This is a genomic window from Mesorhizobium sp. WSM3626 (assembly GCF_000513935.1).
GTDB classification, from domain to species: domain Bacteria; phylum Pseudomonadota; class Alphaproteobacteria; order Rhizobiales; family Rhizobiaceae; genus Mesorhizobium; species Mesorhizobium salmacidum.
In genome coordinates this window covers 57,447-115,117 of sequence record NZ_AZUY01000004.1, presented here as the reverse complement: position 1 = coordinate 115,117, position 57,671 = coordinate 57,447, and the positions used below count along the sequence as shown (strand labels likewise).

Annotated in this window: 50 protein-coding genes and 2 pseudogenes (2 of these 52 cut by a window edge); 36 read left to right on the top strand and 16 right to left on the bottom strand. The window is 62.9% G+C overall.

Annotated features, from left to right (window positions below; all coding sequences use genetic code 11):
• A protein-coding gene (locus tag M653_RS0104865; protein WP_027142294.1) for a polysaccharide deacetylase crosses the window boundary here: on the top strand, positions 1-342 show its 3' portion. Its footprint begins 666 nt before the window's first position; the window shows 342 of its 1,008 coding nt (coding positions 667-1,008); its start codon lies beyond the left edge, outside the window; its stop codon occupies positions 340-342.
• 30 nt (positions 343-372) lie between these two features.
• Here M653_RS0104865 and sbmA read toward each other — a convergent pair whose 3' ends face one another.
• From sbmA to M653_RS0104850, 3 genes are all read right to left on the bottom strand, one after another.
• A complete protein-coding gene (gene sbmA, locus M653_RS0104860; RefSeq protein ID WP_027142293.1) occupies positions 373-1,632 on the bottom strand; it encodes a peptide antibiotic transporter SbmA in 1,260 nt (419 codons plus the stop codon).
• A 114-nt stretch (positions 1,633-1,746) separates the two neighbouring features.
• Positions 1,747-2,907, bottom strand: coding sequence for a YbfB/YjiJ family MFS transporter (locus M653_RS0104855; protein ID WP_027142292.1), 1,161 nt, complete (start codon positions 2,905-2,907; stop codon positions 1,747-1,749).
• Positions 2,908-2,982: 75 nt separating this feature from the next.
• A complete protein-coding gene (locus M653_RS0104850) occupies positions 2,983-3,207 on the bottom strand; it encodes a hypothetical protein (RefSeq protein WP_032935024.1) in 225 nt (74 codons plus the stop codon).
• A gap of 96 nt (positions 3,208-3,303) precedes the next feature.
• Between M653_RS0104850 and M653_RS0104845 the strand changes: the two genes are divergently transcribed.
• From M653_RS0104845 to M653_RS01000000132085, 3 genes and pseudogenes are all read left to right on the top strand, one after another.
• Entirely contained in the window at positions 3,304-4,296 is a 993-nt protein-coding gene (locus tag M653_RS0104845) for a LysR substrate-binding domain-containing protein (protein WP_027142290.1), read from the top strand.
• A complete protein-coding gene (locus M653_RS0104840; RefSeq protein ID WP_027142289.1) occupies positions 4,293-5,558 on the top strand; it encodes an aminopeptidase in 1,266 nt (421 codons plus the stop codon). The genes M653_RS0104845 and M653_RS0104840 overlap by 4 nt, the downstream gene beginning before the upstream one ends.
• A 14-nt stretch (positions 5,559-5,572) precedes the next feature.
• Positions 5,573-5,914 (top strand): annotated as a pseudogene (locus tag M653_RS01000000132085) (DUF488 domain-containing protein); the annotation flags it as partial.
• Positions 5,915-5,991: 77 nt separating this feature from the next.
• Here the strand turns inward: M653_RS01000000132085 and M653_RS0104830 are convergent.
• The 3 genes from M653_RS0104830 to M653_RS0104820 all read right to left on the bottom strand — a co-directional run bounded on the left by M653_RS0104830 (position 5,992) and on the right by M653_RS0104820 (position 7,450).
• Positions 5,992-6,345 (bottom strand): ArsC family reductase, encoded by a 354-nt coding sequence (locus M653_RS0104830; protein WP_027142288.1) that lies wholly within the window; start codon positions 6,343-6,345, stop codon positions 5,992-5,994.
• Positions 6,346-6,461: 116 nt separating this feature from the next.
• Positions 6,462-6,815, bottom strand: coding sequence for a nuclear transport factor 2 family protein (locus tag M653_RS0104825; protein ID WP_027142287.1), 354 nt, complete (start codon positions 6,813-6,815; stop codon positions 6,462-6,464).
• 125 nt (positions 6,816-6,940) lie between these two features.
• Positions 6,941-7,450: a 2'-5' RNA ligase family protein gene (locus M653_RS0104820; RefSeq protein WP_245262058.1), complete on the bottom strand. Its 510-nt coding sequence runs from the start codon at positions 7,448-7,450 to the stop codon at positions 6,941-6,943.
• Positions 7,451-7,806: 356 nt separating this feature from the next.
• Between M653_RS0104820 and M653_RS0104815 the strand changes: the two genes are divergently transcribed.
• The gene (locus M653_RS0104815; RefSeq protein ID WP_027142285.1) at positions 7,807-8,964 is read left to right on the top strand and encodes a fumarylacetoacetate hydrolase family protein; all 1,158 of its coding nucleotides are present in this window, start codon (positions 7,807-7,809) and stop codon (positions 8,962-8,964) included.
• Here M653_RS0104815 and M653_RS0104810 read toward each other — a convergent pair.
• The gene (locus M653_RS0104810; RefSeq protein ID WP_245262057.1) at positions 8,961-9,254 is read right to left on the bottom strand and encodes a hypothetical protein; all 294 of its coding nucleotides are present in this window, start codon (positions 9,252-9,254) and stop codon (positions 8,961-8,963) included. The two genes, M653_RS0104815 and M653_RS0104810, sit on opposite strands and share 4 nt — an antisense overlap.
• A gap of 29 nt (positions 9,255-9,283) precedes the next feature.
• Positions 9,284-10,390: an IS5 family transposase gene (locus M653_RS0104805; RefSeq protein ID WP_027142283.1), complete on the bottom strand. Its 1,107-nt coding sequence runs from the start codon at positions 10,388-10,390 to the stop codon at positions 9,284-9,286.
• A gap of 371 nt (positions 10,391-10,761) precedes the next feature.
• Here M653_RS0104805 and M653_RS0104800 point away from each other — a divergent pair, with 371 nt between their 5' ends.
• The 4 genes from M653_RS0104800 to M653_RS0104785 all read left to right on the top strand — a co-directional run bounded on the left by M653_RS0104800 (position 10,762) and on the right by M653_RS0104785 (position 14,643).
• On the top strand, positions 10,762-11,697 hold the full coding sequence (locus M653_RS0104800) for a substrate-binding domain-containing protein (RefSeq protein WP_023794606.1): 936 nt from the start codon (positions 10,762-10,764) through the stop codon (positions 11,695-11,697).
• A 115-nt stretch (positions 11,698-11,812) separates the two neighbouring features.
• Positions 11,813-12,799, top strand: a complete 987-nt coding sequence (locus M653_RS0104795; protein WP_027142282.1) for an ABC transporter permease — start codon at positions 11,813-11,815, stop codon at positions 12,797-12,799.
• A 2-nt stretch (positions 12,800-12,801) separates the two neighbouring features.
• Complete coding sequence (locus M653_RS0104790) at positions 12,802-13,593, top strand: ATP-binding cassette domain-containing protein (protein ID WP_027142281.1); 792 nt, start codon at positions 12,802-12,804, stop codon at positions 13,591-13,593.
• A 27-nt stretch (positions 13,594-13,620) separates the two neighbouring features.
• The gene (locus tag M653_RS0104785; protein ID WP_027142280.1) at positions 13,621-14,643 is read left to right on the top strand and encodes a LacI family DNA-binding transcriptional regulator; all 1,023 of its coding nucleotides are present in this window, start codon (positions 13,621-13,623) and stop codon (positions 14,641-14,643) included.
• A gap of 315 nt (positions 14,644-14,958) precedes the next feature.
• Here the strand turns inward: M653_RS0104785 and M653_RS0104780 are convergent, their stop codons facing one another.
• On the bottom strand, positions 14,959-15,549 hold the full coding sequence (locus M653_RS0104780) for a TetR/AcrR family transcriptional regulator (protein ID WP_015318879.1): 591 nt from the start codon (positions 15,547-15,549) through the stop codon (positions 14,959-14,961).
• A gap of 492 nt (positions 15,550-16,041) precedes the next feature.
• Here M653_RS0104780 and M653_RS0104770 point away from each other — a divergent pair, with 492 nt between their 5' ends.
• The 9 genes from M653_RS0104770 to M653_RS0104730 all read left to right on the top strand — a co-directional run bounded on the left by M653_RS0104770 (position 16,042) and on the right by M653_RS0104730 (position 28,639).
• A complete protein-coding gene (locus tag M653_RS0104770; protein WP_027142278.1) occupies positions 16,042-19,218 on the top strand; it encodes a multidrug efflux RND transporter permease subunit in 3,177 nt (1,058 codons plus the stop codon).
• A gap of 15 nt (positions 19,219-19,233) precedes the next feature.
• A complete protein-coding gene (locus M653_RS0104765; RefSeq protein WP_027142277.1) occupies positions 19,234-20,385 on the top strand; it encodes an efflux RND transporter periplasmic adaptor subunit in 1,152 nt (383 codons plus the stop codon).
• Between the two features lie 189 nt (positions 20,386-20,574).
• Positions 20,575-21,267 carry a GntR family transcriptional regulator gene (locus tag M653_RS0104760; protein ID WP_027142276.1) on the top strand — a complete coding sequence of 231 codons (693 nt, stop codon included), beginning with the start codon at positions 20,575-20,577 and terminating at the stop codon, positions 21,265-21,267.
• 34 nt (positions 21,268-21,301) lie between these two features.
• Positions 21,302-22,408 (top strand): mandelate racemase/muconate lactonizing enzyme family protein, encoded by a 1,107-nt coding sequence (locus M653_RS0104755; RefSeq protein ID WP_027142275.1) that lies wholly within the window; start codon positions 21,302-21,304, stop codon positions 22,406-22,408.
• A gap of 285 nt (positions 22,409-22,693) precedes the next feature.
• Positions 22,694-23,278 (top strand): hypothetical protein, encoded by a 585-nt coding sequence (locus M653_RS1000000134905; protein WP_027142274.1) that lies wholly within the window; start codon positions 22,694-22,696, stop codon positions 23,276-23,278.
• A 58-nt stretch (positions 23,279-23,336) separates the two neighbouring features.
• Positions 23,337-24,101: an SDR family oxidoreductase gene (locus M653_RS0104745; protein WP_027142273.1), complete on the top strand. Its 765-nt coding sequence runs from the start codon at positions 23,337-23,339 to the stop codon at positions 24,099-24,101.
• A gap of 437 nt (positions 24,102-24,538) precedes the next feature.
• Positions 24,539-25,513, top strand: coding sequence for an ABC transporter substrate-binding protein (locus M653_RS0104740; protein WP_027142272.1), 975 nt, complete (start codon positions 24,539-24,541; stop codon positions 25,511-25,513).
• Between the two features lie 76 nt (positions 25,514-25,589).
• Positions 25,590-26,660: a glycine betaine/L-proline ABC transporter ATP-binding protein gene (locus M653_RS0104735; RefSeq protein ID WP_027142271.1), complete on the top strand. Its 1,071-nt coding sequence runs from the start codon at positions 25,590-25,592 to the stop codon at positions 26,658-26,660.
• Complete coding sequence (locus tag M653_RS0104730; RefSeq protein WP_027142270.1) at positions 26,657-28,639, top strand: ABC transporter permease subunit; 1,983 nt, start codon at positions 26,657-26,659, stop codon at positions 28,637-28,639. Before M653_RS0104735 ends, M653_RS0104730 begins: the two co-directional genes overlap by 4 nt.
• 19 nt (positions 28,640-28,658) lie before the next feature.
• Here the strand turns inward: M653_RS0104730 and M653_RS0104725 are convergent, their stop codons facing one another.
• Positions 28,659-30,017, bottom strand: coding sequence for an NAD(P)/FAD-dependent oxidoreductase (locus tag M653_RS0104725; RefSeq protein WP_027142269.1), 1,359 nt, complete (start codon positions 30,015-30,017; stop codon positions 28,659-28,661).
• A 256-nt stretch (positions 30,018-30,273) separates the two neighbouring features.
• Between M653_RS0104725 and M653_RS0104720 the strand changes: the two genes are divergently transcribed.
• Positions 30,274-30,990 carry an XRE family transcriptional regulator gene (locus M653_RS0104720; protein WP_027142268.1) on the top strand — a complete coding sequence of 239 codons (717 nt, stop codon included), beginning with the start codon at positions 30,274-30,276 and terminating at the stop codon, positions 30,988-30,990.
• A gap of 252 nt (positions 30,991-31,242) precedes the next feature.
• Positions 31,243-31,296: pseudogene (locus M653_RS1000000137545) on the top strand (hypothetical protein); the annotation flags it as partial.
• Between the two features lie 220 nt (positions 31,297-31,516).
• Here the strand turns inward: M653_RS1000000137545 and M653_RS0104710 are convergent.
• The 4 genes from M653_RS0104710 to M653_RS0104695 all read right to left on the bottom strand — a co-directional run bounded on the left by M653_RS0104710 (position 31,517) and on the right by M653_RS0104695 (position 35,379).
• Positions 31,517-32,557 carry a DUF3445 domain-containing protein gene (locus M653_RS0104710; RefSeq protein WP_027142266.1) on the bottom strand — a complete coding sequence of 347 codons (1,041 nt, stop codon included), beginning with the start codon at positions 32,555-32,557 and terminating at the stop codon, positions 31,517-31,519.
• A gap of 91 nt (positions 32,558-32,648) precedes the next feature.
• Positions 32,649-33,614 (bottom strand): PDR/VanB family oxidoreductase, encoded by a 966-nt coding sequence (locus tag M653_RS0104705; protein ID WP_027142265.1) that lies wholly within the window; start codon positions 33,612-33,614, stop codon positions 32,649-32,651.
• Entirely contained in the window at positions 33,611-34,207 is a 597-nt protein-coding gene (locus M653_RS0104700; RefSeq protein WP_027142264.1) for a dimethylamine monooxygenase subunit DmmA family protein, read from the bottom strand. The genes M653_RS0104705 and M653_RS0104700 overlap by 4 nt, the downstream gene beginning before the upstream one ends.
• A gap of 38 nt (positions 34,208-34,245) precedes the next feature.
• Positions 34,246-35,379 carry an aminomethyltransferase family protein gene (locus tag M653_RS0104695; protein WP_027142263.1) on the bottom strand — a complete coding sequence of 378 codons (1,134 nt, stop codon included), beginning with the start codon at positions 35,377-35,379 and terminating at the stop codon, positions 34,246-34,248.
• A 287-nt stretch (positions 35,380-35,666) separates the two neighbouring features.
• Here M653_RS0104695 and M653_RS0104690 point away from each other — a divergent pair, with 287 nt between their 5' ends.
• The 16 genes from M653_RS0104690 (at position 35,667) to M653_RS0104615 (ending at position 53,288) form a co-directional block, all read left to right on the top strand.
• Entirely contained in the window at positions 35,667-35,954 is a 288-nt protein-coding gene (locus M653_RS0104690) for a hypothetical protein (protein ID WP_027142262.1), read from the top strand.
• An 11-nt stretch (positions 35,955-35,965) separates the two neighbouring features.
• A complete protein-coding gene (locus tag M653_RS0104685) occupies positions 35,966-36,343 on the top strand; it encodes a hypothetical protein (RefSeq protein ID WP_023771056.1) in 378 nt (125 codons plus the stop codon).
• A 33-nt stretch (positions 36,344-36,376) separates the two neighbouring features.
• Positions 36,377-36,538: a hypothetical protein gene (locus M653_RS1000000135305; protein ID WP_027142261.1), complete on the top strand. Its 162-nt coding sequence runs from the start codon at positions 36,377-36,379 to the stop codon at positions 36,536-36,538.
• Between the two features lie 14 nt (positions 36,539-36,552).
• Positions 36,553-37,959, top strand: coding sequence for an APC family permease (locus M653_RS0104675; RefSeq protein WP_027142260.1), 1,407 nt, complete (start codon positions 36,553-36,555; stop codon positions 37,957-37,959).
• A 46-nt stretch (positions 37,960-38,005) separates the two neighbouring features.
• Positions 38,006-38,695, top strand: a complete 690-nt coding sequence (locus M653_RS0104670) for a hypothetical protein (protein WP_027142259.1) — start codon at positions 38,006-38,008, stop codon at positions 38,693-38,695.
• Positions 38,692-39,021 (top strand): hypothetical protein, encoded by a 330-nt coding sequence (locus M653_RS0104665; RefSeq protein ID WP_027142258.1) that lies wholly within the window; start codon positions 38,692-38,694, stop codon positions 39,019-39,021. The genes M653_RS0104670 and M653_RS0104665 overlap by 4 nt, the downstream gene beginning before the upstream one ends.
• 84 nt (positions 39,022-39,105) lie before the next feature.
• Positions 39,106-40,002 carry a glutamine amidotransferase family protein gene (locus tag M653_RS0104660; protein ID WP_027142257.1) on the top strand — a complete coding sequence of 299 codons (897 nt, stop codon included), beginning with the start codon at positions 39,106-39,108 and terminating at the stop codon, positions 40,000-40,002.
• 25 nt (positions 40,003-40,027) lie between these two features.
• The gene (locus tag M653_RS0104655; protein ID WP_245262061.1) at positions 40,028-40,729 is read left to right on the top strand and encodes a GXGXG domain-containing protein; all 702 of its coding nucleotides are present in this window, start codon (positions 40,028-40,030) and stop codon (positions 40,727-40,729) included.
• 6 nt (positions 40,730-40,735) lie between these two features.
• The gene (locus tag M653_RS0104650; protein WP_015318914.1) at positions 40,736-42,064 is read left to right on the top strand and encodes an FMN-binding glutamate synthase family protein; all 1,329 of its coding nucleotides are present in this window, start codon (positions 40,736-40,738) and stop codon (positions 42,062-42,064) included.
• A gap of 32 nt (positions 42,065-42,096) precedes the next feature.
• A complete protein-coding gene (gene glnT, locus M653_RS0104645; RefSeq protein ID WP_027142255.1) occupies positions 42,097-43,404 on the top strand; it encodes a type III glutamate--ammonia ligase in 1,308 nt (435 codons plus the stop codon).
• A gap of 38 nt (positions 43,405-43,442) precedes the next feature.
• Positions 43,443-44,696 carry a sarcosine oxidase subunit beta family protein gene (locus M653_RS0104640; RefSeq protein WP_027142254.1) on the top strand — a complete coding sequence of 418 codons (1,254 nt, stop codon included), beginning with the start codon at positions 43,443-43,445 and terminating at the stop codon, positions 44,694-44,696.
• A 14-nt stretch (positions 44,697-44,710) separates the two neighbouring features.
• Positions 44,711-44,986 carry a sarcosine oxidase subunit delta gene (locus tag M653_RS0104635; RefSeq protein ID WP_027142253.1) on the top strand — a complete coding sequence of 92 codons (276 nt, stop codon included), beginning with the start codon at positions 44,711-44,713 and terminating at the stop codon, positions 44,984-44,986.
• A 226-nt stretch (positions 44,987-45,212) separates the two neighbouring features.
• Positions 45,213-48,194 (top strand): sarcosine oxidase subunit alpha, encoded by a 2,982-nt coding sequence (locus tag M653_RS0104630; protein WP_027142252.1) that lies wholly within the window; start codon positions 45,213-45,215, stop codon positions 48,192-48,194.
• A complete protein-coding gene (locus M653_RS0104625) occupies positions 48,187-48,813 on the top strand; it encodes a sarcosine oxidase subunit gamma family protein (protein WP_027142251.1) in 627 nt (208 codons plus the stop codon). The genes M653_RS0104630 and M653_RS0104625 overlap by 8 nt, the downstream gene beginning before the upstream one ends.
• 142 nt (positions 48,814-48,955) lie before the next feature.
• A complete protein-coding gene (locus M653_RS0104620) occupies positions 48,956-51,325 on the top strand; it encodes an aminomethyltransferase family protein (RefSeq protein WP_027142250.1) in 2,370 nt (789 codons plus the stop codon).
• 253 nt (positions 51,326-51,578) lie between these two features.
• Complete coding sequence (locus tag M653_RS0104615) at positions 51,579-53,288, top strand: APC family permease (RefSeq protein ID WP_027142249.1); 1,710 nt, start codon at positions 51,579-51,581, stop codon at positions 53,286-53,288.
• A gap of 75 nt (positions 53,289-53,363) precedes the next feature.
• Here the strand turns inward: M653_RS0104615 and M653_RS0104610 are convergent, their stop codons facing one another.
• Positions 53,364-56,504, bottom strand: coding sequence for an efflux RND transporter permease subunit (locus tag M653_RS0104610; protein ID WP_027142248.1), 3,141 nt, complete (start codon positions 56,502-56,504; stop codon positions 53,364-53,366).
• Between the two features lie 257 nt (positions 56,505-56,761).
• Positions 56,762-57,671 carry the 3' portion of an efflux RND transporter periplasmic adaptor subunit gene (locus M653_RS0104605; RefSeq protein WP_027142247.1) on the bottom strand. 233 nt of this gene lie beyond the right edge of the window, so the window shows 910 of its 1,143 coding nt (coding positions 234-1,143); its start codon lies off the right edge, out of view; the stop codon is at positions 56,762-56,764.

Here is a 57,671-nt window from a genome sequence, read left to right as displayed (position 1 = left end):
CCGCTAATCCCGGAGGGACCGACATCGCGGCCGGTGATCGCCATGGACTACAATCTCTATATCAGGCATTCCGGCGGCTTCGAGCGGCCGAGCAAGGCCGGCGAGTTCGCGGACCGGACCTATCAGGCGTTTCGCGCTGCGTTCGACGCACAATATCAGGGCAAGCGCATTCCGCTGGAACTCGGCTTCCACTTCACGCTGATGAATGACGGCGCCTACTGGAACGCGCTGGAACGCTTTGCCGGCGAGGTCTGCGTCAAATCAGATGTCGAATGCATCAGTTTTCGCGATTATGTTTCGCGGCAGGATGGCGTCCAGAAGCAGGCCTCGGTTGGCGGTTGAACCGCCAACCCGTCTTTCGTCAGAGCATCCTCAAGCCGGATCTTCGGCGCCATGCCTTGCCAGATAACGCTGATCGATATCCGGCAGCGGCTCACCCAGCAGCGTCGCCTCGAAGGCGCGCAGGCGTTTGTGCACGGACTGCAGTTCGACGATCGTCGACCACGAGGTGAGCAGAAATTGCAGCGAACCCGTCACCTTGCCGAAGGCATTGGAGATCTGGTTCAGCGCACCGAACGTTATCTTGTGCGCGACCAGCGACGGACCCAGGATCAACAGCGAGAAAATATTGTCGGCCTGCAGGTAGGTGTACCGGACGACGTTGAAATAGATGTAGTGGAAATAGAGCCTGAAATAATTGTGCCGGACATTGGCGAACAGCTCGGTGGTGGTGGCGGGTTGCGCCCTGTCCGCATGATCCTCGCCATAGACCAGTTCCTTGCGGTAAGCGGCTTCGACGCGCTGGTTGCGGAACTGCAGCCCCGGAAGCTTCATGCCGGCAATCATCACCGAGATCGTGCCGAACAGACACCAGGCAAGTGCCGCGACCACCAATGGCTGCGGGATCGCGCCGAGGATCGGCAGTTCGCTGATATGGGCCTGCAACTGGATCATGACCGGCAGGAAGGCGATCAGGGTCATGATCGACTGAACGAAGCTGGAACCGAGATCCTCCATGATCTGAGAGAACCGCATCGTATCTTCCTGGATACGCTGCGAGGCGCCCTCGATATGGCGCAGCCTGCTCCAGTTCTCGATAAAGTAATTGTTCATGGCCGTGCGCCAGCGGAAGATCCAGTGGCTGACGATGAAGGCGTTGACCACCTGCACGTTCATGCCGACCAGCGCCAACCATGAGAAGTCGGCCAATCCGATATAGAACTCCGCGTTCGTCGACTTTCCGGTCCCCGACATCAACCCCTGTACATAGTCAAAGAACGGACCGTACCAGGCGTTGACGGCCACGCTGACCTGCACATTGAAATAGATGAAGAACAGGATTACCGCCGTCATCAGGATCGACCAGCGCTGCCATGGATGCGGCGAATACCAGCTCCAGAACGCGTAGAAGATGGCCACGCACAGCGCGAAATAGATATAAAACCAGATGAACGGTTTCGACGCCAGCACGGCGATACCGATGATGGGCGCCGCATCGGCGGCTGCCGGCGGAAGGCCCACAAGGCCTCCCAACTGCTCCCCGCCGAAAAACCAGAACAGGATCGCCGCAAGGCTCCAGATGGCGGCCGAAGAGAAGAAGAGCTTCGGCTGCGGGAAGAAGGATACGAACACTGTGGCGAATTCCTCGATCTATGCGCAAATCAGGTGGGTTCGGCGGGCATAAAGTCACACATTAGGGGGAAAGAAAATGCCTGCCCGATCTCAGGCGCGGAGCAAGACGGCAAATCATGGCGATTTTGGCGCAGCCGACCATGTGACGGCCCCGGAGACGACCAGGACGGCCGCGGCGACGATGGAGGCGAGGAAGAAATCGCCCGACGCCTGCGCCAGAAGCCCGGCCGCGATCGGGCCGATGATCTGGCCAAGACCGAAGGAGGCGGTCATCAGGGCAAAGACGCGCCGGGGCGACCCTGGCGCCTGCTGCCGCGCCGCCTGCAGACCAAGTGCCGTGATGGCAATGAAGGTGCCGCCGAGCAGCACGCCCCCAAGCAGCGGCCCCGTGCGCCCGCCGGCGGCGACGCTCGCGGTAACGCCGACAACTTCGACGAAGCATCCCAAGGCATAGGCGGCATAGAGCCCGATCCGCGCCGCTATCTTCTGCCACAGCCAGACCGAAGGGAAACCGGCAAGGCCGGCAACCATCCACACCACGGCCTCGAAGACGCGGCTGCCGCCGCCTTGCCGGACAATGGCGACGAGGAAGGTCGCCGTCACCACATAGCCGAAACCGAACAGACCATAGGCGACGATCACCTTCATCAGCGACCGGTCTTTCGGCAGCGCCGGTTCAGGGAGGGCTTCGCCATTGGTGAGCGGACCCTGGTTTGCCAGCAGCGCCACGGCGACGAAGCCGCAAGCCGAAATCGCACCTGACCACAGCCAGCCCTGCGCCCACCCGGCGTGCCCCCTGACCAGTACGGCCATCATCGCCGCCGATATCGCGATGCCGAGGCCAACGCCGCCGAAATGCCAGGCCTGCAAGTCGCCGCGCCCGGCCGCAGCGATATGGCTGAAAACGATGCTGGCCATGAACACCATGACGAAGGCGCTCGCCAGACCGGCCAGAAAACGGATGGCGAGAAAGGCGGCCATGGTGTCGGTCAACCCCATCAGGGCGGCCAGCATGGCGCTGGCACCGAGGGCGACGAGCATCAGCAAACGCTCGCGTCCATGCGCCCAGTTACCCGCCGCCGCCAACGCGCCGACGAGGTAGCCGAGATAGTTGGCCGAGGCGATCCAGCCGGCATCGGCCGGCGACAGATGCAGTTCCTCCATCATGCCGGGCAGGATCGGCGTGTAGACGAAGCGGCCGATGCCCATGGCCACCGCCATGGCGATCATTCCGGCGAAGGCGTAACGCAGCGCTGTCGATTGGGGCGAAGTCATTGCAGTGCACAATAAATGTGCGGGCGGATGAAACAATCCGCCTTATGTTGGGCCAGTTCAGTGCCCTGATCGCGCTCAGCAGCGCCCGCCGAAACCGGCGCTCAGTGAAACGGTCTCATGCACGGTCCGGCGCGCCGTCAGCCGGAACGGCACATCACCGAGCTCGCGCTCCGACATAGCGTCAAGCGCCGGATGCGCAAGCGGATCGGTCAGCCATCTCAGCGTATCGATGTCGCAGCGCGTGTCGTCGGAAGAAGTGGCGGCGAACAGGACCTTCAGCGACAACAATATCCTCAACATTTCCGGCTCCATAGGGCCTGTCTCCATCCATAAAGTCCGCCGTTTCTATATCTCTTTCAATTGAGATTTCGGCCGGATCGGTTTAGAAAATCTCAAATGGCCATACTCAACCGCGTTCATCTCAACGGCCTTCGCGCCGTGGAAACCGTCGCCCGTCTCGGCTCGCTCACGACCGCCGCCGGCGAACTCAATGTTTCTGTCAGCGCCGTCAGCCAGCAGATCAGCCGCACCGAAAAACAGCTCGGCCAGGCACTGTTCGAGCGCACGACGAGCGGTCTCGTGCTGACCGAATTCGGCGCGGTCTTCGCGGCCCGCCTTGGCGCTGGATTTCGCGAGCTTGCCCAGGCCGTGGCACTGGCCGACGAGGCGACCCAATGCACATTGGTCGTTTCGGCGGCACCGGCCTTCGCCTCCAAATGGCTGTTGCCACGGCTGTCGCGGCACTTCGACCGGCATCCCAACGTACTGTTGCGCATCGATGCCTCGGTGCGGCTGGCCAATCTCGATCGCTCGGACGTCGACATCGCCATCCGGCTTGGCGACGGCAAATGGCCGGGCGGAAAGGCGGAGCTGCTTTTGGCGCAGGAAGTCTTCCCGGTCTGCGCGCCTGGCATTGCAAGAAAACTGAAGTCGATCGGCGACCTGGCGCAGACCTGCGCCATCACCGACGAGCGGGCGATGATCAACTGGGAAAGCTGGTTCGCGGCCGCCGGCGTTCAACCCGTCACCTTCCAGAAAGGCGCGCGCTTCACCGACCCGATGCTGTGCCTGGAATCGGCAATCGCCGGCCATGGCGTGATGCTGGGCTGGCAATTGCTGACGGCCGATGCGCTGGCCGACGGGCGGCTGGTGGCACCGTTCGGAATCCGCGCCCAGAGCGGACTCGGCTACTGGCTGGTGACCTCCACCACCAAGGCCGAGAGCCGCAAGGTCCGGGACTTCAAAATCTGGATCAAGGAAGAGATCGCGGCGACGATGGCGCAGTTCGGATCGTCGGTCGGGGGGCCCAGCGGCGCGATCGCGGTGGAAAGCAACGCGGCACCGGTCTATGTTCAATCAGACATCCCACTACGACAGGCAGGATCATGACCACACATTCGCGCGGCGTTTCCGCAACGATCGACCCGGTGAAGCTCGACAGGCTGGCGGAGGTCGCCATCAAGGTCGGGCTGCAATTGCAGCCCGGACAGGATTTGGTGCTGACATCGTCGATCGCGGCGCTGCCGCTGACCAGGCGCATCGTCGAGCATGCCTACAAGGCCGGCGCGGGGCTGGTGACGCCGATCTTCAACGATGACGAGATGACGCTGGCGCGCTACCGTTTTGGCGCCGACGCCGGCTTCGACCGCGCCGCCGGCTGGCTCTATGAAGGCATGGCGAAGGCCTTTTCCAACAACGCCGCCAGGCTTGCCGTGCGCGGCGAGGATCCGTCGCTGCTGTCGGCGCAGGACCCGGCGAAGGTGGCGCGCGCCAACAAAGCCAATTCGATGGCCTACCAGCCGGCGCTGGAGAAGATCACCGGCTTCGACATCAACTGGAACATCGTCGCCTATCCGGATCTGGCCTGGGCAAAACAGGTATTTCCGGGCGAGCCCGACGATGTCGCGGTGGCGAAGCTGGCGGACGCCATCTTCTCCGCTTCGCGCGTCGACGTCGAGGATCCGATCGGCAACTGGAAGGCGCATAACGCAGCGTTAGCCGAGCGCACCAAATGGCTGAACGAGCATAATTTCCTTTCGCTGCATTTTGCCGGACCGGGCACCGACCTGACGGTCGGGCTGGCCGATGGCCATGAGTGGATGGGCGGCGCCTCGACCGCCAAGAACGGCATCACCTGCAATCCCAACATCCCGACCGAGGAGGTCTTCACCACGCCGCATGCGAGGCGGGTCGAGGGCCATGTCTCTTCGACCAAGCCGCTGTCCTATCAGGGCACGCTGATAGACGACATCTCGGTGCGTTTCGAGGAAGGCAGGATCGTCGAGGCCAAGGCTTCGAAAGGCGAGGACGTGCTGAAGAAAGTGCTCGACACCGACGAAGGCGCGCGCCGCCTCGGCGAGGTGGCGCTGGTGCCGCATTCCTCGCCGATCTCGGCCAGCGGCCTGTTGTTCTTCAACACGCTGTTCGATGAAAACGCCGCCTGCCATATCGCGCTGGGCCAGTGCTATTCGAAGTGCTTCGTCGACGGCGCCTCGCTCACCCAGGACGAAATCGCGGCGCGCGGCGGCAACAAGAGCTTCATCCACATCGACTGGATGATCGGGTCGGACAAGATCGACATTGACGGCGTCGCCAGGGATGGCAGCCGCGTGCCGGTGATGCGCAAGGGCGAGTGGGCCCAGGGGCTGTAGCCAGCGGAGGTGTGATGGCCTTCGACATCGCGGTCAAGCGCGTCTACGAAGCACCCGGGAAGGACGATGGCCAGCGGGTGCTGGTGGATCGGATATGGCCGCGCGGCGTCGCCAAGAAGGATGCGGCGCTGGCGCTGTGGCTCAAGGAGATCGCGCCGAGCGACGAACTGCGCAAATGGTTCGGGCATGAGCCGGCGCGCTGGGCGGAATTCCAAAAGCGGTATCGTGGCGAGCTGGATGGGAATGAAAAGGCGGTGGCGCAATTGCGCGCCCTGCTCGGCGACGGCAAGGTGACGCTGCTCTATGGCGCCCATGACGAAGCGCATAACAACGCCGTGGCGCTGGCGGGGTATTTGCGAGCCCACGCATACCATCGAGGCGCCGGCGGGACAGAAGGGGGCGCGAAGGATCGCGGCGGGGGTGAGAGTCGGGTCTACTTCCCGCCCACCGCCCCTTCATAAACATCCGGCTTGAACCCGACGAGGATACTGTCGCCGACTTCCAGCACCGGACGCTTGATCATCGTCGGCCTGGCCAGCATCAGCGCTTTCGCCTTCTTCTCGTCGAGGCCTTGCCTGTCCGCCTCCGGCAGTTCGCGAAAGGTCGTGCTGCCCTTGTTGAGCAGCTTCTCCCAGCCGACCTTGCCGACCCAGCCATTCAGCCTGTCTGCCTCGATCCCTTGCGCGCGATAATCGTGGAACCGATAGGCAACGTCATGGCTCTCCAGCCAGACGCGCGCCTTCCTGATCGTGTCGCAGGTGGTGATGCCGTACATGGTGATCGTCAAAGCGTGGTCCTCTGGCTGACAGTCGAATCCGCCCACAGCCTAAAACCGCCCTTCCCGCTTTGCCAGCAAATCGTAGGCGCGAAGTGGGCCGGAACCGATCGTTCCGGCCCGGTAGCTCAATAGTAGAATCGCTCTTCGGTGATCTTGCCGTTCTTGACCGTGTAAAGGCCGACCTCATCCATGGTAACACGCTGGCCCGTGGCCTTGGGCGTTATGTCAAACGTGAAGCGCACCGCGAACTGGTCACCATTGACATAGGGACCCTCGACCGAGCCGCCATGGACTTCGTTGTTCTCTTGCCACCACCGGCTCTTCTCCTTGAGAGCCGCTTTGCCGTGGCTGACGGCCATCGGCCCCTCCATGGCTTCGTAGCTGGTGATATCGTCGGCATTGTACTTCTCGGCAGCGCCTTCATTGTCGCCCTGCTTGAGAAGCTCGGTGAAATCCTTGGCAATTTCCGCTGTGGTCATTTGTGTTCCTCCTGTTCAGACCCATTGCAAATAGGGAACCGCCTGCTGGCCGACCATTGCCGGACCGTTCGATAGCTGACATGGCGCTGTCAGGATGGGTGCGCGCGGGCTACGATGACCAACCTCTAGATCGCGGGCCGGGCATCGTCCTGGCCGTTCAGTTCCCAACGCCCGTGCACTCTGTAGACACGCTTCCGAATAAGACTGTGGACCAGCACAAAATCCCGCACAGTCCAGCCGACCGGATCGATTGATCGTTCGCGTATCCTGGGAACACGCACTTCGTCGCGAAGCAATGTGACGTGCGGTTCGATGGATTTCGTAACGAAAGGCTTCAGCGGACTGTCGGAAATCACCGCGGTGAGATCACGCCAGAACGTCTGCAGCGCCGGATTGCCGTCGCTGCTACGCAGAACCAGAGCACCACCACCAAAAGCCGCCAACCGATTGAAGGAAACCTCGAAAGGTCTTGCAACGATCATCGAGCCTATATGCCGGGCGATTTCAACCAGCTCTTCTGGAAATTCATGATGGTCGCCGAGACCGACGAGCGAGATATGGATGTGCTTTTCCGGAACGAACCGACCCTGTAGTTCGAACTCTCCACTCAAGGCGACAGCCTTTCGCGCGACCATGGCCGCGGTCGCACTCTCAGCAAGGATAGCGAAGAATATTCGATTATGAAAATGTCGCTCGGCCTCCTCCCATCGGAAAAAGGTCTGGCCGTTCCTTGCTGTCCCGAATGCAGGCTGCCCACTCACAACTGATCTCGTCCGGCACTTGTATCCGATCGCCCAATCTAGAACAAAACAGGAACAAATTCAAGTACGGAATGCCACAGGTCGAAGCGTCGTCGCCGCAGTCGCAAATCGGCCTCTCACAGACAACACGGCAAGTGGACCACCCAAAGAGGGATAGACCTTTGGCAGGAATCCGGTGAAAGTGCCGCGCCAATCCGGCAAACCGCAGCGATGACCGAGGAACCGCCCGCATGACCAACCCGACACATCTGCCCGCAGAAGGCCTATTTGTCGGGCGCGCCAGGAGCGGCGATGTCTCGCATCCCGTGGTGGTTGTCGTGCGCGACGGCACGGTTTTCGACATCACGTCGAGCGCGGCGCCCACGGTGCGCGACGTTTGCGAATTGGCCGATCCGGCCGGCCATGTGCGTTCGGCCAAGGGCAGGCCGGTCGGCCTGCTCGACGACATTGCGGCCAACAGTTTCGAAGCCATGCGCGATCCGGCAAAACCATTTCTGCTGTCTCCGGTCGACCTGCAGGCGATCAAGGCATCCGGTGTCACTTTCGTCGTCAGCCTGCTCGAACGGGTGATCGAGGAACAGGCGCGCGGCTCGGCGGAAAAGGCCGACGCTATCCGCGCCGACATTGCCGGTCTGATCGGCCACGACCTGTCGAAGCTCAAGCCCGGTTCGCCCGAGGCGATGGAGATCAAGGCCAAGCTGATTTCGCGCGGCGCCTGGTCGCAATATCTGGAAGTGGGCATTGGGCCCGATGCCGAGATCTTCACCAAGTGCCAGCCCATGGCGTCGGTCGGCTTCGGCGCCGATGTCGGCCTCCACCCGGTGTCGACCTGGAACAATCCGGAGCCGGAGATTGCCATGATCGCCGCCTCAAGCGGCAGGATCGTCGGCGCCACCATCGGCAACGACGTCAATCTGCGCGACGTCGAAGGGCGCTCGGCGCTGCTGCTCGGCAAGGCCAAGGACAACAACGCCTCGGCTTCGCTTGGCCCTTTCATCCGGTTGTTCGACGACACGTTCTCCCTCGCCGATGTGAAGCAGGCCGTCGTGCGCCTGAAGGTCGAGGGCGACGATGGATTCTCGCTGGAGGGCGCAAGCTCGATGGCCGAGATCAGCCGTTCGCCGGAGGAGCTGGTTGCGGCGGCCATGGGGCCGCACCACCAGTATCCGGACGGGCTGGCGCTCTATCTCGGCACGATGTTCGTGCCGTCGAAGGATCGCGGCGAAAAGGGCAAGGGGTTCACGCACAAGGTCGGCGACATCGTCACCATCTCGTCGGAAAAATTCGGCGCGCTGGTCAACCGCGTGCGGCTGTCGCCCGATTGCCCGCACTGGACCTACGGCGCCAGCCATTTGATGCGTGACCTCGCCAGGGCCGGCCTGCTCTAACCGGCTGTTGAAGAAGTCCATTTGCGGGCGATGAAGTCTGTTTCATCACCGTTGTGGAAGCAGATTTGGCCTATAATGGAGCCATCCGGTTGGATTTCAGCCCAACCGTCGCCCTGAACCTCGTCCATTTCGTCATTGCCTTGCCAGGCAAAGGCGACATGGTTGACGTCGCCGCCACCAAATATCTGTCCGGTGACGCAGCCGAAGGCGAATTCGCCGGAACCGTTGGCTTCAAAGAGGATGTGAGCGGGCTCGACCATGTCGGGATAGTCCTCGACATAGTCGGGCATCTCAACGATCCGCCAACGCCCCATGATGCTCATGCCGGCGCTGCCAGCAGCTTGGGCAGGCGGATCAGGTTGTAGGCCGCTAGGCCCAAGGTGAAGGCAGCATTTACACGGGCGCATCCTCGCAGCTTGACCTTGGCCATGCCGGCCGAAGACTTGATCCAGCCGAACACCTCTTCGATCCGCTTGCGGCAGCGCTGGCTGGCTCCATAGCCCGGATGACGCTTCGTGCGGTCATCGATTGCCGTTACGCGGGGCTTACCGTTCTTGCTGAGATGACCATCGACGGCGACATGCGGCGTGATCTTGCGCTCGCGCAGATCCTGGATGAACTGACGCACGTCATAGGCCTTGTCGGCGCCCAGCGTGATGCGCCGTCGCGATGGCCTGCGATCCAACATAGCGAGCGCGGCGTCACGCTCGCCCGTGCCTGTGGCCTGGGTGATGCCACCATCGACCGCGAGCCCATGACGGTTCTCCATCAGCGCATGCCCCATGTAGCAGAGCTTCGCCGGCTGTCCGTCGCCCTTCTTATAGAGCCGCGCCTGCGGATCGCTCGTGCTCTGGTGCGTGTCGTTGGAGCGCTTCTCCTTATGAAACCCGCGCTCGGCGTTACGACCCGCGCCATCGGGATCGTTGTCGCTGCCATCCTTGCGGCGGAAGCTCTTGATCGAAGCCCAGGCGGCGATCAGCGTCCCATCCACCGAGAAGTGGTCCGACGACAAAAGTCGCTTCACCTTCGGCTGCGCTAGCACCGCGCGCAGGAACTTCGCCGCGATCTCGCCTTCGAGCAGACGCTCCCTGTTCTTGGTGAAGCTTGAATGGTCCCAAGCCGGATCATCAATGCCAAGACCCACAAACCAGCGGAACAGAAGATCGAACTCCATCCGATCCATCAACTGGCGCTCAGAGCGGATGCCGTAGAAGGCCTGCAACAGCATCGCACGCAGCAACCGCTCCGGCGCTATCGACGGCCGGCCGAGCCCAGGTGGGTAGATCGCCGCAAAATCGCCGTCCATCTCCGCAAGCGCTGCGTTGACGATCTCCCGGATCGTGCGCAGCGGGTGATCACCTCGAACGCGCTCCTCAAGGTCGACATACGAAAACAGCGAACCTGTCCGCTCGTCCAATCCGCGCATCCACGAACCCCCAATCGATCCAGGATCAGTGAATCACGCTCCCAACAACTGCGCCAGCACTTCTTCAACAGCCTGTTAACCGGCTCTTCGGGGGCTTTTGCCCCCAGTGAGCGCCCAAACTGGCCAGGACAATCCGCCCGGCTGAGCCTCGGCGCCAATCATCCGGCTGCCTGGAAAAAATCATCCCAACTGATGCGATCTGATGGGGTCGTTGATGGCGCCCCGTCAGGCGCCAACTACATCTGCAGATGGAGGCTTGCCATCCGTCGAAAAAGGGAATGCTCTTAGGCATCCGAGCGGCGCTGGCAAAAGACGCAATCCGGCTGAAGCCGGAACAAGGGACGGATCATCTTCAACCGGGAGGAAATCAAATGCTGACGAGATTAAGACTTGTGCTCTACGGCCTGCTGATCGCGCTGACGGTCATTCCGGCTGCCGCGCAGGCCAAGACGTTCTACTGGATTTCACATGGCGGACCGGCCGACCCGGTCTGGACCTATTTCCTCGCCGGCGCCAAGCAATGGGCCAAGGACACCGGCAACACCGTCAACACCTCGTTCCACAATGGAGACGTCGCCTCGCAGCAGGAAGCGGTGCGCGCCGCCCTCTCGGCCAAGGCCGACGGCATCGTCACCACCAGCCCCGATCCGGGCAGCCTTGTCGAGATCGTCAAGGAAGCGCGCGCGGCCAACGTCCCGATCATCAACTTCAACACGCCCGATCCCAAGGCCAATTTCAACGCCTATGTCGGCGGCGACAACGTCACCTTCGGCAAGCATTGGGCGCAGTACCTGGTCGACAAGGGCCTGGTGAAGAAGGGCGACTTCGTCTGGATGCCGGTCGAGATCCCCGGCGCCACCTACGGCGTGCAGGAAGAGGAAGGCATCAAGAGCGTCTTCGGACCGCTCGGCATCACCTATGAAGTGACCGAGGCGACGCTCGACCAGGCCGAGGTGATCAACCGCATGGTCGACTACCTCACCGCCCATAAGGGCAAGGTCAAAGCCATCATCGGCCTGGGCGACCTCGTCACCGGTTCGATCAAGCGCGTGTTCGACCAGGTCGGCGTCAAGCCGGGCGAAATCCCGGTCGTCGGCTGGGGCAACTCGCTCGACACCACCCAGGAAGTGCTGAACGGCTATGTCAATGCCGGCCAGTGGCAGGATCCGCAGGCGACCAGCTATGTGGCACTGTCGCTCGCCAACATGGCGGCCAGCGGCATTCCTCCGGGCTTCAACGTCATCACCGGCGCGCTCTACGAGAAGGACACCGCGGCGGTCTACGACAAGATCCTGTCCGGCAAATAATCCGCGATCGCTGGCGCCGCGCATTTCGCACGGCGCCAGATATCTTCATGGTCGCGGCATGTCCACCCGATGCGGTGGTGGTCGCGGCCCGTTCCAACCATGTCGCGAGTTCCCAGTGGAAAATCATTCGCTCACTCAACGCCTGATCGCGCGGCCGGAATTCGGACCCTTCGTTCTGCTCATCGTCGAGATCGCCGTTTTCTGGGGTTTCAACCACGACTTCCTGTCACCGCAGAACATCTCCAACACGCTTGCCTTCACGGTCGAACTCGGCCTGATCGCGCTGGCGATGACGCTGCTGATGACGTCGGGCGAATTCGACCTTTCCGTCGGGTCGCTGTTCGGCTTCTCGCCGGTGCTGATGTGGACGCTGTTCAATGCCGGCGTCACGTCGCTGGAGATGGGCTTCGTCATCGCGCTGGTGGTTGCCGCCTTGATCGGGCTGGTCAATGGCTGGTTCGTCACGCAGCTCAAGATCCCGTCCTTCCTGGTGACGCTCGGCATGCTCCTGGTGGTGCGCGGCAGCGCGCTTTTCATCACCGACGGGTTTCCGCAGCGCACCTGGAGCGCCGAGGGCAGCTGGCTGGCGGAGGCGCTGGTCGGCGACTTCTTCATCGGGCCGTTCCGCATCTACATGTCGCTGTTCTGGTTCATCGCCGCGGCGATCGCGCTCGGCTACGTCTTGACGCAAAGCCGGACCGGCAACTGGATCCAGGCGGCGGGCGGCAATCCCAACGCGGCGCGCGCCCGCGGCGTCAATGTCAACGGCGTCAAGGTCGGCCTGTTCGTCCTGTCGTCGCTCATGGCTTCGCTTGCCGGCGTCATCTCCTCGCTGCGCACATCCGCCGCCAACCCCAACAGCGGCACCGGCTATGAGCTCGAGGTGATCGCCATGGTGGTGATCGGCGGCACGGCGCTGACCGGCGGGCGCGGCACCATCATCGGCACCGTGCTCGGCATCCTGATCCTGCGCGTGATGCGCAACGGCATCGTGCTGATCGGCGTGCCCGGCCTTGCCTACAACATCTTCATCGGCGCGATCATCCTTGGCATGATGGCGTTGCATTCATGGCTGGAACGCCGGCACCAGGCGGGGACTTGAACATGGCCGAGCCATTGATCCGCATGCAGAACATCCGCAAGTCCTATGGCCGCGTGCAGGCGCTGGTGGACGCCAATTTCCATGTCAACGAGCGTGAGATCGTCGGCCTGCTGGGTGACAATGGCGCCGGCAAATCGACGCTGATCAAGGTTCTCTCCGGCGCGGTGCCGCTGACCAGCGGCGACATCTTCATCCGCGGCAAGAAGGTCACCTTGCGCAGCACCAGCGACGCCATCGCCCAGGGCATCGAGACCATCTATCAGGACTCCGCCCTGGTCACGCAATTGTCGATCGCGCGCAACCTGTTCCTGGGTCGTGAACCGATCAAGCCGCCGCGCTTCCTCAACCGCATGGACCAGGACGCCATGAACACGGTCGCCCGCGACCTGCTCAAACAGGTCGGCATCTCCAAGAACATCCCGCCGACGACGCCGATCGGCTCGCTCTCCGGCGGCGAGCGCCAGGCGGTCGCGATCGCGCGCGCCATGCATTTCGACAGCGACCTGATCATTCTCGACGAGCCGACCAACAATCTCGGCGTCGCCGAGACGCAAGGCGTGCTGAGCTTCGTGCGCAACGCCCGCGATTCCGGCCACTCCTGCATCTTCATCGCGCACAACATCCACCATGTCTTCCAGGTGGTCGACCGCATCGTCGTCATGCGCAGGGGCAAGGTGGTCGCAGACGACATCGATCCGAAGACCACAACCGTGACGGAGGTCGAGCGCATCATCACCGGAATGTCGGACAAAGACATCCGCGACGCTCTCGCCGACGGCAAGCCGGGGCACTGAGGGGGCATCGACGCACAGGGTCGCGGCATGAAGGCCACCGTCTCCGACATCGCCAGGAACTGCGGGCTGTCGACCGCAACGGTCGACAGGGTGCTCAACAATCGGCCCGGAGCGAGTGCCGCCAACCGGCAACGCGTCATGGAGGCCGCCAAGCAGCTCGGCTATTTGCCGGTCGCCGGCCAGGTGACGCTTCCCTCGAAACCCGCAAACCTCGAATTCTTCCTGCCGATCGGCAGCAACGCCTTCATGCAGGACCTGGCAAAGCATATCGAGGACTACGCATCGCGCCTACCGCTTGTGGCGTCCTGCCGGATCCACAATCTTGCCGGCATCTCGCCCAATGCCCTGCAGGCAGCGGTCGAAAAGCTGTCGCTGCGCGCCAACGGCGTCGGTGTCATCGCGGTCGACCACCCCAGGACACGCAACATCCTGCGCGACATGGTCGAGGCCGGCATCCGCCTGGTGACGCTGGTGTCCGATATTCCGGCCGCACCCCGCTCGGCCTATGTCGGGATCGACAACCGCGTGGCGGGACGGACGGCAGCACTTTTGATGGGACGCTTGCTGGGCGGCCGCGAGGGGCAGCTGGCGATGGTCGTCGGCTCACGCTCCTATCGCGGCCATGAAGAGCGCGAGATGGGCTTCCGCTCCGTGCTTGGCGAGGAGTTTCCCAATCTCACCGTCAGCAGCGCTGTCGAGATCAACGACGAGCCCGATGCCAGCTATGCGGAAACCATGAAGGCGTTGCGCAACGAGCCGGAACTGCTCGGCATCTATTGCGTCGGCGCCGGGCGCTCCGGCATTGCCAAAGCGATCCGGGAAGCCAGGCCCAACCGCAAGCCGGTGTTCATCTGCCACGACCTGACAAGGGAGACACGCGGCTATCTCGTCGACGACCTCGCCGACGTCGTCATCGACCAGAACGCCAGGCTGATCGCGGAGCAATCGGTAATCCAACTGCTCGGCTCGATCGCATCGTCGGCGCCCTATCTCACGCGCAAATTCATCGAGCCGCGACTGATCTTCAGGGAAAACGTGCCGGTGCAGTGAGGTCGCATTTCTCGAATTCAAGCGGCGCCACGGCGAATCTGCACAGCAGCTATGCACAATTCATTGTTGCCGAATCATTGGGCAACTCGTAGTTTCTGGTTGTCGGCCATCTACTCCTCCCAGATGCGATGCCGACGCTGAATGGGGTGCACCTCCTCCCGCACCACGTTCGAAATCGAGCCCGCTGCCACCTCCTCCCGGCAGCGGGCTTTTTTCGTTCTGATCCGCGGCAATTACGACGCCGCCGCGCCAAAAGCGTGCGGTCCGGTCCGTCCGGTCACGGAATCGCACAGATCGTTGGCAGTCCGGCAGACGTCAGCCCGCCGCGGTGCCCCTGAAGGAAACGATCAACCCTTCGGCCATACGCACGAACTGCGTGCTGGGGCCCTCGGCACCGACGGTCTGCACGCTGACGCGCGCGCCTTCAAACAGCAGCGACAGCGTATCGGCGAGAAGTTCGGCCTGACCGATTCCGGCATCCCGGCAGAGCCCGACCAGGCGTTCGCGCTGGGCTTCCTTGAGTTCCTTGATCACGCGCCTTGCCGGGTGATCGGGCTCGGTCAGTTCGGCGGCGGCGTTGGCCATGTCGCAGCCGCGGCCGTCGGTGTTGAGCATGGCAGCGGCCTTGCGGACCCAGGCATGAAGCTGGGCGAGTTTGTCGCCCGGATGCTCGGCCTCGAACGTTTCCCACATCGCGCCGGCTTTCAACGCGTTGGCGCGCAGGCATTCGACGATCAGTTCGTCCTTGGACTCAAAGTGACGATAGAGCGTCATCTTGTTCGTGCCGGCAGCTTCGGTGATGGCGTCGACGCCGACGCCCTTGATGCCGTGCTTGTGGAACATGTCACGCGCCGTCTCCAGGATCCGATCCCGGGGACGAGAGCGCTCCACGACGCCGTCTGTCATCATGATCTCCTTTTTCGTTTCCAAAAAATCTCGGCCACCTCTTGACTAGGGTGTTACCGGTCTGTAACTTCCAGAATGTTACTTACTGGTAACACCTATAACGTCCGTCGTCAATAACAAGGTCGTGAACTGGTCCTACCAGATCGAGATGGACGAAAAGACTGCCAATCATGCGGCTTCGGCCGGTGAAGAGATGAAAAACGGTTCGCGAGCATAGGCTGCGAATCGACAGACAAGGAGCCGGCCAATGCCACAGCGCCGCGATCTTACCATAGATGAGGCCGTCCGGGATCCGATGATCCGGCTGGTCATGAAAGCAGATGGGGTCGACCCCCGCGCCTTCGAGAACATGTTGCGCTCGCTCGCCGATGGGCAGCGTCGCGAGGTGCCGTTGCTGCGTTCACGGGAAGGGTCCCGTAACGGGCACGGCCAATTGTCCAGGGTCGCCAGCGCCTTCGGGCGGGCAAGAGCGGCCGGAGAGGCGTGTGTGTCGTGGTAAACTTCTTCATCCATCGTCCGATCTTCGCCTCGGCCATCGCCATTATCATGGTGCTCGCCGGGACGATTTGTTATTTCCTGCTGCCCGTTTCGCAGTTTCCCGACATCACACCGCCTCAGGTCGTGGTCAGCGCCCACTATCCGGGCGCCAGCGCGCAAGTGGTGGCAGACACGGTGACGACGCCGCTGGAGCAGCAGATCAACGGCGTGCAAGGCATGACCTACATGTCGTCGACGAGTTCCAATGACGGCTCGTCGACCATCACCATCACCTTCGATGTCGGCTATTCCCTGAGCACTGCCGCCGTCGACGTGCAGAACCGCGTTTCCCAGGCGGCCTCGTCGCTGCCGGCGATCGTCAACCAGGGCGGCGTGACGATCAAGAAGCAGAACCCGAACTTCGTCCTGATCGTCAACCTGACCTCGCCCGACCATTCCGTCGACCCGGTGGCGCTCTCCAACCTTGCCTATCTGCAGGTGGTGGATCCGCTGAAGCGGCTGCCGGGTGTCGGCGACGTGCAGATCTTCGGCGAACGGCGCTATTCGATGCGCGTCTGGCTCGATCCGGACAAGCTCGCCAATCTCGGCATCACCGCCGTCGACGTCCAGAACGCCATCGCCGAACAAAACGTCCAGGTGGCGGCCGGCAAGATCGGCCAGTCGCCGGCGCCCGCCGGCACCGCCTTCGAGATGCAGGTCAACGCCGTCGGCCGGTTGAGCGACCCCAAGGAATTCGGCGACATCGTCGTGCGTGCCAACACGGATACGGGTTCGCTGGTGCGGCTGCGCGACGTCGCCCGTATCGAGCTTGGCGCCCTGCAATATTCGTCCTCGGCCTTCTTCGGCAAGGACCCGACCGTGGTGCTCGCCGTCTATCAGATGCCCGGCTCCAACGCGCTCGATCTACAGCAGCGCGTCAAGGACAAGATGCAGGAACTGTCGGCCCGTTTCCCCAAGGGCGTCGACTATGCGATGCACTACGATACGACGCGCTTCGTCTCGGCCTCGATGCATGACGTGCTGATCACGCTTGGCGAAGCCCTGGTGCTCGTCGTGGCGGTGGTGTTCATCTTCCTGCAGAGCTGGCGCACGACGATCATTCCGACCATCGCCATTCCGGTGTCGCTGGTGGCGACACTCGTCATCATGGAGATGATGGGTTTCTCGCTCAACATGCTCTCGCTGCTCGGCATGGTGCTGGCGATCGGCCTCGTCGTCGACGACGCCATCGTCGTGGTCGAGAATGTCGAGCGACAGCTCGAGGCCGGACTGAAACCACTGGCGGCGACAAAAGCCGCCATGGCCGAGGTCACGGGTCCGATCATCGCGACAACCGCCGTGCTGATGGCCGTGTTCGTGCCGGTTGCCTTCATTCCCGGCGTTTCCGGAAAGCTCTACAACCAGTTCGCGCTGACGGTGGCGATCTCCGTCGGCATCTCCGCCTTCAACTCGCTGACGCTCAGTCCCGCGCTCAGCGCTGCCTTCCTACGGCATCGCGGCGAGACGCAGTTTGTTCTGTTCCGCTGGTTCAATACGGGTTTCGACAAACTGTCGCATGCCTACGCCCATGGCGTGCGCTTCCTGATCCGCCTGCGCTGGATCATGCTCGGCTTGTTCGCGGCCGGTCTGGTCGCCACCTATTTCGTCTGGCAGAAGCTGCCCTCGACCTTCCTTCCGGTCGAGGACCAGGGCTATTTCTTCGTCGTCATCCAACTGCCCGACGGGGCTTCTCTGGAGCGCACCGATGCGGTGGCACAAAAGGCGCGCGACATCCTGCAGGCGACGCCCGGCGTCGACATCGTCGGCTCGATCAGCGGCCTGAACTTCCTGACCAGCGCGGCGCAGTCGAACTCGGCGGTCGAGTTCGCCATCCTCAAGCCATGGGAAGAGCGTGGCCCCGACCAGAGCGCCTCCAAGCTCGTCGCCGACGTGCGCGGCAAGCTGATGCAGATCCCGGAGGCTTTCGCGCTCTCCTTCGATCCGCCCTCCATCCCCGGCATCGGCACCACGGGCGGCTTCGAATTCGTCGTCGAGGACCTCACCGGCCGCGGCAGCACGGCCCTCAACGACGCCACGCAAGCGGTGATCGCCGAGGCGCGCAAGCAGCCGGAAATCAATCCGCAGCAGCTGTTCTCGCCGTTCTCGACCTCGACGCCGCAGTTCAACTACGACCTCGACCGCGCCAAGGCGAAGCTGCTCGGCCTCAACCTGCCGGACGTCTTCAACACGCTGCAGATCTATCTCGGCTCGCTCTACGTGAACGACTTCAACCTGTTCGGCCGCACCTTCCGGGTGACGATCCAGGCCGACAAGGATTCACGTGCCGGTGCCGCAGATATTTCACGGCTCTATGTGCGCAATGCTTCCGGCGGCATGGTGCCGCTCAGCACGCTGGGCAAGCTGGTGCCGTTCGTCGGCCCGGAAACCGTGCCGCACTACAACAACAACGCCTCGGCCACCATCAATGGCGGCGCGGCGCCCGGCTATTCGTCGGGCCAGGCGGTCGCCGCCATGGAGCGGGCCGCGGCCACCGCGCTGCCCAGGGATTTCGGTTTCGAATGGACCGGCATCACCTTCCAGGAGCTCAAGGCGGGATCGATCGCGTCGGTTGTGTTTGCTCTCGCCATCGTCTTCGTCTTCCTGATCCTGGCGGCGCAGTACGAGAGCTGGGCGATGCCGTTCATGGTGCTGCTGGCGGTGCCGCTCGCCCTGTTCGGCGCGTTCGCCGCACTTTGGGTGCGCGGTATGCAGATCGACGTCTATTCGCAGATCGGCTTCGTCATGCTGATCGGCCTGGCGGCCAAGAACGCCATCCTGATCGTCGAGTTCGCAAGACGGCGGCGCGAGGAAGGCCTCAGCATCATCGAGGCATCGATGGAGGCCGCTCGGCTGAGATTGCGGCCGATCCTGATGACCGCGTTTGCCTTTATTCTCGGCGTAGTGCCGCTGATGATCGCCACCGGCGCGGGTGCCGCCAGCCGTCAGTCGATCGGCACCACCGTGTTCGGCGGCATGGTCGCGGCGACCATCCTGTCGCTGGTGTTCGTGCCGGTCTTCTACGCGGTCATCGAACAGCTGCGCGAACGGCGCGGCGGCGACGAGCCCGCCTCTCAACACACTGAACCAACGGCCAAACCCGCCTTCCCTCCCCTGGCGGAAGCGGCCGAATAAGATTGGAGAATGATCATGCGTAAATGGAAAATCGCGTTGGGAACGGCTGTCGCGCTGGGTGCGATCTCGGTTGCCAGCGTCCACCTGCTGGACATGGGCAATATCAGCCTGAATGCCGGCACGGCCGGGGCGGCGCCGGCCCCAGCAGCGTTCGTCATGCCGGTGCCGGTGGCGAACGTGGTCAAGAAGACGATCCCGATCTATCTCGACTATGCCGCGCGGACCGAGCCGATCCGCAGCATCACGCTGCAGGCGCGCGTCCCCGGCTACCTGCAGGAACAGACGGCGCAAGACGGCGCCGACGTGCGGCAGGGCGACCTGCTCTACAAGATCTCGCCTGACGATTTCCAGGCCGCGCTCGACCAGGCGAAGGCACAGGTACAGCGTGATACGGCGACGCTCGATTATGCGCGTTCCAATCTCGGCCGCGGTACCGAGCTCGCCAAGAGCGGTTACCTGGACAAGGACAGCTTCGACCAGCGCACCAGCACCTTGCGCGGGGCGCAGGCTTCGCTGGCGCTCAACCAGGCTGCCGTGCGCACGGCCGAGCTCAATCTGAGCTATGCTGAAATCCACGCGCCGTTCCCCGGACGCCTGGGCCGCAACCAGGCTTCCGTGGGAACGCTGGTCAGCGTTGCCGGCACCGTGCTCAACACGCTGGTGCAGCTCGATCCGATCTACGTCACCTTCAATCCGAGCGAGACGGATCTGGCGCAAATCGAGGAAGCGCGTGCTGCCGGCCCGATCGAGGTCGAGGTCCTGCTTCCGGGTGAGACCGAAGCCCACCAGAAGGGCGAGCTCACCTTTATCGACAACACGATCGATCACTCGACCGGCACGATCACCGCCCGCGCCACCATCGGCAACGCCAAGTTCACGCTCTTGCCTGGCCAGTATGTTCGCGTGCGGCTGCACGTCAAACAACAGCCCGATGCGCTGCTGGTGCCGCAGGTCGCGCTGGGATCAAGCCAGCTCGGCAAATATCTCTACGTCGTCGGCAAGGGCAATACGGTCGACCAGCGGCTGGTTTCGCTCGGGCCGACCAGCGGCGATATGGTCGCCATCCTCAGCGGCGTCGCCGAAGGCGACCAGGTGATCACAGGCAACCTGCAGAAGATCGGCCCCGGAATGCCGATTTCGCCCCTCCCACAGAAACCGGCTACCTGACTCCCCCGCAGGCCCGGTTTCCGCGGCGCCCTCGACCTTTCCCAGGGTCGCGGGCGCCGTTTTCATGAGCAGACCGACTAGGGCGGCGACGTCGGCGCCGTCGGAAACCGAAAAATCAAGACCACGAACTCTTGTTAGATTGTCGACAATCTGATTGTCTTGTGTTCTGTTCCCGCTGGAGTGGACCGGATGGTGAAGACGGAGTTCAGCCCGATTGCCGACACGACGCGCCGCGCCGGAATCGTGGCACTGCTGCGGCGCGCGATCCTGACTGGTCAGCTCGAGCCCGGCCAGAAGCTCAACGAACTCAGGATTTCCGAACAGATGCGGGTCAGCCGTGCGCCGCTGCGCGAGGCGATGCGCGAGCTGGTGCAGGAAGGCATCCTGACCAGCATCCCCTATGCCGGCACCTTCGTCATCAATGTCACCGCCAAGGACATCGACGACGCCTATTCGCTCAACAAGGTGCTGGACGAGTTCGCCATCGAACGGACGTGGAAGCAGCGCGACCAGCGTTTCTTCGAAGAGCTTGACCGGCGGCATGAGGCGGTGAAACAGGCGACCCGCGACCGCGACACCACAAGGCAGATCGAAACCGCGCTGCAACTGCATGGTCTGATCCATGAATGGGCCGACAATTCGGTGCTCCTGGAAACCTGGCAAAGGCTGACCAGCCGTTTGCAGATGTACTTCGCCCTGCACCAGCAGGCGCGAAAGGAAGCCGTGCCGGCCGAAGATATCCATGAAACCTATGTGGCGCTGCTCAAGGGCGACGACATGCGTGCCGCCCAGCGCCATGCCCGCGAGCATATCGACCTCGATTTCGAAGAGCTTCTTGCCCATGCGCGCGGCCTCGAAAGGCGTCCGTTGAAAGGCGCCTGACCCCTTCCCTCATCGCGGATAATGGATACCCCACGTGCAGATCGAAACCATCAAAGCCTTTCACGTCGTGCAGCCCTTCGTGGACGGCCCCTATCACATGTCCAAGGGACGCGTGGCCGACTGCTTCGACGCCGTGATCGTCTCCATCACCTCCGACAGCGGCATCACCGGATGGGGTGAGATGGCGCCGCTCGGCAATTTCTACTCGGCCGCCTTCCCCGCCGGCACAAGGGCCGGCGTGCCGGAGATCGCACCGCATCTTGTCGGCCAGGACCCGTGCGGGCTGGCCAGCATCGGCCGGCTGATGGACACCGTGTTCAAGGGCCATTCCTACATCAAATCAGCGCTCGACATGGCCTGCTGGGATCTGGCGGCGCGCGCCGCCGGCGTGCCGCTGGTGACGCTGCTTGGCGGCAAGGAAAGCGACACGGCGGAACTCTACAAGGTCGTTACCCATGGCACGGTCAATCAAATGGCCGCACTTGCCGGGCGCATCGTCGAGGACGGTTTCAGCCGGCTGCAGGTCAAGGTCGGCGGCAATGTCCATGACGACATCGAACGCGTCACCGCGATCGCCGCCTCGGTGCCGAAAGGCACTGTCATTTTCTGCGACGCCAATGCCGGTTGGACACCTTACCAGGCGCGGCAGTTCGCCGATGCGACGCGGGCGATCGACTATACGTTCGAGCAGCCCTGCACGACCATCGACGAGAACATGTCGGTGCGCCGCATGCTCGACAAACCGATGGTGCTCGACGAATCCGTCACTTCGCTCGAGGCGATGCTGGAAATCCATCGCCTCGGCGCGGCCGACGGACTGACGCTGAAGATCTCGCGGCTCGGCGGCGTCACCAAGACCCGCCTGATCCGAGACGTCGCCGTCGACCTCGGCTTCATGATCACGGTCGAGGATACCGGCGGCGCCGAGATCGATACATCCGCCATGGCGCATCTGTCGCTGTCGACGCCGGAGGAGCGCCGGCTGCACGCGATTGCCTTTCATGAATGGGTGACGGTGCGCACCGCGTCGAACGCGCCGCCGGTCACCGGCAGCCGCATGGGCATTGCCGCCGGGCCAGGCCTTGGCATCGACGTCGTTCCCGACCTGCTCGGCAAGCCGTTCTTCGAGGTCGGCCGGTGAATATCCGCAGCATCAAGGCCACGCCGCCGACGCCGGCGGCGGCCGTCATCATCAATGATGTGGTCTCCCAACGGCTGGTCGGCCGCGACGCCATCGACATTGCCGGTGCCGAACATGTGTGCCTGCCCTTCTGGACCGGGGTGCAGTCGATAAATGACCGCACCCGCCTCGGACGGATATTTCTGAGGCCGTCACGTAGTCGATTGCACTCGAGGTCTGCCTGGGTTTCGTATTTCCTCCGTCCCGGTCGGTGTTAGGCTGAACACTCACGGCGGACGACTGCTCATGACGGCATTTCATCATGCGGCCCTTGCCTGGCTCGTTGGCCTCGTCGCGCTGCCCGCACTGGCGTTTGCCGAAAGTCCGCCAGCGTTCGAGCTCAAGCTCGATATCGACCAGGACGGCAAGATGGATCGGGCAAGGGTGATGCAGGAGCTTGGTGCGCCGGCCGATCTCTATATTTACCTGGCAACCGGCGAGGAGAAGCTCGATTCCTCGCGTCGCCCCGATTTCGTCAGGAAAGGACTGACGGAAGATCAGGTCCTCGACCTTGAAACCAAGGGCAAGGGATCGCTGGCGATAACGTCCTGCTTCGGATGCGGCGCCAGCAAGTCGACAGAAGAAACCATGACGATCGTCTATCGCCGGGGTCAATTCCTGGTCGGTGGCTACAGCCGCAGTTGGGACTGGAACCAGCAGACGTTGGATGGCGTCAAGACGACGCTCGGCGGCTGCGACATCAACTATCTCACAGGCGTAGGCATCGTCTCCAAGGACCTTGAAGACGGCAAGCCGATCAAGGGCAAGTTCAAGCCCGTGCCGCTCAAGGCCTGGTCCAGTGACCGGCGCCCAAAGGCTTGCGACTTCTGATGAGATTGATCAAAGGACTGCAATGCGCATAACCTCCCTCGACAAGGGAAGCAAGGCAATGGATCTTTTCAAACTGGAGGGCGATGTCGCGCTGGTCACCGGTGCCGGCAGCGGCATTGGCCAGGCAATCGCGATCGGGCTGGCCGAGGCAGGCGCCGATGTCGCCTGTTTCGGCCATACGTCGAAGGGCGGGCTGGACGAAACCGCTCACCGGATCACCGCGCTCGGCCGCCGGGCGCTGGTGCTGACCGGCACCGTGACCTCGGATAGCGATCTCGCGGCGGCTATCGATCGCGTGGAAGCCGAACTCGGTGCGTTGACGGTCGCTGTCAACAATGCCGGCATTGCCGGCTCGGAACCAGCGGAGACACTGCCGCTGGAAAAGTGGCGGAAAGTGCACGATGTCAATGTCGCCGGTGTGTTCCTGTCCTGCCAGGCCGAAGCGCGCAAGATGCTGGCGCGGGGCAAGGGCTCGATCATCAACATCGCCTCGATGTCGGGCACCATCGTCAATCGCGGGCTGACGCAGGCGCACTACAATTCCTCGAAGGCCGCCGTCATTCATCTGTCGAAGAGCCTCGCCATGGAATGGGCCGATCGTGGGCTGCGCGTCAATGTCGTCAGCCCGGGCTACACGCTGACGCCGATGAACAAACGGCCGGAGGTGGCCGAACAGGTGAAGATCTTCAAACGCGACACGCCAATGGGACGCATGGCGGCGCCCGAGGAAATGGTTGGGCCGACGGTGTTCCTGGCCAGCCGGGCGTCGAGCTTCGTCACCGGCCTCGACCTGATCGTCGATGGCGGCTACGTCTGCTGGTAACGGGACATGCGAGCCATGTCCCGCCGGCTTCGCCTGCGGTCTGAAATTCCGGCGCGAGCGTGGCGTTAGTCGTTGCGCGGCATGAACGTTGGTATATATAATTTCATCCTATGAAACAGCGCTGGCGAGACGGGGCTTGCCAGGGCTATAGCCGAGAACAATTCCGCCGGAAATGCTCGGGATCATGGGACCTTGATGGCTCGCACCTTGCAGGGCGCCGGAGGACTGGCAATTGATCCGCGGATCGCCGTCGCGGCGATCGATCGGCCATGAGACTGCCCGCCTCGGCAGCGTCCGTCATCACCGAAATCGAGCATCGCCGCGCCTGCGCTGGCGATAACGGCCTTGCGCAACAGCCGGCCTTTCCAACACAATCAAGAAAAGACGCAAAAAAGGGAACCACCAACAATCGTCACAGCTTGAAGGAGAACCAAGCAATGCCAATTCGCAGTGTGATTTCGAAATTCTCAATGGGAGCTTTTGCACTTGCCGCGGCAAGTGTGCTGACGCCAACAGCGCAGGCAGCGGCACCGGAATCCAACGACCCGATCAAGATTGCCTTGTTCGACTGGACAAGCGTCAACCTCAACGCCAAGATCCTCGGCGGCATCCTGGAAAAGCTCGGCTATACCGTCGAATACCCGACCGCCGACTATCTCTCCAGCCTGACAACCGGCCTCACCAATGGCGATATCGATGTCGGCCTGGAGTTCTGGGACACCACCGCGGGCGAAGCCATGAAGGCTTCCGACGCCACGGGGCAGACTGAAAGGCTGGGCAAGCTCGGGCCCAAGGCCAAGGAAGAGTGGTGGTTTCCCGAATACATGAAGGAGAAGTGCCCGACCTTGCCGGACTGGCACGCGCTGCTCGACGCCACCTGCGCGGCATCGTTCTCGACCGCCGAAACGGCGCCGAAGGGGCGCTACCTCGGCGGCCCGGTGACCTGGGAAGGTTTTGACGACGAACGCGTCGCGGCACTGAAACTGCCCTTCACCGTCATCCATGCCGGCACCGATGCGGCGATGTTCGCCGAACTGGACTCCGCCTATCAGCGCAAGGCGCCGATCATGCTGTGGATTTATTCGCCGCATTGGGCGCCCGCGAAATACAAGGGCGAATGGGTGCAATTCCCGGAATACACGCCCGAATGCTACAACGACCCGAAATGGGGCGTGAACCCGGACGCCAAATACGACTGCGGCAAGCCGCATGGCGAGATCTGGAAATACTCCTGGAACGGCATGAAGGACAAATGGCCGGTCGCTTACAAGGTGGCCAAGGCCTACACGGTCGATACCGACGAGTTGAACAAGATGAGCGGCGAGATCGACCTCGACGGCAAGACGCCGGAAGACGTCGCCGCCGCCTGGATCGCCGCCCACGAGGCAGACTGGAAAGCCTGGGCGCAGTGATCGCTCCGACTGGAAAAGGGAGACCCGGCTGATATCAGCCGGGTCTCAATTCCTGATGCTCCAGAAGGACCACTGAATGACGGAAGCGATTGAACAGGCATCGAATGCGGGAAAAAATCCCCGCCCGATAAAACTTGCCTGCCGTAATGTCTGGAAACTGTTCGGCTCGAACGCCGCCGATTTCATCCGCGAGCGCGACGGCAAGGCCAGCATGGCTGACGTCTCGGCGGCGGGGCTGGTGGGTGCGGTTCGCGCCGTCGATCTGGAGATCCGGCAGGGCGAGATCTTCATCATCATGGGGCTTTCGGGCTCCGGCAAATCGACGCTGGTGCGCTGCATGTCGCGGCTGGTCGAGCCGACGCATGGCAAGGTCGAGTTCGAAGGCAAGGACCTGCTCAAGATTTCCGATGCAGCGCTGATCGAACTCAGGCGTCATCGCATGGGCATGGTGTTCCAGAACTTTGCCCTGCTGCCGCATCTCAACGTGCTCGACAACATCGCCTTCCCGCTCAGCATCCAGGGGCAGGATCGTTCGACACGCGAGGCGCGCGCCCGCGAAGTCATCGAACTCGTCGGCCTGCGCGGGCGCGAACATTTCTACCCGCGCGAATTGTCGGGCGGCCAGCAGCAGCGCGTCGGCATCGCCCGCAGCCTCGCAACCAAGCCCGAGATATGGTTTCTCGACGAGCCGTTCTCTGCGTTGGATCCGCTCATCCGCCGCGAAATGCAGGATGAGTTGATGCGGCTGCAGACCATGCTGCACAAGACCATTGTGTTCATCACCCATGATTTCGACGAGGCGATCAGGCTCGCCGATCGCATCGCCATCATGAAGGACGGCGAGGTCATCCAGATCGGCACGCCGGAAGAACTGGTGGTCAATCCGGCGACCGACTATGTCGCCGAGTTCACCCGCGACGTCGACCGCGCCAAGGTGATCTCGGCACGCAGCCTGATGCGTGCCTGCGACGGCGCCGAGCATGGCGGCACGGTAGCGCCGGAGGCCAAGATTGCGAGTTTTTCCGCCAGTATCGTTGCCGCCGGAAAACCGTTCGCGGTGATCAACGGCACCGGTACGCCGATCGGCGAAGTGACGCCGCAAGCGGTGATCGATCTGCTGGCCGGCATCGAGCGAGCCGGCGCATGACGGTGACGGCAAGCGCCAGCCAGACAAGGCCACCAATTCAGCGGTGGCTGGTGATCTGGGTGCTCGCGCTTGCCGCCGTGCTGGTGGTGTTCCTGCTGCAGGACAGACTGCCATGGGCCGTCAATTATCCGGTCGAGGCGGTCGTCCCCGTCGCCGACTGGGTCAGCGCGCTGATGGGCTGGATCAAGTCGAACCTGTCCTGGCTGACCCGCTCGGTCACCGCGGTGCTCGGCGTGCCGCTCGACTTCGCGCTCAATCTCTTGGCCAAGAATTTCAAGTTCGGCCATGGCGCCGACGCTTTCGTGTTGCCGCGTTTGTCCTGGGTTGGCGTCTGCGCGGCTGCGTTCCTTGCCGGCTATGCGGCCGGCGGCAGAAGACTCGGCCTGCTGGTTGGCGGCTGTTTCCTCTACATCGCGCTGTTCGGCCAATGGACCAGCGCCATGCTGACCCTGGCGCTGATCTCGATCGCCGTGCCGTTCTGCATCGTCACCGGGCTATTCGCCGGGATCTGGGCGTGGCGCAAGCCGTGGGCGGAGCGGTTCGTCGTCTCCCCTGCCCTCGACCTGATGCAAACCATCCCGACCTTCGCCTATCTCATCCCGATGCTGCTGCTGTTCGGCAACAGCCCGGTCTCGGCGATGATCGCCACCGCCATCTTCGCCACGCCGCCGATGGTGCGGGCAACGATGCTGGGCCTATCGCGGGTGCCGTCCGAGATCGACGATTTCAGCGAAATGGCCGGCTGCACGGCGCGACAGAAATTGTGGCGCGTGCTGTTGCCCTCGGCACGACCGACGTTGATGGTGGGCGTCAACCAAGTGATCATGCTGGCGCTGAACATGGTGATCATCGCCTCGATGATCGGCGCCGGCGGGCTTGGCTACGACGTGTTGCTCGCCCTGCGCGCGCTCAAGGTCGGCGAGGCGATGGAAGCCGGACTCGCAATCGTCGCGCTCGCCATCGCGCTCGACCGGCTGAGCCAGGCCATCGCCCACAAGCAGGCGACAGGCAATGTCCACCGGTCGTCCGCGAGCCCGCGTTTCTGGCGGCGCTACCCCAATCTGACGCTGGCCATCGCCATCCTTGTCGTCACGACGCTGCTTGGCCTGTTCGTGCAGGCCTTCGCGGCCGTGCCGAAGGCGATCACCTTCACCACCGCGCCATTGTGGAAAGCGGCTGTGAACTGGGTGACGATCAACTTCTTCGACGTCATCGAAGCGTTTCGGGTGGCGCTGATCCTCAATGTACTCAATCCGCTGCGCGCCTTCTGCGAAGGGTTCCCGTGGCTGGGCGCGGTGTTCCTGCTCGGCCTTGCCGGCTACCAGCTCTCAGGTTTGCGGCTGGCCGCACTTGTCGCGGCACTCACCGCCTTCTGCGCCATCACAGGCCTTTGGGAAAAGACCATGGCGACGGTCTATCTCTGCGGCATATCGGCCTTCATCGCCTGCCTGATCGGCATTCCAATCGGGCTTGCGGCGGCGCGTAGCGACCGTTTCGAAAAGATCGTCACGCCCGTCATCGACACGCTGCAGGTGCTGCCGTCCTTCTGCTTCATCATTCCGGTGGTGATGCTGTTCCGTGTCGGCGACGTCACCGCGATGATCGCCACGGTTGCCTTCGCCGTGGTGCCGGCAATCCGCTACACCAACCACGGCATCAGGCAGGTGCCGCCGGCGCTGATCGAGGCCGCGAAGGTTTCGGGCTGCACGCCGCGCCAGACCTTCTTTCGGGTGCAACTGCCGCTGGCGCTGCCGGAGATCATGCTCGGCGTCAACCAGACCATCCTGATGGCACTGGCGATGATCATCATCTGCGCCATGGTCGGCACGCGTGACCTCGGCCAGGAAGTGTTCATCGCATTGTCGAAGGCCGATTCCGGCCGCGGCATCGTCGCGGGCCTGGCCATCGCCTTCATCGGCATCGTCGCCGACCGGCTGTTCAATGCCTGGACGGCGAAGGCGCGGGCAAGGCTCGGATAGTCAGGCCGATGCGCCGCGGCTACTCCGCCGCGACGCCCTTCACCTCAAGGTAGCTCTCCATGGAATCGTCCAGCGCCTGCAGCCAGGGCGTGTGGTGCAGCGGCGCCATGGTCCCGGTCATCAGCGAGCGGTAGGCGTGGTCGCGGAAGCTCATAATGTCTTCCGCCTTGTGGTGCTCCCACTCCATGAAGGTCTGGTTGACCGCCTCGACGTCGAAGCCTGGATAGTCGGTCTGGTCCATCAATTCCCTGGTGTAGTCGCCCTGGAACCAGATCATCTGCTCGGCATCCTCGAGCGTTTCCTCGCGGGCGCGCCATTTCGCGCCATGCGCCGCCATCGCCTCCGCCGAGGGCAACTTGATGCGGCCCATAATGACGTCGCGCGCGAACCAGGCCTGCGCGTCAAACATGTTGAAGGTGTAGAACTGGTCCTGCATGCCGATGTAGGACAGCTTCGGGTTCTTCTCCCAGACGACACCCTCATAGAGGTCCAGCGGCCACATGCGGTTGGCGGTCTTGAGCTTGAGATCGTCGGTGAGGAAAGGGAAGGAATGGAGGTAGCCGGTGCACAGGATGATGGCGTCGACATCCTTGGTCGTGCCGTCCTTGAAATGCGCCGTCTTGCCGACGACCTTCTGCAGCAGCGGCACCTCTTTCCAATTCTCGGGCCATTTGAAGCCCATCGGCTTCGAGCGGTAGCTGGAGGTGATCGATTTCGCGCCGTATTTGTAGCATTGCGAACCGATGTCCTCGGCCGAATAGGAACGGCCGATGATCAGGATGTCCTTGCCCTTGAACTCCATCGCGTCGCGGAAATCGTGGCTGTGCAGGATGCGGCCGTTGAAGGTCGAGAAGCCTTCGAAATAGGGCACGTTGGGCACGGAGAAATGCCCCGAAGCGACGACGACATTGTCGAACTCCTCGGAGTAAGTCACGTCATTGGTGCGGTCATGCGCGGTGACCGTGAATTTCTTCGTCTCGTCGGAGAAGGTGACCATGCGCACCGGGCTGTTGAAGCGCACCCATTTGCGCAGGCCCGACTTCTCGACGCGGCCCTTGATGTAATCCCACAGCACGGCGCGCGGCGGATAGGAGCCGATCGGCCGGCCGAAATGCTCCTCGAATGTGTAGTCGGCGAATTCCAGGCATTCCTTCGGACCGTTCGACCAGAGGTAGCGGTACATCGAGCCGTGGACAGGGTCGCCATGTTCGTCGAGGCCGGTGCGCCAGGTGTAGTTCCACAGGCCGCCCCAGTCGGACTGCTTTTCAAAGCAGACGATCTCGGGAATGTCGGCGCCCTTGTCGGCGGCCGACTTGAAGGCCCTGAGCTGGGCCAGACCGGACGGTCCGGCTCCGATAACGGCAACGCGAGTGTTCATTCCGGGCCTCCTCTTTTTGATTTCCCCAGCGAAACAAATTTCACTGGCAGTGACAGTAATTGGCCGCTTGGTGCTGTCAACAGACATCTGCGGGAGCGGCATTTGCACACAGCGGATTCCTGGCGAAAAACCTGCGGCAGCCGCGATGGCTGCACTGCCGTGTGCGACATAAGATGCTTGCCGTTGCGGTTGCGCTCTGTATCGGCACCTGACATGTTCACCTTGAGTGAAATAAATCCTGACGATCGGGGGCGACATGGCAAAGGCAATTTCGGATACCAAGGCTCCCGCAAGCGCAAGGGCAAAACCGTCACCGAAAGTGTCGGCGGACGGCAGGACCATCCGCGCGCCGCTGACACAAAACCCGCACGCCATTCGCGACACCCGCGAAAAAGTGCTGGAGGTCGCGATCGGCCGCGAGGTGCGGGCGTTCCGCAAGAAGCTCGGCATCACCGTCGCGGATCTCGCGGTCGCCACCGACATTTCGCTGGGCATGCTGTCGAAGATCGAGAATGGCATCACCTCGCCGTCGCTGACCACCTTGCAGGCGCTGTCGCGGGCGCTCGGCGTTCCCGTCACCGCCTTCTTCCGCCGCTTCGAGGAGGAGCGAAGTGCTGTCTTCGTCAAGGCCGGCCAGGGCCTCGATGTCGAACGCCGCGGCACGCGCGCCGGCCACCAATACAATCTGCTCGGCCATATCGGCTCGAACACCAGCGGCGTCGTCGTCGAGCCCTATCTGATCACGCTGACCGAGGATTCGGATGTATTCCCGACCTTCCAGCATGAGGGCATGGAGTTCCTCTACATGCTCGAGGGCGAGGTCGTTTACAGGCACGGCAGCAACCTCTATCCGATGAAGCCTGGCGACAGCCTGTTCTTCGACGCCGACGCACCGCACGGGCCCGAACAACTGACGAAGCTGCCGATGCGCTATCTGTCGATTATCTGCTATCCGCAGAATAGTGCGGGTTGAGGTGTGGCCAATCTCCCCTTGGTCTCCTCCTGAGGGAGGTCGGCAGCCTCGCGGCGGCTCCTCTTTGGAGCGTTAGCGATCGGCGAAAGCCGAAGTGACATCCGATCTCCCCCCTTGAGGGGGAGATGTCCGGCAGGACAGAGGGGGGCGAACCGCGATGACGCATAATCTAGTATCAGCCAACAACCGCGGCAATGCGCGCAGGATGCGCAAGGTGAGCTTGATGGTTCCCAGCATGGTCAAGCCGAAACGTTGGAATTCGACGCTGCAAGAACCGCCAAGTTCGAAGCGCTGGGCTGGACTGTCCTGCGTTTCTGGAACGACGACGTCATCCGCGATGTCGACAATGTCTGCCAGCATGTCGTGATTGTGGTTGGGTTGGGGGGGCGAGTCGTGAGTTTCGCGGAAGCGCTGGGGTGGACATGGGGCAAGGCTGGCGCTCGACGGCGCCCCCCTCTGCCCTGCCGGGCATCTCCCCCTCTTGGGGGGAGATTGGCTGCGTGGAGAGCAGCGCCATACCAGCAATTCAATCCGGTCCAAACCCGGGGCTCGTCGGGCTGCCGTCATCCAGCTTCGACAGCCACTCGACTAGCGTCGACCGATACCGGGTCAGGCCTTTGTAATTGGCCAGTTCCTCGGGCAGATCGCGGATCACGCGGTGCAGGCGCCGTGCCCATTTCGGCTGCGTGACCAGCTCGTCCATCTTGATCAGGTAGCAGCGGATCGGGAAGACGATGCCGTTGGAGCGCGGCAGCCGCCAGAAGCTTTGCAATTCGACCCGCAGATGCACCTTGTCGCCGACATTCTCAGGCGTCACGGTCGTGCGGTCCGGTCCCCATTTGTGATAATTTTCGGGGCTGGTATCGAGGCGCGGATTGATGGTCATCGTCCAGTTCAGACGCCTGGCCGGTTTGCCCTGCTGGATGTTGGTGAGGAATTTTAGCGCCCTGACGAAAATCCCCTTCTCATGCGCCAGCGGCACCGGCGCGTGCCACTCGAAGAAATTCATGCCGATGTCGAAATCGAGCGACCAGTCGGCCTGGGTCGTGACCATGCCGGCATCCATCCACAGATTGCCGTCGCGCTGGTCGAGGATGCAGAAATCGCCCTGGCTCTGGCGGGTGATGTATTCCATCGGCCCGTAAGGCAAGGTCGAGGTGTCGCCGAAGGTGAAGGTGTCGTCGATGCCGAGCGGCCGGTTGATCCAGCGCCAGCGGTCGCCATCGCGCGTCAGCGTGAAATGCTCGGGATAGCCCAGCGCCTGCTGCTCCATCAAAAGTTCCAGCAGGTCCCAGCCGGCGAGCGTCATGTGCGGCAGCGACTGGCAGCGCAACGGATCCTCGGCCAGCACCAGCGCGCGGTCCTGCATCTCGGCGACATAGTGCTCGTCGACGTCGATCAGGTTCTCCAGCACCGAGCCTTTCGGGCCGACGACATGCGGCTCGATGTTGACCGCGTACATGTAGCTGTCCTCGTGGAACGGGAACGGAAACCGCCTGATGTGCTCCGGGCTGTTCCTGAAGGTGAAGTCGTCGCGGAACGTTTCCTTGCGAAAGGTGATGCCCATGTTTTCCTCCTAGAGCGGGATGCCGGCTCTATCTCTTTGTTTTAGCCGCATTTCTGCGACGCCAAGTGTATTAGCTTGGCTGCAAAATGCTCTATCGCTCCAGCACCAGCGACCGGCCTTCGAAGCGCGACACGCACGGCATGATCTTCCTGCCGGAACGGTGGTCTTCCTCGCTCAACCAATGGTCGTTGTGGATGAACTTGCCGTCACACGAGATGACATTGGTCTCGCATTGGCCGCAGACGCCGCCACGGCAAAGATAGGGCGGATCGACCCCGGCGGCTTCGATGGCTTCGAGCAGACTCTGCTGCTCGCCGACGCGGATGGTCTTGCCGCTGACGGCAAGGGTCACGTCGAACGGCAGACCGGGCTGGGGCGCCGCGAAGTGCTCGTAGTGCACGGTCTCCGGCGGCCAGCCGAGCGCGGCAGCACGGTCGCGCACCCAGTTGATCATGCCGGCGGGGCCGCAGACATAGAGATGCGTGCCGAGCGGCTGCGAGGACAGCATCCGGTCGAGCTCTATGCGTTCCTCGCGGTCATCGTGATAGAGCCTGACTCGACGGCCGTAGCGCTCCCGCAGCACGTCGGCATAGGTGCCGAGCGAGGCGGTGCGGCAGGTGTAGTGCAGTTCGAAATTGCCGCCTTCGCCCGCAAGTTGGGCGGTCTGCGCCATGAACGGCGTGATGCCGATGCCGCCGGCCAGCATCAGGTGCTTTTTGGCCCTGAGATCGAGTGAGAACAGATTGACGGGATAGCTGATCACCATCTCCAGGCCCGGCTTGACCGACCTGTGCATGAACAGCGAGCCGCCACGACCGACATCGTCGCGGCGCACCGAGATGGTGTATTCGCGCGTGTCGAGCGGCGAGCCCATCAGCGAATAGGGATTGAGCCTTGTGCGCTCGCCATCGCGCATCTCGACCACGACATGGGCGCCGCCGGAAAAGGTCGGCAACAGCTCACCATCACGCCGGCGAAAATGGAAACGGGTGACCAGGTCGTTGACCGGGACGACATCGCTGACGACGACGTCGAGCTTGGTGGTTCCGGCGCTCATCGAAAGATCTCCTCCATGGGAGGAATTTCACTGCGATCTTCGGCATTGATGCAGACGCCCTGGAAGGCGGCGAGACGCCTTGAATAGTGATCGCGTACCAACAGAAGCAGGCCGCAATGCGAGCAGGTCGCCGGCTGGGTCGTGACATTCTCGGTGATGCCCTTGCAGTGCACGCACTGCATGCGCCTTGCCAGCGAGCCGCGATGCTCGGTCTGCATGGAGGTATGATCGATGCCGGCTTCGAGCGCCACCTGCATGGCCTGGCCGATCAGCCCTTCGGTGCCGGCGAGATAGAGGCGCAGACCCATATGCGCGTTGGTCAGCGTCTGCCTCAGACGTGGCAGCAGGCTGGCGAAGGACGGCGCGATGTGCAGTTGCGCCGGCTTCAACGCTTCGAGAGCGGCAACGTATTGGCCGTCAGGACCGGGAATGAAGACGATTTCGGCCCCGTCGAAGAACCCGCCCGGAGCCCTGGCGGCCATGTCCGTTATCGCGAGCGCGCCTTCCGCATCCGCTAGGAAAAGATGATGCGTGCCGGGCTGCGGAGACAGGGTCCCGTAAATCGGCCGGCTGATGATGGTCTTGGCTGCCATTCTGTCTTTGTGCCTCGAAACCCCTCGTCGATTATGCCTCAGCCTTTCGCCGTGCGCTTGGTCTTCTTGGGATCGTCGAACGGCAAGGGCTGCGCCGTCGCCTTGATGGAACCGCTCTTGTTACGGATTTCGAGCTTGGTGTCCTTGACCGCGCAGTCGACGTCGAGCCGGGCGATGCCCATCGATTTCTCGACCAGCGGCGAATACATGGCGCAGGTGACCACGCCGACCTTTTTGCCGTCGCGATAGACCGGAGCGCCTTCATCGGCCGGCTCCTTGCCGTCGAGCAGGACGCCGTAGATCTTGAAGCGCTCCTTGCCTTTCAGGCGATAGTGCTCTTCAGCGCCGCGGAACCCGGTCTTGCCGGGGCTGACGGTGAAGTCGAGGCCGAGTTCCCAAAGCGTGTCGCCGGGGCCTTCGTTCTCGAACGGGTATTTCTGCGAATTGTCATAGGGGTAGAACAAGAGGTAGCTCTCGACGCGCAGCATATCGAGGGTGGTGAAGCGGCACGGAATGATGCCGGCGCCCTTGCCCTCGTCGAGGATCCTGTCCCAGATCGTGCCGGCATCCTGGCCACGGCAGAAGATCTCGTAGCCGCGCTCGCCGGTATAGCCGGTGCGCGAGATCATCACGGGGAAGCCGAACAGCTGCGTCTGCATGTGATGGAAATAGTTGAGGTCGCGGATGCCGGGCACGTGCTTGGCCAGATAGTCGACCGCCGCCGGCCCCTGCAGCGACAAATCGTGCAGATTGTCGTCGAAGCGCAGCGACACGTCGCGGCCCATCGCCGCCCGCTGCAGTTCCTCGTGGCCGGTGCCCGAGCCGTGCACGACCATCCAGGAATTCGGTCCCGTGCGGTAGAGGATGCAGTCGTCGGTGAACTTTCCCGCTTCGTTCAGCATGCAGGCATAGGCCGACTTGCCGGGATAGATTTTTTCGACGTCACGCGTTGTGGCGAGGTCGATGAGATGCGAGGCGTGCGGCCCTGTGATGTGCACCTTCTTCAGGCCGGAAACATCCATGAGCCCGGCCTTGGTGCGGATGGCGATATATTCCTCATCGGCATCCTTGTCGTAGGTCCAGGCGGTGCCCATACCGCTCCAGTCTTCGAGTTTCGACCCCAGAGCGCGATGGCGATCCGCCAGGGTTGAAAATCTCCAGGATGCCGTCATCCGCTCGTCCTCCGTTCGAAAATCCTGCTGTTCCCTGCTCCTTTGCCTGAGGCCGGAGCTTTGGATGGAATATTGACCGCAAACGCGGGAAGCCTGCAATCCCCTTGAAGCAAATAATTTCATTGTCAGGCAAAATTGTTCACTCGAAACGAGCGGTTAACGCCACGTAAATTGGTCTTGACAAGTCCGAGATTCGGGCGGAACTTATGAAAAAAATTTCACTCTCTTGAAAGAGAGCGGCGGGCGGTGGATTCGGAACCGGACGTCGGCAAAGAAGGGGAAAAACGATGTCAGACCTGCAGCAGCGCATCGAGGCGCTGTACCGCTCCGACTTGCGCGGATCCGCGCTCCTGATCGTCTGCTTGTGGGCGACGATCCTCTTCGTCCTCTTCATGACGTGGCCATACATTCCGCAGGGCGGCATCAAGGCCGTTGTCGCCATTGCCGCCGCCGCGGTGCTCATCTTCAACACGGCAGCCATCCTGGCGATGGTCAAACATTACAAGGAAGACAAAGAGTTCATCTACGGGCTCGACATCAAGAACGCCGACGCATCCCGCAACCGCAAGTCCTGAGGGGAGAAACAATGTCCCGCTATACGCCGCCGGAGCAGAGCAAGGCCGGGCAAGTCTTCGACATCGCCGTTGTCGTGGTCGCCATCTTCGTGGCGCTGTGGCTCCCGCTGAAGCTTGGTCTTGCCGGTGCCGCGAAATCCATCGATGCGCTCGATGCCAAGACCTGGGAAGCGCTCGGGCAGAATCCGACCATGGCGTCGATCTGGGAAAAGCTCGGCTATACGCCGGAGACCGCTCACGACGTCATCCAGAACCGGTTCCACTACATCATCGACTGGCCGACGCTGATCATCATGGCGGCCGTGCTGATCGGTTATTTCGTGTTCCTGTTCCGGGCATCCGACCGCGAATATCGCGATGTCATCAACGAAAAGTTCGACGACAAATAGAGTTTGACGACGAAGAATTTTGGAGACACGACCATGTGGGTGGCACTCTCTTACGCATGCTGGGGCATCTCGATCGTGCTCGCGCTTTGGATGCTCTACGACTGGTTCAAGGTCGATACGAACTACTCCGAGGACGTTCTGACCTCGTCGCGCGAAGGCGAGCTTGAAGCCGTTTCCGAAAAACACCGGATCTGAGTGGGGATTGATCGATGACGGTCGCGCTTGAAAACACCACGACCACCACAATTCACGGCGACCGGGTATCGCTGCTTCGGGTGCTTGGCCCGGCCCATGTCTGGGCGCTCGGTGTCGGCATCGTTCTGGTCGGCGAGTTCACCGGCTGGAATTTCTCGGCCGACAAGGGCGGCGCGCTGGCGGCCCTGATCGTGTGCTGGGTCGTCGGGCTGCTCTACACCTCTGTGGCCATGATCGATTCCGAGGTGACGTCGACGGTGGCCGCCGCCGGCGGCCAATATGCGCAGGCCAAGCACATCGTCGGCCCGCTGATGGCCTTCAACGTCGCGCTGTTCCTGGTTTTTGCCTACACGATGCTGGAAGTGTCCGACGCCATCCTGCTCGGCGACACCATCGTCGCCAAGGCGGGAGTCGAAGGGCTAACCCACAATTCCTTCATCGCCGCCACCATCGTGGTTCTGGCCTGGCTCAACTATCGCGGCGTGCTGATGACGCTCAACGTCAACTTCGTCATCACGGCCATCGCCTATGTCTCGATCGTCATCCTGTTCTTCTCAGTCAGCCCTTGGACGCAAGGCGCGGTGCTGAAGCTTAACGAACTGGTCACTCCAGGCAACGCGCTGCCCTATGGCTGGATCGGCGTCATCGCCGCCTTCCAGTTCGGCATCTGGTATTATCTCGGCATCGAAGGCACCACGCAGGCGGCCGAGGAAGTGCGCTCGCCGGCACGCTCGCTGCCCTACGGCACCATGGCCGGCATGATCACGCTTCTGATCGCCGCCGCCATGACCTGGTATGTCTGCGCCTCGCTGATGCCTTGGGAATATCTCGGCATCACCTATTATCCGCTCTGGGATGCCGGCAAGCTGACCGGAAGCCCGCTGCTGGAGAACCTTCTGTTCATAGCGACGCTGCTCGCCGCGCTTGCCTCCGCCAATGGCTGCATCAACGACGCGGCGCGCGCCTGGTTCTCGCTTGGCCGCGACCGCTATCTGCCGAGCTGGTTTTCGGCGGTCCATCCGAAATACCGCACGCCCTACCGGTCGATCCTGTTCCTGCTGCCGATCGCACTGGCCTTCGCCTTCATCGCCGATCTCAACCAGGCGATCACCTTCTCGATCCTGTCGGGCGTGCTGCAATACACTTTCATGAGCATCAACATCATGATGTTCAGGAAGAAGTGGCCGCTGGGCTCGATCCGCCGCGGCTACACGCACCCCTTCCATCCGCTGCCGGCAATCGTCCTGTTCTGCCTGTGCGTGGTGACCTTCTTCGCCATCTTCCTCGGCTTCGGCTCGCAGTTGATCGCCATGGTCGCCTTCTATTTCCTAATCTCGCTGTGGTTCCATTTCTACCGCTATAAATTCGTGCGGCGTGGCGACCAGTTCACCATGCCGTGGCCGAAACCGCAGGGCTATTGATGGGAGTAGGCCCGCCCAGGGTCTGGACGGGCCTTGCACGAAAAAAATGTCCGAAGTGACATCAGCACTGCTTGCCGGGGCAATTGTCCTGGCTCTCGTCCTTCACTTTGCGTGGCTGGCACGCCGCAGCCGCGACAGGGCCTCGGCAGCGCTCGCCGCCGACGAGGCCAGCATTCGCGCCGTCGTCGCGGACACGGCCAATGTCTCGGACGGCACCGCCGGCGTCATCACCTGGGAAGGATCATGGAACGGCCAGCGCGTCCAGTTGCGCACCATCATCGACACGCTGGCGACGCGGAAACTGCCGGCGCGCTGGCTTAGTGTTTCGATCACCGAGAAGGTCGCGGTGTCAGCCATTTTCGATATGATGATGCGGCCGGGCTCACCGACGACCTTCTCCAATTTCGATCATCTGGACCATACGCTGCCGAAAGCTCCGGGATTTCCAGCCGAAGCGGTGCTGCGGACGGACCGCAGAGGCACGCGTTTCCCGCAAGGCATCATCGCCGGTCATCTTGAAACCTTTGCGGATGGCCGCGCCAAGGAGCTGCTGATCACGCCAAACGGAGTGCGCATCGTGTGGCTGCTGGCCGAGGCCGAGCGGGCACGCTACGGCGTCTTCCGGCAAGCCGCGTTCGGTGACACGCGGATCGACGCGACGCTGATCGAGCGGCTGCTCGTATCTCTCTCGAAGCTGCGGGACGCCATCAACCAAAGCGAACGGCAGGTGGCATGAGCACTTCAAACACATCGCCGGCACCCGTGAGCCCTTATCTCGTCCTGGGCGCCGCAATCGTGCTGCCGGCAAGCGGTCATGTCATTCTTGGCGTCCCCGTGCGCGGACTGCAGTTCCTTTTCTTCATGGTCATCCTGGCCTGGGTGACCGCCAAGATTTCGCCGCCGGATGCGAGCTTCGTCGGCCGTCATGCGGGCGGCTTTCTGATCTATGCGCTGTCGATCCTCGACGCCTACAAGATCGCCCGCATCCGTACCGCCAAATGGGCTCATAATGCCCGACCGCAGGGCGATGATACGCAGAGTGGCATTGAGCCGCATACGTAATCAGAGGAAAATTTTTTTCATCCCATTGAATTCCAGGATTTCATTCGGTACATCATCTCTAGTCACAAACGTCGGGAGGCTGACATGTGCGGAATCGTTGGACTTTTCCTGAAGGACAAGGCGCTGGAGCCGAAGCTCGGCGCTATGCTGTCGGAGATGCTGGTATCGCTCAGCGATCGCGGCCCTGACAGCGCCGGCATCGCCATCTATGGCGCGACATCAGGCAACGAGGCCAAGATCACCATCCAGTCGCCGAAGCCGGAACGCGATTTCCGCGGCCTGGACGCCGAACTCGCCAAGGCTCTCGGAGCGCCGGTGAGCATTGCGGTCAAATCGACACACGCGGTGGTCAGGACCACGCCCGACAAAGTCGACGCGGCGCGTGAAGCCCTCCAGTCGCTCAGGCCCGACATCCGCATCATGGGCGCCGGCGAAGCGGTGGAGATCTACAAGGAAGTCGGCCTGCCCGAAGCTGTCGTCGAGCGCTTCGATGTCCGCAAGATGACCGGCACGCATGGCATCGGCCACACCCGCATGGCGACGGAATCGGCGGTGACGACGATGGGCGCGCATCCCTTCTCGACGGGTGCCGACCAGTGCCTGGTGCACAATGGTTCTTTGTCCAACCACAACAATGTCCGCCGCGAGCTGGTGCGCGAAGGCATGAAATTCGAGACAGAGAACGATACCGAGGTGGCGGCCGCCTACCTTTCCTCGCAAATGGCCCATGGCAAGAACCTCGGCGAGGCACTGGAAGGCACGCTCTCCGACCTCGACGGCTTCTTCACCTTCGTCGTCGGCACCAAGAACGGTTTTGGCGTGGTGCGCGATCCGATCGCCTGCAAGCCCGCCGTGATGGCCGAGACCGACCAGTATGTCGCCTTCGGCTCGGAATATCGCGCGCTGACCAAACTGCCCGGCATAGACAATGCGAAGGTCTGGGAACCGGAGCCCGCAACCGTCTATTTCTGGGAGCATTGAGTTCATGCCGGCAACCTCCAAGGCAATGCGCGATAGCCATGCGCGCGTCTTCGACCTCGACGTCCTGTCGCTGCGCGAACTCAACCAGGCGCTGCACAATCTGGCTCCCGGCTCGAACGAGACGGCGTGGGAAGTGCTCAACCCGAAAGGCAGCCATTCGGTCGCCGTCGGCGTCGACCAGCCCGTCAGCATCGATGTGCGCGGCAGCGTCGGCTATTACTGCGGCGGCATGAATTCGGGCAGCACGATCACCGTGCATGGTTCGGCCGGCCCGGGCGTTGGCGAGAACATGATGTCGGGTTCCATCGTCATCAAGGGCGACGCCAGCCAATATGCCGGCGCCACCGGCAAGGGCGGGCTGCTGGTCATCGAAGGCAATGCCTCGTCGCGCTGCGGCATCTCAATGAAGGGCATCGACATCGTCGTGCACGGCAATATCGGCCACATGTCGGCCTTCATGGCGCAGTCCGGCAATCTCGTGGTTCTGGGCGATGCCGGCGACGCGCTGGGCGATTCGATCTACGAGGCGCGGCTCTTCGTGCGCGGCAAGGTCGACAGTCTGGGCGCTGACTGCATTGCCAAGGAGTTGCGGCCCGAGCATCTGGAGTTGCTGCAGGGTCTGCTCGATCGCGCCGGCGTGACCGGCGTCAAGCCGTCGGAGTTCAAGCGCTACGGCTCGGCGCGCACGCTCTACAATTTCAATATCGACAACGCCGACGCGTATTGAGGCAGCATGACCTATCGCAACCCGCCGACGACGCCGCGCAAATCCGCGACCTTCGACGACTACACGCTTTCCGAAATCCGCCGCGCCGCGGCAACCGGCATCTACGATATCAGAGGTGCCGGCGCCAAACGCAAGCTGCCGCATTTCGATGATCTTCTGTTTCTCGGCGCCTCGATTTCGCGCTATCCGCTGGAAGGCTACCGCGAGCGCTGCGACACGTCAGTGGTGCTGGGGTCGCGGCATGCGAAGAAGCCGATCGAACTAAAGATCCCGATCACCATCGCCGGCATGAGCTTTGGCTCGCTATCCGGCCCGGCCAAGGAAGCGCTCGGGCGCGGCGCGACGCTGTCGGGCACGTCGACCACGACAGGCGATGGCGGCATGACCGAGGAAGAGCGCGGTCATTCCAAGCAACTGGTCTATCAATACCTGCCGTCGCGCTATGGCATGAACCTGCGCGACCTGCGCCGCGCCGATGCCATCGAAGTCGTCGTCGGCCAGGGCGCCAAGCCCGGCGGCGGCGGCATGCTGCTTGGTCAGAAAATTTCCGATCGTGTCGCCGAGATGCGGACGCTGCCGAAAGGCATCGACCAGCGCTCGGCCTCGCGCCATCCCGACTGGACCGGACCGGACGATCTCGAGATCAAGATCCTCGAATTGCGTGAAATCACCGACTGGGAAAAGCCGATCTACGTCAAGGTCGGTGGCGCCCGCCCCTACTATGATACGGCACTCGCGGTGAAGGCCGGCGCCGATGTCGTGGTGGTCGACGGCATGCAGGGCGGCACGGCGGCGACGCAGGAAGTGTTCATCGAAAATGTCGGCCAGCCGACGCTCGCCTGTATCAGGCCGGCCGTGCAGGCGCTGCAGGATCTCGGCATGCACCGCAAGGTGCAGCTCATCGTCTCCGGCGGCATCCGCAACGGCGCCGATGTCGCCAAGGCGCTGGCGCTCGGCGTCGACGCGGTGTCGATCGGCACGGCGGCACTCGTGGCGCTCGGCGACAATGATCCCCGCTGGGAGGCGGAGTACAACGAACTCGGCACCACCTCAGGCGCCTATGACGACTGGCATGAGGGCAAAGACCCTGCCGGCATCACCACGCAGGACCCGGAACTGATGAAGCGGGTCGACCCCGTGGCCGCCGGGCGCCGGCTGGCGAACTATTTGAAGGTGATGACGCTGGAGGCGCAGACCATCGCCCGCGCCTGCGGCAAGAACAGCCTGCACAATCTCGAACCCGAGGACCTCGTCGCATTGACGATCGAGGCTGCCGCCATGGCCGGCGTGCCGCTGGCGGGCACCAACTGGATACCGGGGAAGAACGGCTTCTAGAACACATCCAAAGACATAAGCGAGGAACTATAATGGGGAACGATCTCGCCGCATTCGCCAAAGAGAACGGCGTCAAATATTTCATGATTTCCTACACTGACCTGTTCAGTGGCCAGCGCGCCAAGCTGGTGCCGGCGCAGGCGATCGCCGACATGCAGAAGGACGGTGCCGGCTTCGCCGGATTTGCCACCTGGCTCGATCTGACGCCGGCGCATCCCGACATGCTGGCGGTGCCGGATCCGGACTCGGTGATCCAATTGCCATGGAAACCGGAAGTCGCCTGGGTCGCCGCCAACTGCATCATGGACGACAAGGAGGTCGGCCAGGCGCCGCGCAACACGCTGAAGCGGCTGATCGCCGAGGCAGCCGCCGACGGCATGCATGTCAAGACCGGTGTCGAGGCCGAGTTCTTCCTGATCTCGCCGGACGGCAAGGCGATCTCCGACGAATACGACACGGCATCGAAGCCTTGCTACGACCAGCAGGCGGTGATGCGCCGTTACGATGTCATCGCCGAGATCTGCGATCATATGCTGGCGCTCGGCTGGGGCGCCTACCAGAACGACCATGAGGACGCCAACGGCCAGTTCGAGATGAACTGGGCCTTCGACGACGCGTTGCCGACCGCCGACAAGCACTCCTTCTTCAAGTTCATGGTCAAGTCGATCGCGGAAAAGCATGGGCTGCGCGCCACCTTCATGCCCAAACCCTTCCAGGGCCTGACCGGCAATGGCTGCCATGCCCATATCTCGGTGTGGGACGAGACCGGCAAAACCAATGTGTTTGCCGACAACTCGATGGAACTCGGTCTTTCCGCCAAGGGCAAGAACTTCCTCGGCGGCATCATGAAGCACGCTTCGGCGCTGGCCGCGATCACCAATCCGACGGTGAATTCCTACAAGCGCATCAACGCGCCGCGCACCATTTCGGGCGCGACCTGGGCGCCGAACACGGTGACCTGGACCGGCAACAACCGCACCCACATGGTGCGCGTGCCGGGGCCGGGCCGCTTCGAGCTGCGCCTGCCCGATGGTGCCGCCAACCCCTATCTTCTGCAGGCGGTCATCATCGCCGCCGGGCTCGACGGCATCCGCTCGAAGGCCGATCCCGGCAAGCGCTACGACATCGACATGTACCAGCTCGGCCATACCGTCACGGATGCGCCGAAACTGCCGCTCAACCTGCTCGACGCGCTGCGCGAGTTCGACCATGACAAATCGCTCAAGGCGGCGCTGGGTGAGGAATTTTCGTCGGCATACCTAAAGCTCAAGCACCAGGAATGGAATTCCTATGCTTCGCACTTCACGCAGTGGGAGCGCGACCACACGCTGGATATCTAACCTCCAACGCGTAGGGCGAGCGGCCTTGGAATGATTTTATGAAATACTCGATCTTCTCGCTCGCCCGCGCCGCTCTTTCCGGCCACAAGAACTGGCAACGCACCTGGCGCGACGCCGCGCCGAAGGATCGCTATGACGTCGTGATCATCGGCGGTGGCGGCCATGGGCTGGCCACCGCCTGGTTCCTGGCCAGCGAGTTCGGCATCAAAAATGTCGCGGTGCTGGAAAAGGGCTGGATCGGCTCCGGCAATGCCGGCCGCAACACCACCATCATTCGCTCCAATTACGGCCTGCCCGGCAATACCGGCTTCTACGAACTCTCGATGAAGCTGTGGGAGCGGATGGAGCAGGACCTCAACTACAACGCGATGGTCAGCCAGCGCGGCGTCATCAACCTCTATCATTCCGACGCGCAACGCGACGCCTATGCGCGGCGCGGCAACACCATGCGCATCAACGGCATCGACGCCGAACTGCTCGACCTGGCGGCGGTCAGGAAGATGATCCCGTTCCTGAATTTCGATAATGCGCGCTTCCCCGTGCAGGGCGGGCTGCTGCAACGGCGCGGCGGCACGGCACGGCACGACGCCGTGGCCTGGGGCTACGCCCACGCTGCCAGCGAACTCGGCGTCGACATCATCCAGAACTGCGAAGTCACCGGCTTTGTCAGGGACGCCAACGGCAAGGTGACCGGCGTAGAGACGTCGCGCGGTAGGATCGGCGCCGGTAAGGTCGGCATGGCGGTGGCCGGCTCTTCGTCGCGGGTCGCTGCAATGGCCGGCCTGCGGCTGCCGATCGAAAGCCATGTGCTGCAGGCCTTCGTCTCGGAGGCGATCAAGCCGCTCATTCCAGGTGTCATGACCTTCGGCGCCGGCCATTTCTATGTCAGCCAGTCCGACAAGGGCGGGCTGGTCTTCGGCGGCGACATCGACGGCTACAATTCCTACGCCCAGCGCGGCAACATGCCTGTCATGGAAGATGTCTGCGAGGGCGGCATGGCGCTGATGCCGATGATCGGCCGCGTGCGCCTGCTGCGCCAATGGGGCGGCATCATGGACATGTCGATGGACGGTTCGCCGATCATCGACAAGACGCCGGTCGACGGGCTCTACCTCAACGCCGGCTGGTGCTATGGCGGCTTCAAGGCGACACCTGGCTCAGGCTTCGTCTTCGCCCATCTGCTTGCCCGCGATGAGTCGCATGAGGAGGCCGCCCGCTTCCGTCTCGACCGGTTCCGGTCTGGCGCTGTCATCGACGAAAAGGGCCAGGGCGCCCAACCGAACCTGCACTGAAGGCGGCTGGAACCATGCGCATCACCTGTCCCTTCTGCGGCGAACGCGAACTCGGCGAATTCACCTATCTCGGCGATGCCAAGCCGATGCGGCCGGCACCTGGAGCATCGGAAGATGAGGTCTACGATTACGTCTATCTGCGCGACAACATCGCCGGCGTGATGGACGAGAACTGGTATCACGGCGGCGGTTGCCGGGCCTGGCTGAAAGTCACCCGCAACACGCTGACGCACGAGATTTCGGCGGTCGAACCAGCGGCAGGCGCCGGCGCTAGGCAGGTCGCGAAATGAGGTTTCCTATCGAACTCGGCGCTGCCCCTCACCTGCCTGCCGGCATCCTCTCCCCGTATAGGGACGGGGAGAGGGGTGCTGCCGTCGCCGGTTTCGCCAATCGCCAGCGTTGCAGGAAGAGAGCCAGCATCGCGGCCAGCCTCCTTCTCCCCGTCACAATACGGGGCGAAGTGCCCGGCAGGGCTATGAGGGGCAGCGCCGACCTTCCGATTGTGAGGCGTGCATCGTGACTTCCTTTCAATCCAATCGCCTGGCCGACGGCGGCCTCGTCGACCGTTCGGCGCCGCTGAATTTCAGTTTCGACGGCAAGAGCTTCTCCGGTTTCAAAGGCGACACGCTTGCCTCGGCATTGGTTGCCAACGGCGTCAAGCTGGTTGGCCGCTCGTTCAAGTACCACCGCCCGCGCGGCATCCTGACCGCTGGGTCGGAAGAGCCCAATGCGCTGGTCGAATTGCGCAGCGGTGCACGGCGCGAGCCGAACACCAAGGCGACGACGGCGGAGCTCTATGAAGGGCTCGACGCCGCCAGCCAGAACCGCTGGCCGTCGCTCGACTTCGACGTGATGTCGGTCAACCAGCTGTTCGCGCCGATCTTCGTCGCCGGTTTTTACTATAAGACCTTCATGTGGCCGGCGAAGTTCTGGGAAGCGATCTACGAACCGGCGATCCGCCGCGCCGCCGGCCTTGGCCGCGCCGCTGGCATCGCCGATCCCGACCATTACGACAAGGCCTGGGCGCATTGCGACGTGCTGATCGCCGGCTCTGGCCCGACTGGCCTCGCGGCCGCCCTCGCAGCAGGCCGCAGCGGCGCCCGCGTCATCCTGTGCGAAGAGGATTTTGTCCTCGGCGGCCGCCTGCTTGCCGATGGCGGCATGATCGACGGATTGCCTGCCGCCGAATGGATTGCGCGCACGCTCAGTGAGCTTGCCGCCATGCCCGATGTCCGCATCATGACGCGCACGACGCTGTTCGGCGTCTATGATGGCGGCACCTACGGCGCGATCGAGCGCGTCAACGACCACCTGCCCTCGCCGCCGGAGCACCAGGTGCGCCAGCGGCTATGGCGGATCGTGGCCAAGCGCTGCGTCGTCGCGGCGGGCGCGCTCGAACGGCCAATCGTCTTTGCCGGCAACGACACGCCGGGCGTGATGATGGCGTCCGCCATGCGCAGCTATATCGCACGTTACGCTGCGGCGCCGGCCAGGCGCATCGCGCTGTTCACCAACAATGAGGATGGCTGGCGCACGGTCGAGACGGCACTCGGCGCCGGGCTGCAGATCGCCGCCGTGATCGACGCGCGCGCGGAAATCGCGCCCGAGCAGCGCTCGCTTGCCAGCAAGAGCGGCTTTCCCGTCCTGCATGGCACCGTCAGCGGCATCGACGGCGGCAAGAATGGCGTGCGCAAGATTTCCGTCTCGCTCACCGGCGGCGCACGTGCCGAAGTGGAAGCTGATGGGCTCGCCGTTTCCGGCGGCTGGAACCCGGCAGTCGGGCTCACCTCCTATCATCGCGGCCGACCGAAATGGCGCGACGACATCGCCGCCTTCGTGCCCGACGGCGCGCCGCCTGGCATGGTTGCCGCGGGTGCCGCCAACGGCGCCTTCGGACTTGGCGCCTGCCTGCGCGAAGGATTTGCGGCGGGCGCGGCGGCGGCACGTGATGCCGGACACGGCAATGGTTCAGGCTCCACGCCGGTGGCCGACGACCAAGCCTTTTCGCTCACCCCGCTGTGGCATGTCGCGGGCAAGGGCAAAGCCTTTGTTGACCAGCAGCATGATGTCACCGCATCCGATATCGAGCTGGCGCAGCGCGAAGGTTTTGAATCGGTCGAGCACCTGAAGCGTTACACCACGCTCGGCATGGCGACCGACCAGGGCAAGACCTCGAACGTCGCCGGCCTCGCCATCATGGCGGCGGTCACTGGCAAATCCATCCCCGAGACCGGCACGACGATCTACCGGCCGCCCTACGTGCCGGTCGCTATCGGCGCCTTCGCCGGCCATCATCGCGATGAGACTTTTCACGCGACGCGGCTGACGCCGTCGCATCACTGGGCCGCCGAACAGGGCGCGATCTTCGTCGACACTGGTCTGTGGAAGCGCGCGCAATGGTATCCGCGCGCCGGCGAGAAGGACTGGCTGGAATCCGTCACCCGGGAGGTCAAGGCAGTGCGCTCCGGCGTCGGCTTCTGCGATGTCTCGACGCTTGGCAAGATCGACGTGCATGGCGCGGACGCCGGCGCATTCCTCGACCGCGTCTACATCAACACCTTCTCCAATCTTGCAGTGGGAAAAGCGCGCTACGGACTGATGCTGCGCGAGGACGGCATCGTCTACGATGACGGCACCACGTCGCGCCTGGCCGAGGACCACTATTTCCTGACCACCACCACGGCCAAGGCCGGACTGGTGATGCAGCATCTCGAATTCTGCCGGCAGGTGCTGTTTCCTGAACTCGATGTCCAGCTGACTTCGGTCTCCGACCAGTGGGCACAATTTTCGATCGCCGGACCCAAAACCCGCGACCTGTTGAAAGAGATCGTCGATTCTTCGGAAGACCTTTCCAACGAAGGCTTCCCCTTCATGGGTGCACGCGAAGTCGCGTTGCGCGGCGGCGTCAGGGCGCGGCTGTTCCGCATCTCCTTCTCCGGCGAAATGGCGTTCGAGATTTCGGTGCCGGCACGCTACGGCGAGGCGATGGCCCGCAATCTGATGATCGCGGGCCAGCCGTTCGGCGTGACGCCTTACGGCACCGAGGCGCTCGGCGTCATGCGCATCGAAAAAGGTCATGTCGCGGGACCGGAGCTCAGCGGCACGACCACCGCGGCCGATCTCGGCCTCGGCAAGATGATGTCGACCAAGAAAGATTTCATCGGCCGCGTCATGGCCGGCCGCGAGGCGCTGGTTGCGGCGGATCGGCAGGTCGTCGTCGGCATCAAGCCGACCGACAAGACGCGACGGCTACGCTCCGGCGCGCACATCATTCCGAAGGGGCAGACACCCGGGCCTGACAATGACCAGGGCTACATCACCTCGGTCTGCTATTCGCCGACGGCAGACCAATGGATCGGGCTTGCGCTTGTCGAGCGCGGTCGCGAGCGCATCGGCGAGATCGTGCATGCGCACGATCCGCTGCGCGGCGAAGACTATGACGTCGAGATTTGCAATCCCGTCTTCTACGATCCGGATGGAGGGCGCCAGCGTGGCTGAGTTTTCCTGGGAAATCCGCAGCCCGCTCCATCGCGCGCTGGTTTCGGGACCGTTTGGCGCGCATGGCGAGGGGGGCGTCACCCTGACCGAAATTCGCAATTTCGATCTCGTCCAGGTGATGGCGCGACGCGGCAAGGCGGCCGAGATGGCGAGCGCCGCTAACGCGCATTTCGGCGTAGCGGTTCCGGAAACACCGAAGACGGCTGGAGCAGCCGAAGCCACGCTCATCTGGTCGGGACCGGATCAGTTCTTCGTGCTGTCGAAAGGCGGCAGACATCAGGTGGGGTCGCTGGCTCCAGGTTTCGCGGCCTCGGCTTCGCTGTCGGACCAGTCGCATGCGCGGGTGTTGATCCGCATTTGTGGCGACAAGGCACGCGCCCTGCTCGCCAAACTGTCGTCGATCGATCTATATCCAGCGGCGTTCCCGGTCGGAACCGCGGCAGCCACCTCGATGGACCACACCAGCGTCACGCTGTGGCGCGGCAATGATGCGCGGGACGGACAGGCGGTGTTCAACGTCCTGGTGTTCGCGACGTTCGCCGAGAGCTTGTGGCATACTATGCTGGACTCGGGTGCCGAGTATGGTGTCGAGATCGGGCATTCGGAGGACTTGGCGTAGCATGGCGCGTCTGTCCTTCTCCCCTTTGCGGAGAAGGAAGAAGCGCCACCCTCCGCCTTGCCAAACTCCGCTCCGCTGCTATTCTTGCTGCTAAAATAATTTCACGCACAGGCAAACTTGTTTCTCGAACCGCAAGGCTGAGATGAGCCAGTCGCCCTACCCCGCCGTGACAGCCGGACCGCCCAGGCCAAGCCTCATCCTGAGGCCGGGCCAGATCGCGCTGCCGGCCGGCATGGAGCGCTATATCGTACAGGGCAATGGCGCGGTGCTGATCGAGGTCGAGGCCGGCGATACGATCACGGTACGCAATGTCGAGGGCGGCCAGGCCTGCGAGTTGCTGGCCTGGGACAAGTCGGGCGTCACCGACCCCGGCATTCTCGGTGACAAATCCAATAGTAGTGCCGCCGGCATCAAGGCACTGCTCACCGAAGACGACGACAGTCTTTCGGCTGTGCGCCGCGGCCTCGAACGCCGTCAGGTTCAGCTCGACAAGGCCAAGGCTGTGCGCGTATTTGGCGGCACCACTCCGGCCGGTGCCGAGCAGGCATTCGCGATAGCGCGCGATGGTGCGATGCTGATTGCCGCGCCCGGCGGGCCGATGCTGGTCGACGGCCACGACACGGCGACGCCGCTCAGCGTCATCGTGCGGCGCAACACAATCCGCCTGAAAACAGAATCCCGCCTTGCCGATCCACTGGCCGATCCGGTGCTCGATCTGCGCGTTCATTCGGCGACGGCCGAATCTTATTTCGTCAAGGCCGGCGACTATCTGCAGATCATCGACGTCGACGGGCGCCAGTGCACCGACTTCCAGTGTTTTTCGGCGCGCAAGCTGGACAAGGGGCTCGACCATCCGCTCGACGTCACGACGACGCGCACGCTGATGGGCGCGAGCTATCCGATGCCCGGCCTGCATTCGAAATACTACGACCAGGACATGGAGCCGCTGGTCGAGGTGGTGCAGGACACGTGCGGCCGGCACGACGCCTTCGCGCTCGCCTGTGCGGCGAAGTATTACGACGACATCGGCTATCCCGGCCACACCAACTGCTCGGAGAATTTCAACCGCGCGCTCACCGGCAAGGGCGTCAATCCCCGCGCCGGCTGGATGGCGATCAACTTCTTCTTCAACACGGCGATCGACGCTCATGGCGTCATGGTGTCGGACGAGCCATGGTCGCGAGCCGGCGACTATGTTCTGCTCAAGGCACTCACCGACATCGTCTGCGTCTCCTCCGCCTGTCCCGACGACACGACGCCGGCCAATGGCTGGGACCTGACCGACATCCATGTGCGGACCTATTCCGGCCAGCATAAATTCTCGCGAGCGATCGCCAGACGCATGACGCCCGATTCGGAACCCAAAATGACCCGCGAGACAGCTTTTCATTCGAGCTTTGCCAAACATACGCGCGACTTCGTCGAGTACAGGGGCTATTGGCTGGCCAACTCGTTCGCCAAAGAAGGCGCTATTGCCGAATACTGGGCCTGCCGGCAGGATGCGGTGATCATGGACCTGTCGCCGCTTCGCAAATTCGAGGTTACCGGTCCGGATGCCGAAGCGCTGCTGCAATATACGCTGACGCGTGACGTCAAGAAGCTCGGCGTCGGCCAGGTCGTCTACTCCGCCATGTGCTACGAGCATGGCGGCATGATCGACGACGGCACGCTGCTCAGGCTCGGCAAGGACAATTTCCGCTGGATCGGCGGCGACGATCTCTCCGGCGAATGGCTGCGCGAGACGGCGACAAAGCTCGGCCTCAACGTGTTGGTGCGCTCGTCCACCGACCAGATGCACAACATCGCCGTGCAAGGGCCAAAGAGCCGCGACATCCTGAACCAGGTGATCTGGACCTCCCCGCTGCAGCCCTCGATCGAGGAACTCGAATGGTTCCGCTTCGCGGTCGCCAGGATCGGCGGCGGCAATGGCATTCCCGTCGTCGTCTCGCGCACCGGCTATACCGGCGAACTCGGCTACGAGATCTGGTGCCATCCGCGCGACGCCGAAAAGGTGTTCGACGCCATCTGGGAAGCCGGCCAGCCGCATGGGTTGAAGCCGATGGGACTGCAGGCGCTCGACATGGTGCGCATCGAGGCCGGGCTGATCTTCGCCGGTTACGAGTTCTCCGACCAGACCGATCCGTTCGAGGCGGGCATCGGCTTTACCGTGCCGCTGAAGACCAAGACCGACGATTTCATCGGCCGCGAGGCGCTGATCCGGCGCAAGGACCATCCTCAGACGAAGCTGGTCGGCCTCGACATAGACAGCAATGTCGCCGTCGGCCATGGCGACTGCGTCCATATCGGCCGCGCCCAGATCGGCGTCGTCACGTCGGGCATGCGCTCGCCGGTGCTGAACAAAAACATCTCGCTGGCGCGGCTGGACGTCACCCACGCGGCAATCGGCACGGAGGTCGAGATCGGCAAGCTCGATGGTCATGCCAAGCGGCTGCCAGCCCGGGTCGTCGCCTTTGCCCACTACGATCCGCAAAAGACCAAACCACGTTCCTGACGACTGCCCTTTTTGGGCTCTCAAAGCGCCCGCCGGCCACCGCCGGACGCTTTTTCATCCGCACGCGCAAGCGTGATGTGCATGGTTTCACAAATCGCTTGACGTGAAAGCGCGCCGGATCAATCTTCACTGTTAAGAAAAAAATACGACTGAGTGGAAACACTGCGGCCGGAACGATCATTTGCCGGGGAGCAAGCTTCGCGTAGCCGAGGCATCGCTGGCGGGGAACATCGAAAAAGGGGAACTCATCGACATGAGCACGATAAGTACGGTCCTGGACCAGCCTGCCGAAAGCAAGCTGCTCAGACATATCGACTGGCGCGGCGCCTTCTGGGTGGCGAGCGGCGTTCCGGCGCTGGTCCTGTTCTCGATCGGCGGCATTGCCGGCACGACGGGAAAGCTGGCTTTCCTGATCTGGACGGTGTCCATGATCATGGGCTTCCTGCAGTCCTTCACCTATGCCGAGATCGCCGGCCTGTTCCCGAACAAATCCGGCGGCGCCTCGATCTATGGCGCCACCGCCTGGCTGCGCTATTCCAAGTTCATCGCGCCGCTGTCGGTGTGGTGCAACTGGTTCGCCTGGTCGCCGGTGCTGTCGCTCGGCTGCTCGATCGCCGCCGCCTATATCATCAACGCGCTGGCGCCGGTGCCGCTGTTCACCGAAACTTCGCCCGATGTCGTCGCCTACATCGCCGCGCATACCGGAACGGTTCCCGCCGACGCCATCACCGCGGTGACGGCCGCCGCGACACCAGCAATCCGTAACTGGACGCTGTGGAGCCATACGCTGGGACCGGTCTCGTTCACGCTCAACGCCACCTTCTTCATTGGCGCGGTGCTGATGCTGATCATCTTCTCGATCCAGCATCGCGGCATTCTGGGCACCGCCAGCGTGCAGAAATATATCGGCCTGCTGGTCATCATCCCGATGCTGATCGTCGGCGTGGTGCCGATCTTCACCGGCCAGATCGACTGGTCGAACTTTTCGCCGCTGTTGCCGCTGGCCGCCGCCTACGCACCCGAACCCGGTTCCTGGAACATCGCCGGCTGGACATTGGCGCTCGGCGGCATGTTCATCGCCGCGTGGTCGACCTATGGCTTCGAAACGGCCGTCTGCTACACGTCGGAGTTCAAGAACCCCGGCACCGATACGTTCAAGGCCATCTTCTATTCCGGCCTGCTCTGCATGCTTTTGTTCATCCTGGTGCCCTTCACTTTCCAGGGCGTGCTGGGCCTGAACGGCATGCTGGCAACGCCGATCGTCGACGGCTCCGGCGTGGCGGATGCACTGGCCGGCATGGTCGGCGGCGGCAGGCTGATCCATAGCCTCCTGGTGATGCTTATGATCCTGGCGCTGGTGCTGTGCATCATGACGGCGATGGCCGGCTCCTCGCGCACGCTCTACCAAGGCTCGGTCGACGGCTGGCTGCCGCGTTATCTCAGCCACGTCAACGAGCACGGTGCGCCGACGCGGGCCATGTGGACCGACCTCTGCTTCAACCTGATCGTGCTGGCTATCGCCTCGGCCGACGCGACGAGCTTCTTCTTCATCCTCGCCGTGTCGAACTGCGGCTACATCATCTTCAACTTCCTCAACCTCAATGCCGGCTGGATCCACCGCATCGACAACGGCCATATCGCACGGCCATGGAAAGCGCCTAGCTGGCTGTTGGGGATTGGGGCGATCTTCGCCTATGTCAACGCCATCTTCATGGGCGCAGGCGCCAAGGTTTGGAACCCGATGGCTCTGTGGGCCGGCTTGATCACCGCCGCGCTGATCATCCCGGTGTTCTGCTTCCGCCACTACATCCAGGACAAGGGCAAATTCCCCGACCACATGCTGGCCGATCTCGGCATGAGCTCGGCCGATCTAAAGGTCAGGAAGGCGGGCATGCTGCCCTATCTGACGCTGGTCGCCGGCGTGGCGGTCATGCTCATCGCCAATTGGGTATTCGTCATCTGATGGTCTGACGCCAAGCGGCCCAACTGTTGCATTAAGGGAAAACCGGCCAGTCGCAAATCGACCGGCCGGTTTTTCTTATTCGGCCGCCAACGCCAGTTGCGGCCGGTCGACGCCTTCGATCTCTGCTGGCGCCTGCTCGTCGGTCCTGGCTTTCTTTGGCTCCCGTCCAAAGAAGAGCGCATACCCCGCCGGCAGCACAAGGATGGTCAGCACAGTGGCGACGAGAATGCCGCCCATCATGGCGTAGGCGAGCGGGCCCCAGAACACGGCGCGCGAGATCGGAATCAGTGCCAGCACAGCCGTCATCGCCGTCAGCACGATCGGCCTGAAGCGGCGCACCGCCGAGCCGATGATCGCTTCGGAACGGTCCATGCCCCTGGCGATGTCCTGGTCGATCTGGTCGACCAGGATGATCGAGTTGCGCATGATAATGCCGAGCAGCGCGATGACGCCGAGGATGGCGACGAAGCCGAACGGCGCACCGCTGATCAGCAGAGCGGCGGCAGCACCGATGATACCGAGCGGGCCAGTCGCCAGCACCAGCATCGCCTTGCCGAAGTTCTGCAGCTGGATCATCAGGAGCACGACGATGACGGCCAGCATGATCGGCGCCTTGGCGGCGATGGAAGCCTGGCTTTCGGCCGAATCCTCGGCCCCGCCCTGGATCTCGATCTTGTAGCCGGGCGCCAGACCGTTACGCAGACCCTGCAAGTCCTTGTACATCTTGGTGACGACGTCGTTGGACTGCACGCCGTCGGGCAGTGTGGCGCGCACGCTGATCGTCGGCAGGCGGTCGCGGCGCCACTCTATGCCTTGCTCCAGCACAGGCACCACCTTGGCGACCTGCGACAGCGGCACGAAGCCGCCGAAATCGGTCGGGATATAGACCGAGTCGACCGAGGACAGCAGGCTGCGGCTGGCATCCGGCTCGCGGGCGACGATGGATACCGTCTCCTCGCCGTCGCGGAAATCGTCGAGCGGCGCGCCGGACATCGCGGCCTGCAGCATCTGGCGGATGCGCTGCGAGGTGACGCCGAGCGCACGGGCGCGATCCTGGTCGATGACCAGTTTCATCGCCGGAACGGGCTCCAGCCAGTCGTCATGGACGGCGCCGAGCAGCGGATCCTGCCGGAACTTCGCCTTCACCTGGTCGGCGATGCGGCGCACCTCCTGGCGGTCCGGACCCATGACACGCATCTGCACCGGCCAGCCGGTTGGCGGTCCGAGGAACAGGCGGTCGACCTTGGCACGGATCGATGGGAAATCCTGCGCCAGAACCGTACGCAGCTTGACGATCAGCCGCTCGCGCGCCGGCTCGTCATTGGCCATGACAAGCAACTGGGCGAAGTTCGGGTTGCGCAGTTGCTGGTCGAGCGGCAGGAAGAAGCGCGGGGCGCCCTCGCCGATATAGGTGGCGATGAAACGCTTGTCCTTGTCGTCCATCATCTTGGCTTCCAGGGCCTTGGCCTGCGTCTCGACCTCCTTGATGCTGGTGCCTTCCGGCAGCCAGAGGTCGACGAGGATTTCCGGCCGCGACGATTGCGGGAAGAAATTCTGCGGGATGAACTGGAACGCCCAAAGGCTGGTGCCGAAAGTCACCAGCGTCATCACCAGGACGATGATGCGATGGCGCACGGCCCAACCGACCGTGGCACGCAGCCGACGATAGAAGCTCGTATCGAAGGCATCGTGATGGCTGCCGGCATGCTTGCGCTGCTTGAGGATCATATGGCCGAGCCACGGCGTGAAATAGACCGCCACGAACCACGACACGATCAGCGCGATGCCGACGACATAGAACAGGGTGCGCACATATTCGCCAGCCGTCGAAGCGGCAAAGCCGACAGGGATGAAGCCGGCGGTGGTGATCAGCGTGCCGGTCAGCATCGGGAAGGCGGTCGAGGAATAGGCGAAGCTCGCCGCCTCGATCTTGACCAGCCCCTCCTCGAGCTTGCGCTCCATCATCTCGACGACGATCATGGCATCGTCGACGAGCAGGCCGAGCGCGATGATCAGCGCGCCCAGCGAAATGCGCTGCAGGTCGATGCCGATCTCGTACATGATGGCGAAGGTGGCGGCGAGCACCAGCGGTATGGCGATGGCGATCACCAGGCCTGAGCGCCAGCCGATCGACAGGAACGAGACGACAAGCACGATCAGCAGCGCTTCGCCAAGCGCATGCATGAATTCGGCTACCGCGTCCGTGACGACGCCCGGCTGGTCGGAAATCTGGTCGACCGAAACGCCATAGGGCAGCGCTTCCTCGAAGTGCTTGTAGGTCGCCTCGACATCCTTGCCGACATCGGTGACTTTAAAACCCTTGGCCATGACGACACCAAGCTGCACGCTGTCATGGCCATTGAAGCGGTATTTGCGCTGGAAGGGATCTTCCAGCCCCGAAGTGACTGTGGCGATGTCGCCAAGCCGGGTGACCTGACCGCCGGCGCGCAGGCGCAGCTCGCGGATGTCGGCCGCCTTGGCCACATCGCCTTCGACCGAAATGCGCACCGAATTGACGCCGGTATCGACGGAACCAGCCGGGTCGACGTTGTTCTGGCCCTTGATCGCGTTCTGCACGTCGGTCAGCGTCAGGCCGCGTTCGGCCAGCGCCTTGGACGAGACATCGATGTAGAGCTTTTCCGGCTGGTCGCCGATGATGACCGCCTTTTCGACGCCAGGCGTCGTCAACAGCATATCGCGCGCCTGGATGGCGAACTTCTTCAGCTCGGGATAGGAGAAGCCGTCGCCGCTGATCGAATGCAGCGTGATGAAGGTGTCACCGAATTCGTCGTTGAAATAGGGGCCGAGCAGACCCTGCGGCAGGTCGCCTGATATGTCGCCGACCTTCTTGCGCACCTGATAGAAAGCATCGGTCACTTCGGCAGCGTTGGTGTCGCCCTTGATCTGGACGGTGATGATGGCGCTGCCGGCGCGGGTGAAGGAACGCACGAAGTCGAGATGCGGCGTCTCCTGCAGCTTGCGCTCGATCTTGTTGACGACCTGGTCCTCCATCTCCTGGATCGAGGAGCCCGGCCAGATCGCCTGCACGACCATGACCCGGAAGGTGAAGTCGGGATCCTCCTTCTGGCCCATGCGCATCAGGCCGAGCGCGCCGGCGATGATGATCAGCCCGAACAGGAAGCGCGCGATCGAGGGATGGCCGATTGCCCAACGAGAGAGATTGAAGGGCCGCTTTTCTTCAGTGGAGGTCGTCATCGGTGGTGGTCCACTTTGCTTGGTTGCCGGCGCCCTGGTGCTTCGAGGAAGGTGCTCCGAGAAGCGCGGCGCGCGAAACGAAATCATCTGCGTTCGATACTGGTTTCCGGGCGGCGTCGCTCTTCGAGCGGAGAGACACTCATCGCGGTGGGACGCGAGGGTCGATGCGGGGGTACATCGGCCTTGACGTCTCGACCTTTCGGGCACGCCGCCCGGAAACCTGCGGCCGCGGGAACGCGCGGCCGACCTGTCTGTCGTCAGCGCAGCTGGCTGGCGTCCCCGCCCTCGGCCGAGGCGGACTGCTGTGTGATGCCGCCGGCGAGTTTCACCTTCAGGTCCTCGGTCATGAACTGCGTACCGGCGGCGACCACGATATCGCCCGGTTTCAATCCCTCCGCGACACGCACGCCATCGGCGGCGAACTTGGCGACCTTGACCGGACGGGCATGAACCGTGTCGGCGCCGCGATCGACCGTCCAGACGATCGACTGGCTGTCTTTCTCGGCGAGCGCGCTCAGCGGGATGGACACGAGCTGCTTTTCATTAGCCGCCGACGCCTCGATATTGGCGGTCATGCCGAGCAGCACGCGCGGGTCGTTGGGCAGGCTGACGCGGACGGCAAAGGTGCGCGACTGCGGATCGGCGCTGCCGGCGACCTCGCGAACCTTGCCGTCGAGCGCCAGAGCGGCATCGGACCAGAAGCCCGCCTTGACGTCCTTGCCCGGCTTGAACTGCGCGATCTCCATTTCCGGAACCGCGATCAGCACTTCCTTTTCGCCATCGACCGCGACGGTGACCACCGGCGTGCCCGACCCGACCACCTGGCCGACATCGGCGTTGACCGCCGTGACGATGCCGTCCCTATCGGCCTTGAGGTCGGTATAGCCGACCTGGTTCCTGGCCTGGGCAAGCGTCGAGCGGGCAGAGTCGCGCGTGGCGACGGCCTGGTCATAGGTCAGCGTTGCCTGTTCGAGCTGCGATTTCGGCGCGAAGTTCTTGGCGAAAAGCTGCTCGGCGCGCTTGCGGGCGAGTTCGACGGTCTCGACCTGCCGTTCGGAGGCATCCAGCGCGGCCTGCGCGCTCTTGACCGACAGGTCATAGTCGGACGGATCGATACGGGCCAGCACATCGCCAGGCGCCACGCGCTGGCCGATGTCGACGAGACGC

Bases quoted from the DNA above. Each gene is read 5' to 3' on its own strand.
- M653_RS0104855 (WP_027142292.1), bottom strand. From the start codon at position 2,907: ATGACTTCGCCCCAATCGACAGCGCTGCGTTACGCCTTCGCCGGAATG.
- M653_RS0104850 (WP_032935024.1), bottom strand. From the start codon at position 3,207: ATGTTGAGGATATTGTTGTCGCTGAAGGTCCTGTTCGCCGCCACTTCT.
- M653_RS0104845 (WP_027142290.1), top strand. From the start codon at position 3,304: ATGGCCATACTCAACCGCGTTCATCTCAACGGCCTTCGCGCCGTGGAA.
- M653_RS0104840 (WP_027142289.1), top strand. From the start codon at position 4,293: ATGACCACACATTCGCGCGGCGTTTCCGCAACGATCGACCCGGTGAAG.
- M653_RS0104825 (WP_027142287.1), bottom strand. From the start codon at position 6,815: ATGACCACAGCGGAAATTGCCAAGGATTTCACCGAGCTTCTCAAGCAG.
- M653_RS0104820 (WP_245262058.1), bottom strand. From the start codon at position 7,450: ATGGTCGCGCGAAAGGCTGTCGCCTTGAGTGGAGAGTTCGAACTACAG.
- M653_RS0104815 (WP_027142285.1), top strand. From the start codon at position 7,807: ATGACCAACCCGACACATCTGCCCGCAGAAGGCCTATTTGTCGGGCGC.
- M653_RS0104810 (WP_245262057.1), bottom strand. From the start codon at position 9,254: ATGCCCGACTATGTCGAGGACTATCCCGACATGGTCGAGCCCGCTCAC.
- M653_RS0104805 (WP_027142283.1), bottom strand. From the start codon at position 10,390: ATGCGCGGATTGGACGAGCGGACAGGTTCGCTGTTTTCGTATGTCGAC.
- M653_RS0104800 (WP_023794606.1), top strand. From the start codon at position 10,762: ATGCTGACGAGATTAAGACTTGTGCTCTACGGCCTGCTGATCGCGCTG.
- M653_RS0104790 (WP_027142281.1), top strand. From the start codon at position 12,802: ATGGCCGAGCCATTGATCCGCATGCAGAACATCCGCAAGTCCTATGGC.
- M653_RS0104785 (WP_027142280.1), top strand. From the start codon at position 13,621: ATGAAGGCCACCGTCTCCGACATCGCCAGGAACTGCGGGCTGTCGACC.
- M653_RS0104780 (WP_015318879.1), bottom strand. From the start codon at position 15,549: ATGACAGACGGCGTCGTGGAGCGCTCTCGTCCCCGGGATCGGATCCTG.
- M653_RS0104765 (WP_027142277.1), top strand. From the start codon at position 19,234: ATGCGTAAATGGAAAATCGCGTTGGGAACGGCTGTCGCGCTGGGTGCG.
- M653_RS0104760 (WP_027142276.1), top strand. From the start codon at position 20,575: ATGGTGAAGACGGAGTTCAGCCCGATTGCCGACACGACGCGCCGCGCC.
- M653_RS1000000134905 (WP_027142274.1), top strand. From the start codon at position 22,694: ATGACGGCATTTCATCATGCGGCCCTTGCCTGGCTCGTTGGCCTCGTC.
- M653_RS0104745 (WP_027142273.1), top strand. From the start codon at position 23,337: ATGGATCTTTTCAAACTGGAGGGCGATGTCGCGCTGGTCACCGGTGCC.
- M653_RS0104740 (WP_027142272.1), top strand. From the start codon at position 24,539: ATGCCAATTCGCAGTGTGATTTCGAAATTCTCAATGGGAGCTTTTGCA.
- M653_RS0104735 (WP_027142271.1), top strand. From the start codon at position 25,590: ATGACGGAAGCGATTGAACAGGCATCGAATGCGGGAAAAAATCCCCGC.
- M653_RS0104730 (WP_027142270.1), top strand. From the start codon at position 26,657: ATGACGGTGACGGCAAGCGCCAGCCAGACAAGGCCACCAATTCAGCGG.
- M653_RS0104725 (WP_027142269.1), bottom strand. From the start codon at position 30,017: ATGAACACTCGCGTTGCCGTTATCGGAGCCGGACCGTCCGGTCTGGCC.
- M653_RS0104720 (WP_027142268.1), top strand. From the start codon at position 30,274: ATGGCAAAGGCAATTTCGGATACCAAGGCTCCCGCAAGCGCAAGGGCA.
- M653_RS0104710 (WP_027142266.1), bottom strand. From the start codon at position 32,557: ATGGGCATCACCTTTCGCAAGGAAACGTTCCGCGACGACTTCACCTTC.
- M653_RS0104705 (WP_027142265.1), bottom strand. From the start codon at position 33,614: ATGAGCGCCGGAACCACCAAGCTCGACGTCGTCGTCAGCGATGTCGTC.
- M653_RS0104700 (WP_027142264.1), bottom strand. From the start codon at position 34,207: ATGGCAGCCAAGACCATCATCAGCCGGCCGATTTACGGGACCCTGTCT.
- M653_RS0104695 (WP_027142263.1), bottom strand. From the start codon at position 35,379: ATGACGGCATCCTGGAGATTTTCAACCCTGGCGGATCGCCATCGCGCT.
- M653_RS0104690 (WP_027142262.1), top strand. From the start codon at position 35,667: ATGTCAGACCTGCAGCAGCGCATCGAGGCGCTGTACCGCTCCGACTTG.
- M653_RS0104685 (WP_023771056.1), top strand. From the start codon at position 35,966: ATGTCCCGCTATACGCCGCCGGAGCAGAGCAAGGCCGGGCAAGTCTTC.
- M653_RS1000000135305 (WP_027142261.1), top strand. From the start codon at position 36,377: ATGTGGGTGGCACTCTCTTACGCATGCTGGGGCATCTCGATCGTGCTC.
- M653_RS0104675 (WP_027142260.1), top strand. From the start codon at position 36,553: ATGACGGTCGCGCTTGAAAACACCACGACCACCACAATTCACGGCGAC.
- M653_RS0104670 (WP_027142259.1), top strand. From the start codon at position 38,006: ATGTCCGAAGTGACATCAGCACTGCTTGCCGGGGCAATTGTCCTGGCT.
- M653_RS0104665 (WP_027142258.1), top strand. From the start codon at position 38,692: ATGAGCACTTCAAACACATCGCCGGCACCCGTGAGCCCTTATCTCGTC.
- M653_RS0104660 (WP_027142257.1), top strand. From the start codon at position 39,106: ATGTGCGGAATCGTTGGACTTTTCCTGAAGGACAAGGCGCTGGAGCCG.
- M653_RS0104655 (WP_245262061.1), top strand. From the start codon at position 40,028: ATGCGCGATAGCCATGCGCGCGTCTTCGACCTCGACGTCCTGTCGCTG.
- M653_RS0104650 (WP_015318914.1), top strand. From the start codon at position 40,736: ATGACCTATCGCAACCCGCCGACGACGCCGCGCAAATCCGCGACCTTC.
- glnT (WP_027142255.1), top strand. From the start codon at position 42,097: ATGGGGAACGATCTCGCCGCATTCGCCAAAGAGAACGGCGTCAAATAT.
- M653_RS0104640 (WP_027142254.1), top strand. From the start codon at position 43,443: ATGAAATACTCGATCTTCTCGCTCGCCCGCGCCGCTCTTTCCGGCCAC.
- M653_RS0104635 (WP_027142253.1), top strand. From the start codon at position 44,711: ATGCGCATCACCTGTCCCTTCTGCGGCGAACGCGAACTCGGCGAATTC.
- M653_RS0104620 (WP_027142250.1), top strand. From the start codon at position 48,956: ATGAGCCAGTCGCCCTACCCCGCCGTGACAGCCGGACCGCCCAGGCCA.
- M653_RS0104615 (WP_027142249.1), top strand. From the start codon at position 51,579: ATGAGCACGATAAGTACGGTCCTGGACCAGCCTGCCGAAAGCAAGCTG.
- M653_RS0104610 (WP_027142248.1), bottom strand. From the start codon at position 56,504: ATGACGACCTCCACTGAAGAAAAGCGGCCCTTCAATCTCTCTCGTTGG.